Annotated in this window: 52 protein-coding genes and 1 tRNA gene (1 of these 53 running past the window's edge); 28 read left to right on the top strand and 25 right to left on the bottom strand. The window is 72.3% G+C overall.

Going from position 1 to position 56,708, the window contains the following annotated elements:
• The 3 genes from IO39_RS50380 to IO39_RS07630 all read left to right on the top strand — a co-directional run.
• On the top strand, positions 1-223 hold the 3' portion of the coding sequence (locus IO39_RS50380; protein ID WP_052422573.1) for an AMP-binding protein. 158 nt of this gene lie to the left of the window's left edge; only the last 223 of its 381 coding nucleotides appear in the window; the start codon falls outside the window, past its left edge; the stop codon is at positions 221-223.
• Positions 224-313: 90 nt separating this feature from the next.
• Positions 314-2,797, top strand: coding sequence for an ATP-binding protein (locus IO39_RS07635; RefSeq protein WP_043618265.1), 2,484 nt, complete (start codon positions 314-316; stop codon positions 2,795-2,797).
• 10 nt (positions 2,798-2,807) lie between these two features.
• Positions 2,808-3,572, top strand: a complete 765-nt coding sequence (locus IO39_RS07630) for an alpha/beta hydrolase (RefSeq protein WP_245641855.1) — start codon at positions 2,808-2,810, stop codon at positions 3,570-3,572.
• Positions 3,573-3,899: 327 nt separating this feature from the next.
• Here IO39_RS07630 and IO39_RS07625 read toward each other — a convergent pair whose 3' ends face one another.
• Both IO39_RS07625 and IO39_RS07620 read right to left on the bottom strand, forming a co-directional pair.
• Entirely contained in the window at positions 3,900-5,333 is a 1,434-nt protein-coding gene (locus IO39_RS07625) for an aldehyde dehydrogenase (RefSeq protein WP_043618262.1), read from the bottom strand.
• A gap of 155 nt (positions 5,334-5,488) precedes the next feature.
• Positions 5,489-8,512 carry a M14 family metallopeptidase gene (locus IO39_RS07620; RefSeq protein WP_043618571.1) on the bottom strand — a complete coding sequence of 1,008 codons (3,024 nt, stop codon included), beginning with the start codon at positions 8,510-8,512 and terminating at the stop codon, positions 5,489-5,491.
• 202 nt (positions 8,513-8,714) lie between these two features.
• On the opposite strand from IO39_RS07620, the gene IO39_RS07615 reads away from it, so the two are divergent.
• Positions 8,715-9,611, top strand: coding sequence for a VldE C-terminal domain-containing protein (locus IO39_RS07615; RefSeq protein ID WP_043618259.1), 897 nt, complete (start codon positions 8,715-8,717; stop codon positions 9,609-9,611).
• On the opposite strand, the gene IO39_RS07610 is transcribed toward IO39_RS07615, so the two are convergent.
• Entirely contained in the window at positions 9,593-10,933 is a 1,341-nt protein-coding gene (locus tag IO39_RS07610; RefSeq protein WP_043618256.1) for a GH1 family beta-glucosidase, read from the bottom strand. The genes IO39_RS07615 and IO39_RS07610 overlap by 19 nt on opposite strands.
• A gap of 90 nt (positions 10,934-11,023) precedes the next feature.
• On the opposite strand from IO39_RS07610, the gene IO39_RS07605 reads away from it, so the two are divergent.
• Positions 11,024-11,662, top strand: a complete 639-nt coding sequence (locus IO39_RS07605) for a TetR/AcrR family transcriptional regulator (RefSeq protein ID WP_043618253.1) — start codon at positions 11,024-11,026, stop codon at positions 11,660-11,662.
• A 115-nt stretch (positions 11,663-11,777) separates the two neighbouring features.
• On the opposite strand, the gene IO39_RS07600 is transcribed toward IO39_RS07605, so the two are convergent.
• The gene (locus IO39_RS07600) at positions 11,778-12,701 is read right to left on the bottom strand and encodes an aldo/keto reductase (protein ID WP_084772451.1); all 924 of its coding nucleotides are present in this window, start codon (positions 12,699-12,701) and stop codon (positions 11,778-11,780) included.
• An 80-nt stretch (positions 12,702-12,781) separates the two neighbouring features.
• On the opposite strand from IO39_RS07600, the gene IO39_RS07595 reads away from it, so the two are divergent.
• The 5 genes from IO39_RS07595 (at position 12,782) to IO39_RS07575 (ending at position 18,293) form a co-directional block, all read left to right on the top strand.
• Complete coding sequence (locus IO39_RS07595; RefSeq protein ID WP_043618250.1) at positions 12,782-13,141, top strand: MerR family transcriptional regulator; 360 nt, start codon at positions 12,782-12,784, stop codon at positions 13,139-13,141.
• A 36-nt stretch (positions 13,142-13,177) separates the two neighbouring features.
• Positions 13,178-14,611 (top strand): penicillin-binding transpeptidase domain-containing protein, encoded by a 1,434-nt coding sequence (locus IO39_RS07590; RefSeq protein ID WP_043618246.1) that lies wholly within the window; start codon positions 13,178-13,180, stop codon positions 14,609-14,611.
• A gap of 598 nt (positions 14,612-15,209) precedes the next feature.
• The gene (locus IO39_RS07585) at positions 15,210-16,505 is read left to right on the top strand and encodes an ABC transporter substrate-binding protein (protein WP_043618243.1); all 1,296 of its coding nucleotides are present in this window, start codon (positions 15,210-15,212) and stop codon (positions 16,503-16,505) included.
• 49 nt (positions 16,506-16,554) lie between these two features.
• Positions 16,555-17,436 (top strand): carbohydrate ABC transporter permease, encoded by an 882-nt coding sequence (locus tag IO39_RS07580; RefSeq protein ID WP_043618240.1) that lies wholly within the window; start codon positions 16,555-16,557, stop codon positions 17,434-17,436.
• The gene (locus IO39_RS07575; protein WP_043618238.1) at positions 17,433-18,293 is read left to right on the top strand and encodes a carbohydrate ABC transporter permease; all 861 of its coding nucleotides are present in this window, start codon (positions 17,433-17,435) and stop codon (positions 18,291-18,293) included. The genes IO39_RS07580 and IO39_RS07575 overlap by 4 nt, the downstream gene beginning before the upstream one ends.
• Here IO39_RS07575 and IO39_RS07570 read toward each other — a convergent pair.
• From IO39_RS07570 to IO39_RS07530, 9 genes are all read right to left on the bottom strand, one after another.
• Positions 18,283-19,287, bottom strand: a complete 1,005-nt coding sequence (locus IO39_RS07570) for a 2-hydroxyacid dehydrogenase (protein ID WP_211266932.1) — start codon at positions 19,285-19,287, stop codon at positions 18,283-18,285. The two genes, IO39_RS07575 and IO39_RS07570, sit on opposite strands and share 11 nt — an antisense overlap.
• Complete coding sequence (locus IO39_RS07565) at positions 19,284-19,955, bottom strand: histidine phosphatase family protein (protein WP_043618235.1); 672 nt, start codon at positions 19,953-19,955, stop codon at positions 19,284-19,286. Before IO39_RS07565 ends, IO39_RS07570 begins: the two co-directional genes overlap by 4 nt.
• Complete coding sequence (locus IO39_RS07560; RefSeq protein ID WP_043618232.1) at positions 19,952-21,484, bottom strand: FGGY-family carbohydrate kinase; 1,533 nt, start codon at positions 21,482-21,484, stop codon at positions 19,952-19,954. The genes IO39_RS07565 and IO39_RS07560 overlap by 4 nt, the downstream gene beginning before the upstream one ends.
• A complete protein-coding gene (locus tag IO39_RS07555) occupies positions 21,481-22,956 on the bottom strand; it encodes an FGGY-family carbohydrate kinase (RefSeq protein ID WP_043618229.1) in 1,476 nt (491 codons plus the stop codon). Before IO39_RS07555 ends, IO39_RS07560 begins: the two co-directional genes overlap by 4 nt.
• Entirely contained in the window at positions 22,956-24,188 is a 1,233-nt protein-coding gene (locus IO39_RS07550) for a sugar ABC transporter permease (protein ID WP_043618226.1), read from the bottom strand. Before IO39_RS07550 ends, IO39_RS07555 begins: the two co-directional genes overlap by 1 nt.
• Positions 24,185-24,943, bottom strand: coding sequence for an ATP-binding cassette domain-containing protein (locus IO39_RS07545; RefSeq protein WP_043618223.1), 759 nt, complete (start codon positions 24,941-24,943; stop codon positions 24,185-24,187). Before IO39_RS07545 ends, IO39_RS07550 begins: the two co-directional genes overlap by 4 nt.
• Complete coding sequence (locus tag IO39_RS07540) at positions 24,943-25,989, bottom strand: ABC transporter substrate-binding protein (protein ID WP_211266931.1); 1,047 nt, start codon at positions 25,987-25,989, stop codon at positions 24,943-24,945. The genes IO39_RS07545 and IO39_RS07540 overlap by 1 nt, the downstream gene beginning before the upstream one ends.
• 169 nt (positions 25,990-26,158) lie before the next feature.
• Positions 26,159-27,124, bottom strand: a complete 966-nt coding sequence (locus tag IO39_RS07535) for a sugar-binding transcriptional regulator (RefSeq protein ID WP_043618217.1) — start codon at positions 27,122-27,124, stop codon at positions 26,159-26,161.
• A 173-nt stretch (positions 27,125-27,297) separates the two neighbouring features.
• The gene (locus tag IO39_RS07530; protein WP_369332887.1) at positions 27,298-28,284 is read right to left on the bottom strand and encodes a LacI family DNA-binding transcriptional regulator; all 987 of its coding nucleotides are present in this window, start codon (positions 28,282-28,284) and stop codon (positions 27,298-27,300) included.
• 68 nt (positions 28,285-28,352) lie between these two features.
• Between IO39_RS07530 and IO39_RS07525 the strand changes: the two genes are divergently transcribed.
• Both IO39_RS07525 and IO39_RS07520 read left to right on the top strand, forming a co-directional pair.
• Entirely contained in the window at positions 28,353-29,525 is a 1,173-nt protein-coding gene (locus IO39_RS07525) for a CynX/NimT family MFS transporter (protein ID WP_043618212.1), read from the top strand.
• Positions 29,526-29,544: 19 nt separating this feature from the next.
• Positions 29,545-30,246, top strand: a complete 702-nt coding sequence (locus IO39_RS07520; RefSeq protein ID WP_043618208.1) for a (2Fe-2S)-binding protein — start codon at positions 29,545-29,547, stop codon at positions 30,244-30,246.
• Here IO39_RS07520 and IO39_RS07515 read toward each other — a convergent pair.
• Positions 30,198-30,734, bottom strand: coding sequence for a cysteine dioxygenase (locus IO39_RS07515; protein WP_052422571.1), 537 nt, complete (start codon positions 30,732-30,734; stop codon positions 30,198-30,200). The two genes, IO39_RS07520 and IO39_RS07515, sit on opposite strands and share 49 nt — an antisense overlap.
• The gene (locus IO39_RS07510) at positions 30,731-31,594 is read right to left on the bottom strand and encodes an amidohydrolase family protein (RefSeq protein ID WP_043618205.1); all 864 of its coding nucleotides are present in this window, start codon (positions 31,592-31,594) and stop codon (positions 30,731-30,733) included. The genes IO39_RS07515 and IO39_RS07510 overlap by 4 nt, the downstream gene beginning before the upstream one ends.
• Before the next feature lie 289 nt (positions 31,595-31,883).
• Here IO39_RS07510 and IO39_RS07505 point away from each other — a divergent pair, with 289 nt between their 5' ends.
• Positions 31,884-32,873, top strand: a complete 990-nt coding sequence (locus tag IO39_RS07505) for a LacI family DNA-binding transcriptional regulator (protein WP_043618203.1) — start codon at positions 31,884-31,886, stop codon at positions 32,871-32,873.
• A gap of 29 nt (positions 32,874-32,902) precedes the next feature.
• Here the strand turns inward: IO39_RS07505 and IO39_RS07500 are convergent, their stop codons facing one another.
• Positions 32,903-33,283 (bottom strand): phage holin family protein, encoded by a 381-nt coding sequence (locus tag IO39_RS07500; protein ID WP_043618199.1) that lies wholly within the window; start codon positions 33,281-33,283, stop codon positions 32,903-32,905.
• Between the two features lie 133 nt (positions 33,284-33,416).
• On the opposite strand from IO39_RS07500, the gene IO39_RS07495 reads away from it, so the two are divergent.
• Positions 33,417-33,692 (top strand): hypothetical protein, encoded by a 276-nt coding sequence (locus tag IO39_RS07495; RefSeq protein WP_043618196.1) that lies wholly within the window; start codon positions 33,417-33,419, stop codon positions 33,690-33,692.
• Positions 33,693-33,806: 114 nt separating this feature from the next.
• Here IO39_RS07495 and IO39_RS07490 read toward each other — a convergent pair whose 3' ends face one another.
• Both IO39_RS07490 and IO39_RS07485 read right to left on the bottom strand, forming a co-directional pair.
• Complete coding sequence (locus IO39_RS07490) at positions 33,807-34,637, bottom strand: FAD:protein FMN transferase (protein ID WP_157548005.1); 831 nt, start codon at positions 34,635-34,637, stop codon at positions 33,807-33,809.
• Positions 34,638-34,687: 50 nt separating this feature from the next.
• Positions 34,688-35,389, bottom strand: a complete 702-nt coding sequence (locus tag IO39_RS07485) for a ferredoxin reductase domain-containing protein (RefSeq protein ID WP_157548003.1) — start codon at positions 35,387-35,389, stop codon at positions 34,688-34,690.
• A 51-nt stretch (positions 35,390-35,440) separates the two neighbouring features.
• Here IO39_RS07485 and IO39_RS07480 point away from each other — a divergent pair, with 51 nt between their 5' ends.
• The 3 genes from IO39_RS07480 to IO39_RS07470 all read left to right on the top strand — a co-directional run bounded on the left by IO39_RS07480 (position 35,441) and on the right by IO39_RS07470 (position 37,414).
• Positions 35,441-35,833, top strand: a complete 393-nt coding sequence (locus IO39_RS07480) for an OsmC family protein (protein ID WP_043618191.1) — start codon at positions 35,441-35,443, stop codon at positions 35,831-35,833.
• Positions 35,834-36,275: 442 nt separating this feature from the next.
• Positions 36,276-37,202: a nucleoside hydrolase gene (locus tag IO39_RS07475; protein WP_043618189.1), complete on the top strand. Its 927-nt coding sequence runs from the start codon at positions 36,276-36,278 to the stop codon at positions 37,200-37,202.
• A 135-nt stretch (positions 37,203-37,337) separates the two neighbouring features.
• Positions 37,338-37,414, top strand: a tRNA-Lys gene (locus tag IO39_RS07470).
• Between the two features lie 102 nt (positions 37,415-37,516).
• Here the strand turns inward: IO39_RS07470 and IO39_RS07465 are convergent.
• Complete coding sequence (locus IO39_RS07465; protein WP_043618187.1) at positions 37,517-38,371, bottom strand: DUF4429 domain-containing protein; 855 nt, start codon at positions 38,369-38,371, stop codon at positions 37,517-37,519.
• A gap of 51 nt (positions 38,372-38,422) precedes the next feature.
• Here IO39_RS07465 and IO39_RS07460 point away from each other — a divergent pair, with 51 nt between their 5' ends.
• Complete coding sequence (locus IO39_RS07460) at positions 38,423-39,007, top strand: HD domain-containing protein (RefSeq protein WP_043618185.1); 585 nt, start codon at positions 38,423-38,425, stop codon at positions 39,005-39,007.
• Positions 39,008-39,025: 18 nt separating this feature from the next.
• Here IO39_RS07460 and IO39_RS07455 read toward each other — a convergent pair whose 3' ends face one another.
• The gene (locus IO39_RS07455; RefSeq protein ID WP_043618556.1) at positions 39,026-39,736 is read right to left on the bottom strand and encodes a FadR/GntR family transcriptional regulator; all 711 of its coding nucleotides are present in this window, start codon (positions 39,734-39,736) and stop codon (positions 39,026-39,028) included.
• 134 nt (positions 39,737-39,870) lie between these two features.
• Here IO39_RS07455 and IO39_RS07450 point away from each other — a divergent pair, with 134 nt between their 5' ends.
• Genes IO39_RS07450 through IO39_RS07430 form a run of 5 tightly spaced genes read left to right on the top strand, consistent with a single transcriptional unit; the run spans position 39,871 to position 46,282 of the window.
• Positions 39,871-41,478 carry an ABC transporter substrate-binding protein gene (locus IO39_RS07450; RefSeq protein WP_043618183.1) on the top strand — a complete coding sequence of 536 codons (1,608 nt, stop codon included), beginning with the start codon at positions 39,871-39,873 and terminating at the stop codon, positions 41,476-41,478.
• Entirely contained in the window at positions 41,475-42,434 is a 960-nt protein-coding gene (locus IO39_RS07445; protein WP_043618181.1) for an ABC transporter permease, read from the top strand. The genes IO39_RS07450 and IO39_RS07445 overlap by 4 nt, the downstream gene beginning before the upstream one ends.
• Positions 42,431-44,389: a dipeptide/oligopeptide/nickel ABC transporter permease/ATP-binding protein gene (locus tag IO39_RS07440; RefSeq protein WP_043618177.1), complete on the top strand. Its 1,959-nt coding sequence runs from the start codon at positions 42,431-42,433 to the stop codon at positions 44,387-44,389. Before IO39_RS07445 ends, IO39_RS07440 begins: the two co-directional genes overlap by 4 nt.
• Positions 44,382-45,371, top strand: coding sequence for an oligopeptide/dipeptide ABC transporter ATP-binding protein (locus IO39_RS07435; protein ID WP_245641853.1), 990 nt, complete (start codon positions 44,382-44,384; stop codon positions 45,369-45,371). The genes IO39_RS07440 and IO39_RS07435 overlap by 8 nt, the downstream gene beginning before the upstream one ends.
• Complete coding sequence (locus tag IO39_RS07430; RefSeq protein ID WP_043618171.1) at positions 45,368-46,282, top strand: dihydrodipicolinate synthase family protein; 915 nt, start codon at positions 45,368-45,370, stop codon at positions 46,280-46,282. The genes IO39_RS07435 and IO39_RS07430 overlap by 4 nt, the downstream gene beginning before the upstream one ends.
• Before the next feature lie 128 nt (positions 46,283-46,410).
• Here IO39_RS07430 and IO39_RS07425 read toward each other — a convergent pair whose 3' ends face one another.
• From IO39_RS07425 to IO39_RS07410, 4 genes are all read right to left on the bottom strand, one after another.
• Positions 46,411-48,069, bottom strand: coding sequence for a catalase (locus IO39_RS07425; RefSeq protein ID WP_043618167.1), 1,659 nt, complete (start codon positions 48,067-48,069; stop codon positions 46,411-46,413).
• A gap of 75 nt (positions 48,070-48,144) precedes the next feature.
• Complete coding sequence (locus tag IO39_RS07420; RefSeq protein ID WP_043618164.1) at positions 48,145-48,519, bottom strand: BlaI/MecI/CopY family transcriptional regulator; 375 nt, start codon at positions 48,517-48,519, stop codon at positions 48,145-48,147.
• Positions 48,520-48,633: 114 nt separating this feature from the next.
• Positions 48,634-49,590, bottom strand: coding sequence for a sugar kinase (locus IO39_RS07415; RefSeq protein WP_043618161.1), 957 nt, complete (start codon positions 49,588-49,590; stop codon positions 48,634-48,636).
• Positions 49,587-50,354, bottom strand: coding sequence for an IclR family transcriptional regulator (locus IO39_RS07410; RefSeq protein ID WP_043618159.1), 768 nt, complete (start codon positions 50,352-50,354; stop codon positions 49,587-49,589). Before IO39_RS07410 ends, IO39_RS07415 begins: the two co-directional genes overlap by 4 nt.
• A gap of 108 nt (positions 50,355-50,462) precedes the next feature.
• Between IO39_RS07410 and IO39_RS07405 the strand changes: the two genes are divergently transcribed.
• The 3 genes from IO39_RS07405 to IO39_RS07395 all read left to right on the top strand — a co-directional run bounded on the left by IO39_RS07405 (position 50,463) and on the right by IO39_RS07395 (position 53,523).
• Positions 50,463-51,713: an extracellular solute-binding protein gene (locus tag IO39_RS07405; protein WP_043618156.1), complete on the top strand. Its 1,251-nt coding sequence runs from the start codon at positions 50,463-50,465 to the stop codon at positions 51,711-51,713.
• Positions 51,710-52,645, top strand: a complete 936-nt coding sequence (locus IO39_RS07400; RefSeq protein ID WP_084772447.1) for a carbohydrate ABC transporter permease — start codon at positions 51,710-51,712, stop codon at positions 52,643-52,645. Before IO39_RS07405 ends, IO39_RS07400 begins: the two co-directional genes overlap by 4 nt.
• Before the next feature lie 62 nt (positions 52,646-52,707).
• Complete coding sequence (locus tag IO39_RS07395) at positions 52,708-53,523, top strand: carbohydrate ABC transporter permease (RefSeq protein ID WP_043618551.1); 816 nt, start codon at positions 52,708-52,710, stop codon at positions 53,521-53,523.
• On the opposite strand, the gene IO39_RS07390 is transcribed toward IO39_RS07395, so the two are convergent.
• Positions 53,494-54,594 (bottom strand): winged helix DNA-binding domain-containing protein, encoded by a 1,101-nt coding sequence (locus IO39_RS07390; protein ID WP_043618153.1) that lies wholly within the window; start codon positions 54,592-54,594, stop codon positions 53,494-53,496. The genes IO39_RS07395 and IO39_RS07390 overlap by 30 nt on opposite strands.
• Before the next feature lie 222 nt (positions 54,595-54,816).
• Here IO39_RS07390 and IO39_RS07385 point away from each other — a divergent pair, with 222 nt between their 5' ends.
• Together IO39_RS07385 and IO39_RS07380 are read left to right on the top strand one after the other, a co-directional pair.
• Entirely contained in the window at positions 54,817-55,818 is a 1,002-nt protein-coding gene (locus IO39_RS07385; RefSeq protein WP_043618150.1) for a hydroxyacid dehydrogenase, read from the top strand.
• Between the two features lie 36 nt (positions 55,819-55,854).
• On the top strand, positions 55,855-56,708 hold an 854-nt coding region (locus IO39_RS07380; RefSeq protein ID WP_211266930.1), incomplete at its 3' end, for a serine/threonine-protein kinase.

Genomic DNA, 56,708 nt, shown 5'->3' with positions numbered 1-56,708 from the left:
GCTCGTCTCGACCAACGCGGTGATCGCCGCGGGCGGCGTCGTCTGGCCCCTGCCCGTCGATCTCGACGCCGCCACGCTGCGGGACCGCATCCAGGAGAGCGACGCCCGCGTGATGATCTCCAACGTCCGGCGCGCCCTGGAGGCGGCCGAGGAGTCACGGGTGCGGATCATCATGAGCGTGGCAGACCTGAGCGCTGCACATTCGTATCCGACGAGTCGTTAACTCTGTACGGAAAGTGATCGCATCGGGCCGCGCATAGAGGGAGACTTGGCGCGAAGGTGAGCTTCCCGCGACCGCTGGGGCCTGGACGACATGACCGCGCACGCCTCGCACAACCTCCCCGTGGAGCCCAACCGCTTCATCGGGCGCGCCCGTGACGTGTCGGAGCTGAGCGAGCTGGTCCGCCAGGAGCGCGTGATCACGCTGAGCGGCGTGGGCGGCATCGGCAAGACGCGGCTGGCGCTGCGCGTGGCGGCGCGGGCGCTGCCCCGGTTCGCCGGCGGGGTGTGGCTGGTGGAGCTGGCCAGGGTCGGCAGCCCCGCCCTGGTGGTGCACGAGCTGGCGGAGGTGCTCGGCGTCCGCGAGGAGAGCCCCGGGCGGCTGCTCGACGGCCTGCGCGTGCGCCTGCGTGACGCCGACGCGCTGATCGTGCTGGACAACTGCGAGCACCTGGTCGAGCACTGCGCCGAGCTGGTGTCCGAGCTGATCGCCGAATGCCCGGGGGTGAGGTTCCTGCTCACCAGCAGGGAGCCGCTGCGCATCCGGGGCGAGCTGATCTGGCGGGTGCCGCCCCTGGAGCTGCCCGACGAGCAGCATCCCGACGCCGAGTCCGTGCTGCTGTTCGTGGAGCGCTCGCTCGCGGCGGGGGTGCGCGGGGTGACGGAGCGCATGGACGACGTCGTGCGCCTGTGCCGGGCGCTCGACGGCCTGCCGCTGGCGCTGGAGCTGGCGGCGGCCCGGACGAGCCTGCTCAGCCCCGGCAGCATCGCCGACCGCCTCGGAGACCGGTTCACGCTGCTCACCACCGGCGACCGCACGGCGCCCGGCAGGCAGCGCACGCTGCTGGCCACCATGGAGTGGAGCCACGACCTGCTCACCCCCAAGGAGCGGGTGCTGCTGCGCCGGCTGTCGGTGTTCGCGGGGCTGTTCGACCTGGCGCTGGCCGAGCGGGTCTGCGCCGACGGGGGCATCCTGCGCGGGGCCGAGGTGCTCGACCTGCTCGGCGGCCTGGTGGACAAGTCGCTGGTGCTGCACCAGGGCGGGTCGGGGCGCTACCGGCTGCTGGAGACCATCCGCCAGTACGCCGCCGACCGGCTGGCCGAGGCCGGGGAGGTCGCCCGGCTGCGCGACCGGCACCTGCTGGTGGTCTGCGAGGAGATGGAGCGGTGTCACGAGGGCGGCTCGCCGGCCCGGCGCATGCCCTGGCCCGCGCGGTTCGCGCACGTCACCAGGGGGCGCGGGCTGCTCGACGACTGCCGGGCCGCGATCGACTGGGCGGTGCGCTCGCGTGCTCCGGCGCTCGGGCTGCGCCTGGCCCGCGCGGCGCTGGCGATCCTGGCCGTGCGGGGCGACCTGGGCGAGAGCGTGGGCTGGCACGAGCGGCTGCTGGCGCTCGACGTGTCCGGGGTGCCCGCCGACCTGCTGGCGGTGGCCAAGGGGGCGCTGGCGTACGGGCTGGAGCTGGGCGACGAGCTGGAGCGCGCGCGGGAGCTCATCGTCCAGGGGGTGGAGGAGCAGCGGCGGCACCCCTACACGCCCTGGCTGGGCATCACCTACGGCGTGGCGCTGACCGTGTTCTTCCGCACGGGGCAGAGCGGGCGGGCGCTGCGTTACCTGGCGGAGCTGGAGGCGGCGGCCACCGCGCACGACGACCCGTTCAACCTGGCCACCGCCCGGATCGCGCGGCTCAACCTGGCCCTCTTCCAGGGGCAGCTGCGCCAGGCGCGGCGTCACGGGGAGGAGGCGCTGGCGCTGGCCGGGGAGGTCGACCACCACTGGGCCCGGGCCAGGGCGCTGACCCATCTGGGCGCGGTGGCCGAGGCCGCGGGCGAGCTCGACGCGGCCATGGCGCACCACCGAGAGGCGCTGCCGCTGCTGGAGGGCATGGACAACCGGGTCGAGCTGGCCCGCTGCCACGCGCAGGCCGGCCGGGTGGCCGCCGCGCTGGGCGACCACGCCGCCGCCAGCAGCCACGTGGCCACGGCGCTGGAGCTGAGCAGGCAGGCGGGGCAGCGCAGGGGGATCGTGCGCGCGCTCATGGCCCTCGCGGCGCTGGGGCGGGCCCGCGGCGACCTGGAGGGCGCGGTGCTGGCGTGCGCGGCGGCCGGCGCGCTGCGCGAGTCGATCGGGCAGTACGGCACGCCCGGGCGCGTGCGGGAGCTGCTGGCGCCGGCCCGCGACCGGCTCGGCGAGAGCCGGGTGGCGGTGCTGTGGGCCAAGGGCGCGGAGTGGTCGCCGGAGGAGGCGGCCAGGCGGGTGCTCGACGGCGACGGGTCCGACGTCTCCGTCCTGTCCGGACCCGGCGGAGGGCCAGGAGACGCGGCGGGGACGGCCGCCGGGGGCACGAAGGCGCCCGGAGCCGGGGCGGAGCTCGGGGCGCTGACCGCGCGGGAGCGGGAGGTCGCCGCGCTGCTCACCCGGGGCCTGAGCAACCGGGCCATCGCCGAGGAGCTGGTGATCAGCCCGGCCACCGTGGCCCGGCACATCGCCAACATCATGGTCAAGCTGGGCTTCGAGGCCCGCTCGCAGATCGCGGTCTGGGCGGCCGAGCACGGGACGGACGCGGCCCGACCATAACCTCTATCCCATGTCTTTCGCGCCGAACTTCCCCGTCATGCTCAGGACCGAGGACGGAGTCCGCATCGACGCCGCGCACACCCCGCCCGCCCGCAGGCACGCGGACCCGGAGCTGGGCATCGTGGTGGCGCACGGTTTCACCGGCTCGTGGCGGGAGCGCACCGCGCGCCGCATCGTGCACGTGCTGAGCGGGTACGGCGGGGTGATCGCGTTCGACTTCCGCGGCCACGGGCGCTCCGGCGGCGAGACCACGGTCGGCGACCTGGAGATCCTCGACGTGGAGGCCGCGGTCAGGCACGCCCGCGTGGTCGGCTACTCCAGGATCGCGCTCGTGGGCTTCTCCATGGGGGCGGCGGTGGCCGTACGGCACGCGGGGCTGCGCGGCGGGGTGGACGCGGTGGTGGCGGTCAGCGGCCCCGCGCGCTGGTACTACCGGGGCACCCGGCCGATGCGCCAGGTGCACTGGGCCATCGAGCAGCCGTTCGGCCGGTGGGCGGCCAGGGTGGCCAAGCGCACGCGGATCGCCCGCGGGCAGTGGGACCCGATCCCGATGCCGCCGCACGAGGCCGCCGGGCTCATCGCGCCCACGCCGCTGCTGATCGTGCACGGGGACGCCGACGCGTTCTTCCCGCTGGAGCACGCGCACCAGCTCTACGCCGGCGCGCGGGAGCCGAAGGAGTTGTGGATCGAGCCGGGGTACGGGCACGCGGAGGCCGCCGCGAGCCCCGAGCTCATCCACCGGATCGGCAAATGGCTCTCTTCGCCACCTTCCTAGGGGAAAGACGTCTACCTGGGGCGGATCGCAGGAAACCGCCGGGAGAAAGTCTCCGGGCGCGGCGACGGCCCGCCCGCCGCGCGGGGTCCATACTGCAGGAGTGACCGGGCGGTCGCCCAGGGTGTCGTGACGCCGTGGGCGGGGGTCGCCGGCCGGTGGCACGGCGGGGTGCGCCGCCCAGCGTCGCGGGGGCGCGCTGGGTGGCCGCCCCGCCCTCGGGAAAGACGCCGCGGCGCGCGGCGGAAGGGCCCCGCGTCCGCCGCACAGTGGCCCTGGGCGCGGGACAGGGCCCCGCGCTTCGCGGGGCGGGGCCCAGGGGGTGGCGGGTCAGCCGAGGCGGGCGATGGTCTTGTACTCCAGGTAGCCGTTGAGGCCCTCGGGGCCCAGCTCGCGGCCGATGCCGCTGGCCTTGTAGCCGCCGAAGGGGGCGTTGGACTCCAGCATGAAGCAGTTCACCCCGTACGTCCCCGTACGCACCTGGCGGGCCACCTCCATGCCGTGCTCGGTGTCGGCCGTCCAGACCGTGCCGGCCAGGCCGTAGTCGCTGTCGTTGGCGATGCGTACGGCGTCGGCCTCGTCCTCGTACGGGATCACGGCCAGGACCGGCCCGAAGATCTCCTCGCGGGCGATGCGCATGTCGTTGCTGACCCCAGCGAAGACCGTGGGCGCGACGTACCAGCCCTTGTCGAAGGGCCGGTCGAGGCCGCCTGTCACGACCTTGGCGCCCTCGTCCATGCCGATCTTGATGTATCCCTCCACCCGGTCCTGCTGCCGCTTGGCCACCAGCGGGCCGATGCCGGTCGCGGGGTCGGCGGGGTCGCCGACGGTCTGGGAGTTGACCATGCCCGCGATCGCGTCCACGACCTCGTCGTAGCGGTTGCGCGAGGCCAGGATGCGGGTCTGCGCCACGCACGCCTGGCCGTTGTTCATGAGGGCGGCCATGGACAGGAAGCCCATGCTCGCGGCCAGGTCGGCGTCGTCGAGGATGATCGCCGCGGACTTGCCGCCCAGCTCCAGGCTGACCCGCTTGAGCTGCTCGCCGCAGACGGCGGCGATGCGCCGGCCGGCCGCGGTGGAGCCGGTGAAGGCCACCTTGTCCACGCCGGGGTGGGAGATCAGGTGCTCGCCGACCTCGCGCCCGGCGGCGACGATGTTGAGCACGCCCTTCGGCAGGCCGGCCTCGGCCGCCCACTCGGCCAGCAGGTACGCGTCCAGCGGCGTCTCGGGCGCCGGCTTGAGCACGATCGCGCAGCCGGCCAGCAGCGCGGGCGCGACCTTCGTCATGGTGACGAACTGGGGCACGTTCCACGGCACCACGGCCGCCACCACGCCCACCGGCTCCCTGCGCACCGTGAGCGGGCCGAACAGCCCCGGCCGCTGCTCCTCCTGCTCGAACGTCCTGCCCAGCTCGGCGTAGTACTGCAGCATGCCGAGCGGCTGCGGCGCCTGCGCGAGGTTGGAGAACGTGATCGGCGAGCCCATCTCCTCGGTGATGAGCTGTGCCATCTCGGCCTGGCGCTCGTTGTAGATCGCGGCCAGCCTGCCGATCACCTCGGCCCGCTCGGCGAACGTCATCCGCGGCCACGGGCCGTGGTCGAACGCCTCCCTGGCGGCGGCGACCGCGCGGTTCATGTCCTCGGTCGTGCCGTCGGGCACCCGGCCGACGACCTCCTCGGTGTGCGGGGAGATGACGTCTATCGTGCCGGTGCCGGCCGGGGCCACCCATTCGCCCCCGATGAACAGCTTGTCGTGCTGGCGCATGTCGTGAGCTCCTCGCTTGACCGAATGCTTGCTTGTTCTCGGTACGCCTCAAGGTGACCGAATCATGTTCTGTCCGGCCACGCAAGAGGGACACGGCCCGGGGCGCGGCACGCGGAGGGGGTGCGGCGCGCCGCGCGCCGCACCCCCTCGCGGTGTCAGCGGGAGCCGCCGAGCAGGTGCCGCATCGACCTCTTGACCAGGTCGGTACGCGCGTCCTGATCGGTCACGGTCTCCACGCCGAAGCCGAGATAGACCGTGTCCTCGGTGACGATGCCGCCGCCCTCCTCGAACACCTGGTCCGTGCGGAACCAGTTGTTGACCGAGGCCGAGCTGCCCTCGGGCGGGCCGGCGACGGTCCAGCCGCCCAGGTCGGACTCGAACGACGTCGACTCGGCCACCGTGCCGTCCAGGGTGACGGCGAAGTCGTCGAGGAAGACGCCCGCGCCCTGGGTGGCCCAGTCGCTGATGTAGGAGATGGAGATCTCGACCTGCTTGCCCGCGTACGGGGTCAGGTCGATCTTCCACTGCTGCCAGCCGGCCGAGTTGCCCGAGGCCGCGTGCCAGGCGCCGGAGGTGCCGGTCGGCTCGCAGTTCACCCCCTGGTAGCGCTGGGTGAACGGGTGGATGACGCGCCAGCCGCCGCTGTTCTCGACCAGGCAGCTGTCACCGGTCTCCTGGGTGGTGTGCCCGTTGGCGTCCGGCAGAGTGGTCCAGTCGTCGCGGCCGGCCGTGCGCGCCTCGACCGTCAGGAAGTCCCAGTGGGCCTCGGTGTCGTACGAGGTCCAGAACGACAGGTCGCCGCTCGACCGCCCGGTCAGGTCGATGGTCTTCGTCAGCCGCTTCCACGAGACGTCGGCGATGCCGCTGTAGACGTCCCAGGAGCCGCTGTGCGGGTCGAACGGGCCGCCCGGGCGCTCCCACTTGACCTGCGCGGAGCCGGCGAAGCGGGGGAACCGGTCGGCCGGCAGGATCGCCGAGGTGGCCACGAACGACTGCGTGTGGCTCGGGGCGATCGTGGCGCCGAAGCCCTCGAACGCGCCGCCGCTGCCCCGCAGGGGGAACGGCTGACCGGTGGCCTGGTCGGTGCCGCCGTTGTCGAAGAAGACGTAGGCGCCCAGGTAGTACTGCTGGAAGTCGTTGAACACCGGGATGCACGGCGGGTCGTCGTCGACCGTGCACTCGGGGTTCTCCGGCTGGTCGGGCTCGTAGTAGTAGAGGCCGTTCGTGTTGGCCGCGTACGACGGGTACTTGCCGGCGTGCAGCAGCTTGCCGCCCTCGTTCAGGTAGTCGCGCACGGCCAGCTCGGTGTCCACGCCGCCCTTGGAGGTGGTGCCGGCGACCTGGCCGGGCGACCTGGGGATGATGTCGTCGCCGGTCTCCCAGACCACCGCCTTGTAGTGGCTGAGCACGCCCAGCGGATGCGGGGCCCGGCGGCCGGCCTTGTCCATGTCGTACACGTCCGTGGTGTGGCCGGCGGCCTCCAGGGCGGCGGCGTACTCGTCGGCGTACTTGGCCTCGGCGCCCTCCTGCGCCGGGCTGAGGCCGGTGACGTCCTCGGTGGCCAGCACGAGCACCTCGCCGCCGATGTCGGAGGCGACGGTGTAGGTGAAGTCGGCGCTCTTCCTGCCGATCGAGCTGAACCAGACCTTGACCTTGTCGCCGGGCTTGGTGCCGGTGATCGTGCCGCGCAGGCGGTGGTAGTAGCGGTCGTAGCCCTTGCCGTACCGCTCGCCGCCGCGCCACTCGGAGGTCGGCCTGACCTTCGTACGGCCGCCGTTGACCTGGTAGTTCAGGAAGACGGGGCCGAGCTTGCGCTTGGCGTTGACCTGGACGACCTGGTCCTTGCCGTGGCTGGTGCCGAACGGGTCGAGCTCGAAGTCGGGCGTCCTGTTGCCCAGGTGGCTGACCGGCTCGGCCGGGTCGACCGCGGACCTGGCCACGTCGAGCGCGAAGGGCAGGTTCTTCTCGAACTCGGCCTGCACCAGCGCCTCGTCGTCGGGGAAGACGAAGCCGCAGCCGTCGCAGCCCTCGTTGAGCTCCGGCGTCCACGACAGCGTCCCGTACCTGGCGTGGGCGTGGTCGTTGGTGTCGCCGTTGGTGGTGTAGAGCTCCGCGCCGAGGTCGGGGTCGAAGCCGGGCACCGCCGGCTCGGCGTCGTCGCCCGTGAGCGCCTCGTAGATCGGGTTGTCGGCGGTCGTCGTGGCGATCTGCCAGCCCACCGGGTAGAGCAGCAGCGGGCCGTAGGAGTGGTAGTTGAGCTGCATCTCGAAGCCGACGCGGCGCAGCAGGCCGTCCATGGCCCGGGTCTCCGGCTCGCTGGCCGGGCCGGTGCCGCGGTAGGTCTCGGAGCTGGGGATGCTCGACGAGCCTTCCTCGTCGTAGTGGAAGTTGGTGGGGAAGTTCCGGTTCGGGTCCACGCCGTCGCCGCCGGTGATCCGCCCGTCGCCGTTGTTGTCGCGCAGGTTCTTGCGCCACAGGCGGTTGCCCTCGGTGAAGGTGAAGTCGTAGCCGTCGGGGTTGGCCACCGGCACGAACCACAGCTCGGTCCTGTTGAGCAGGTCGCGCAGCGCGCGCTTGTTCGCGACCACGTGCTTCAGCAGCCGCATGTCCACCTCGGTGGCGATCCACTCGCGGGCGTGCTGGGTGGCGGAGTAGAGGGTCGCGGGCTTGACGCCGTCGGGCAGCAGCCGGGCGCCGGTGGTGACCTTGACGGCCAGGATGTCCTGGCCCTTCAGCGACTTGCCGATCGACTGGAGCTTGACGACGTCCCTGTGGGCGCGCGCGATCTCCCTGAGCTGGTCGGCGATGCCGCCGGGCTGGGAGTACGACTTCCAGACGGTGTAACCCGCCGCCGCCTGGGCCTTGGCGGCCTGGAGCTGGGACTGGCCCTGCGGGTTGCGGACGAGCTCGGGCTTGTGGCCGAGCTTGGCCAGGGCGGCCAGGTCCGCCTGGGCGGCGGTCAGCTCTATGTGCTCCTTGTCGCCCTCGGCCTGCTGCTGGACGACGTCGAAGCCCTTCTCCCTGAGCGCCTGCGCGGTGCCCGGCGGGCTTTCGAGCTGGTACAGCTCGATGCGGTCGGCGGGCGGAAGCGGATTGACGGACGCCTCGGCCGGCACGGCCACGAGGGCCGGGCCTAAGCCGAGGAGGACGGCCGCGGCGAGGATTGTTGATCGAGACACGGTCTGCCCCTTCGCGGAGACGGAATCGACCGCCATCTCAGACCTTTGGAGCGATCTATACAAGGCCCAACTTTTTACCTCCTCCTTAAACAGGTCAAAAGCCTAAAAACACCTCCAAAGGTGCAGCAGTTCCGTCATTCGGATGACAGAGGTCAAGATCATCTTCTATAGTTTCGGTCCGTCTATGAGGGAGGGGACGGGTGTGAGAATCTGGCGGCTCGCCGGTCTCGTCGCCGTACTCTCCGGGCTGCTCGCACTGCCCGCCCCGACGCCGGCCGCGGCCGATCCCTCCCCGGCCGAGCTGCGCAGACTCACCAAGCAGGCGGCGCGGCTCAACGAGCTCTACCGGGGCCAGATCCAGAGCCTGGAGGAGATCAGGATCCAGGCCAAGCGGGCCACCGACAACTCCGGCCACCTCCAGGCCCAGCTCCGGGCCGCCCAGGACGAAGTGAGCCGGATCGCCCAGACCTCCTACATGGTGGGCCCGCTGGACGGCATGCGGCTCATCGCGCCCCAGACCGAGCCGTACAAGATGCTGGGCCAGGCCGCCAACCTGACCTACATGGCCGCCGAGCGGGCCCAGCGGGTGGCCAACATCAAGAAGCTGATCGACAAGTCCAACGAGGCGAAGCTCAACGCCAACGAGAAGGTCGAGAAGCTGCGCAAAGAGATCAAGACCCTGCAGAGCAAGAAGGACGAGATCCAGAAGCTGCTCCAGAAGTACGGCTTCCAGCAGCCCGGCGGCGCCGAGGGCCTGACCCCCCGCATGATCAACGTGCGCGCCGAGATCATGGCCAACTTCCCCATGAAGTACGGCGTCGGCTGCCTGCGCCCCGGCGATCCCGGTGAGCACGGCAAGGGCCGGGCCTGCGACTTCATGATGTCCGGCGGCGGCACCGTGGCCTCGGGCTCCGACGCGGCCAACGGCGACGCGCTGGCCGCGTGGCTGATCAAGAACGGCCCGCGCCTGGGCGTGATGTACATCATCTGGAAGCAGCGCTATTACGACATCCGCTCCGGCGGCGGCTGGGACCCGATGTCAGACCGCGGCGGGGCGACGGCCAACCACTACGACCACGTTCACGTGTCGGTGTTCTGACCGGTGTTCCGACCGGTGTTCCGGCCCGCCAGGAACGCCTTGTACCAGTGGTAGGAGCGCTTCGGCGTGCGCCGCTGGGTGGCGAAGTCCACGTGGACGAGGCCGAAGCGCTGGTGGTAGCCCTCGGCCCACTCGAAGTTGTCCAGCAGCGACCAGACGAAGTAGCCGCGCACGTCCACGCCCTCGGCCATGGCCCGGCGCATGGCGGCGAGGTGGCCGTCGAGGAAGGCGACGCGGGCCTCGTCCTCGACGGTGCCGTCCGGGGCCGGGACGTCCTCCTGGGAGCAGCCGTTCTCGGTGATGAGGATCGGGGGCAGGGCGGCGCCGTACCTCGCCCGGAGGGCCGTGAGCAGCTCGCGCAGGCCGTCGGGGACGACCGGCCAGCCGAAGGCCGTGGTGGGGTGGCCGGTGATGCCCGCGTCCTCGAACGGGAGCACGCCGCCGTCCGCCGGCGCGGCTATGCGGGTGGGGTTGTAGTAGTTGACGCCCAGCGCGTCCAGCGGGGCGGCGATGGTCTCCAGGTCGCCGTCCCGGACGAAGTCCGGCTCGGGGACGTACGCCGACAGGTCCGGATAGCGGCCGAGGAGCACGGGGTCGTTGAACAGCCGGTTGTGCAGGATGTCGTACGCGTCGGCCGCCCGCAGGTCCGCCTCGTCCTGCGACGCGGGCCAGACCGGGGTGCAGTTGTTGGTGAGCGCCACCTGGCCCGCCCCGGCCGCCCTGAGCGCCCCGGCGGCCAGCCCGTGGGCGAGGAGCTGGTGGTGGGCGGCGGGCAGCGCGCCGGTCAGCAGGAGCCTGCCGGGGGCGTGCAGGCCCATGGCGTAGCCGTAGGCCATGTGCACGAACGGCTCGTTCAGCGTGATCCACATCGGCACCCGGTCGGCCAGCCGGGCGGCGACCGTGGCCGCGTAGTCGGCGAACAGGGCGGCGACGTCGCGGTTCAGCCAGCCGCCGCGCTCCTCCAGCGCCTGCGGCAGGTCCCAGTGGAACAGCGTCGGCACCGGGCTGATGCCCGCCTCCAGCAGCGCGTCCACCAGCCGGTCGTAGAAGTCCAGGCCGCGCTCGTTGACCTCGCCGGCGCCCTGCGGCAGCACCCGGGGCCAGGCGATCGAGAAGCGGTAGGCGTTCACGCCGAGCCCCGCCATCAGCGCGACGTCCTCGCGCCAGCGGTGGTAGTGGTCGCAGGCCACGTCCCCGGTGTGACCGTCCTTGACGCGGCCGGGCTCGCGGACGAAGGTGTCCCAGACGGACGGGCCCCTGCCGTCCTCGGCGGTGGCGCCCTCGATCTGGTACGCGGCCGTCGCCGTACCCCAGAAGAACATCCCGGCCTCCCAGCTATGTGAGTTGGGCTCATGTTAACCGAGGTCAAGATCTCTGACCCGGGCCAGGGGGAAATGCGTCAGGATGGGGACATGACCAGTACCTTGCGCCGCCGCCCCGCCCAGCGCCGGAGCGTCGTGCGGGTGGAGCGGATGCTCGACGAGTGCGCGCTCCTGCTCGACGAGGTGGGTTACGAGGCGCTGACCACCAAAGAGGTCGCGCGCCGGGCCGAGGTGCCGATCGGCACCTTCTACCAGTTCTTCCACGACAAGCAGGGGCTGGTGCGCGCGCTGGCGCGGCGCAACCTCGAAGCGTTCCTCCAGCGCATCATCGAGCTGATCCCCACCGTCGAGCTGGCGCACTGGACCGACCTGGTCGACCTGGCCATCGACGAGTTCGTCGACATGAAGCGCACCACGCCGGGCTTCGCGGTGGTCGACTTCGGCGAGGTGCTCGCCGCGCCCGGCGGGCCGGCCGTCGAGGGCAGCGGCCGGGCGCTCGACGAGACGCAGGAGAACAACGTCGTCGTCGCCGAGCGCCTGCGCGCCCTGACGCTGGAGCTGCTCGACGCCCCGGCGGGGCCGGGGCTCGACCGGGCGCTGGTGGTGGCGGTCGAGGCCACCGACGCGGTGCTCAAGCTGGCCTTCCGCGCCGACCCCGGCGGCGACCCCGAGCTGATCGCCGAGTGCAAGCAACTGGTCCGCCGCTACCTGGCCGACCACCTGCCCTGACCCCGGCCCTGCTTTCGGCCCCCGGCCCTGACCCCGGCCCCGGCCCCGGGCCCGACCTAGCCCCCGGCCCCAGACCCCAGGCCCCAGGCCCCTGACGACGCCGCCTCCGGGAGGTTCAGCAGGGGGCGTCCAGGCGGGCGCGCAGCTCGGCGTCCAGCTTGAGCCCGGTCGCGCCGATGGCCTCCTCCAGCTGCTCCATCGTGGAGACCCCCACGATGGGCACGATCCCGTCGGCCATGAGCCAGGCCAGGACGACCTGGTTCGGGGTCGCGCCCAGCTCGCCGGCCACCTCGCGCAGGACCGCCAGCCGCCGGGTCGTGCCCGGGTGGTCGTAGATCTCGGAGATGGGCCGGTCCGGCCGCGTGTACGCGCCGAACATCAGCGTGTTGTACGCCCACAGCGTCATGTCCGGCTCGGCGGCCAGATAGTCGAGCAGCTCGTCCGACACCAGCCGGTGCCCCGACTCGGCGAGCCGGGTGCCCGGCCGCGGCCGCAGGTAGGTGTGCCGGAGCTGCACATAGGTGTAGGGCGTCCAGCCGTGCGCCGCCGAGACGTTCCTGGCCCGCTCCAGCCGCCAGGTGGCCACGTTGCTGGCCCCGAGCGCCCGGGCCCTGCCCGCCCGGACCAGCTCGTCGAACGCCCCCAGGGTCTCCTCCAGCGGGACGGAGCGGTCCTCGATGTGCGCCCAATACACATCGATGTAGTCCGTCCCCAATCTCCGCAGGCTGCCCTCCATCGCGGTGGCGATGGCCGGCGCGGACAGGCCCTCCGCCGAGTCGAGGGTCCGGTCGCCGGGGACGGTGGGCCGGGCGCCGACCTTCGTGCTGATGACCATCTCGTCCCGGTTGCCACGGGCGGCCAGCCACGCGCCGATGGCCAGCTCGCTCTCGTCGCCGGAGCGGCCCTCCACCCAGAACGGGTAGTTGTCGGCCGTGTCGAGCATGGTGCCGCCGGCCTCCTGGAAGCGGTCCAGGATGGCGAAGGTCTCGTCCATGCCGACGGTGGTGCCGAACGGAATCGTGCCGAGTGCGAAATTCATGAGCCAGATGCTGAGACCTGGAGTGCACTCCATGTCAAGCGGTTGACCTGGAGTGCACTCCAGGTGCGATCCTGGGTCGCGTGAGCGTGTACACACCGGCGGAGGTCGTCGAGGAGACCGGCTTCAGCCTCGACACCCTTCGCTACTACGAGAAGATCGGCCTGCTGGAGCGCGTCGACCGGAACGCGGCCGGGCAGCGCAGGTTCAGCCAGGAGGACGTCGGCTGGCTCGGCACGGTCCGCTGCCTGCGCGACACGGGCATGCCCATCGCCACGATGCTGCGCTTCGCCGAGCTGGTCCGCGCCGGCGACCACACCATCCCCGACCGCATCAAGCTGCTGGAGGAGCACGACCGGCAGGTCCGGGCGCAGATCGACAATCTGGCCGAGCGCCAGCGCTACATCCGCAACAAGATCTCCTACTACCGCAGCGTCCTCTAGCCCGGCCTTTGCGGGCCGGTTGCTACACCTCGATCCATGGCCGGATCGAGGGGGAGGTGGCTCGACGTCCCGCTGCGGCGGGTCGCCAGGGTGTGCGCGGCGATGCTGTTCGTGCTGCTCGCGCACATCACGCTGATCCAGGCGTTCGGCTCCCACGCGCTGAACGCCGACCGCAGGAACGAGCGGCCGCTGCTCGACCGGCACGGCCGCCCGCGCGGCGACATCGTCACCTACTACGGCACCCCCGTCGCCACCAGCCGGCCGGTCGGCGCCGGCCCCTACCGCTACCGGCGCGTCTACCCGCACGGCGAGCTGTACGCCGCCGTCACCGGCTACGCCTCGCTGCACCGCGCCACCGGCATCGAGCACGCCCAGGACCCCATCCTGTCGGGCAACGACGCCAAGGTCAGGGTCAGGTCGCTGATCGAGACGGGAAGCACCCGGGGGGCCCACGTCAGGCTGACGGTCAGGGACCGGGTGCAGCGGGCGGCGTACGAGGGGCTGAGGTCGGCCGGGCTGCCCGGGGCGGCGGTGGCCATCGACCCGGCCACGGGCGCGGTGCTGGCGCTGGCGACGTGGCCGACCTTCGACCCGAACGCGCTGGCCACGCTCGACCCGGACCTGCTGGCGCAGACCGCGCGGCGGTTGCGGCAGGCGCCCGCGCAGCCGCTGCTCAACCGGGCGCTCAACCAGGTCTATCCGCCGGGCTCCACGTTCAAGCTGGTCACCGCGGCGGCGGCGCTGGCCTCCGGCGAGTACACGCCGTCGGCGCTGGTGGACGCGCCCGCCCGGCTGCGGCTGCCGGGAGCGCCCGCGTACGTGGAGGGGAACTGCGGGGGCGGGCGGCCGACGCTCGCGTACGCGTTCCAGACCTCCTGTGACACCGCCTTCGCCACCATCGGGCTGCAGCTCGGGCAGGACCTGCTGCGGGACCAGGCGGAGGCGTTCGGCTTCAACGCCGGCAACCTGCGCATCCCGCTGCCCACGACGCCCAGCCGCTACCCGCTGGCCGCGGACCGGCCCCAGACCGCCCTGGCGGCCATCGGGCACCACGACAACCGGGTGACGCCGCTGATGGTGGCCATGTTGTCGGCGGCGGTGGCCAACGACGGGGTGCTGATGCGGCCGCACCTGGTGGCGGAGGTCCGGCTGCCGGACGGATCGGTCATCAACCGGGCCGATCCCGCGCCGTACCGCAGGGCCGTGCCGCCCGAGCTGGCGCGGCACCTGGCGGCGATGATGACCTCGGTGTCGTCGGCGGGGGGCATGGGGGCGGCGATCCCCGGGGTGCGGCCGGTCCCGAAGGCGGCCGCGAGCGAGGAGGGCCCGGGGGCGCCCGCCGTGGTGACCGCCTTCGCGCCGACCCAGGCGCCGGAGGTGGCGGTGGGGGTGGTGCTGGAACGGCCGGGCGAGCGCCCGGACGCGGTCTCCACGATCGCCCGCTCGATCATCGAGGCGGCCCTGAGCTGATGAGAGCGTGGGGATTGGGCGGGCCCGAGCCCTGCGCGACTCGAGCCCGCTGTCACACGCCCGGCGCCCGGCCCCCACCCCTCCGAGAAGGCCCGGCTCCGTCTGGACGTGTGACGTCCCCGATCGATCGGCCGCGGCGACCCCGTCGCGAGGGGCGAGGAACGCGCGGTGCGGTCGATCACATGAAGCAACGGTAGGTGTGCACAGGGCAGCCGCGCATGCGCTGACATGGCCATTCGACGATGTAAGAGCCATGTGTAGAAAGACGGCTCCACCGCCCCCGGACGCGGCCGGCCCATGCGGCGAACTGTGTATGCGGCCTCGGGAGCCCACAGCGGCCCCGCCGCCCCGCCGCCCCGCCGCCGCGTCCGACGGCCCGTCCGCCGCCCCGCCGCCCCGCCGCCCCGTCCGCCGGCCCCCGGCCGGCCCGCGAGTCAGCCCTCGCCGGCCCTTGGGGGACGCCCGGGTTCACCGTCGAATATGCGGAGCTGTTACCGGCGATCCCCTTGACGGGGCGCGGCGGGAAGTGGGTTGATAGCCGTTGTTGACAACGTTGTCAAATCACCTACTTCGGGGGACTTCGAAGGGATGGTGTGGGATGCGACGATGGTTAGCGGCCGTATCGATCACGATGGCGAGCGTGCTGGGCCTGGCTGCCTGCGGAGGCGGTGGAGGAGGCCAGACGGCACAGGCCCCCGCGGCGAGTGGCGATGGGAAACAGCAGGTTGAGGTCTTCTCCTGGTGGACGGGGCCCGGTGAGGCCGACGGCCTGCAGGCGATGCGCAAGATCTTCGAGGACCAGAATCCGAACTACACCTTCTTCGACGCCGCGGTGGCCGGCGGCTCCGGTGACAAGGCCAAGGCGTTGCTGCAGTCGAAGCTCCAGGCGAACACCCCGCCCGACACCTTCCAGGGGCACGCGGGCGCCGAGCTGCAGGGCTACATCAAGGCGGGGCACCTGGAGGACCTGACCCCGCTCTACGACGAGCTGAAGCTCAAGGACGTCTTCCCCGCCCAGCTCGTCGAGCAGATCAGCGTGGACGGCAAGATCTACTCCGTGCCGGTGAACATCCACCGCTCGAACGTCCTGTGGTTCAACCCCTCGGTGCTCAAGGAGGCCGGGGTGGCCGGCGCGCCGAAGACGATCGAGGAGTTCCTCGCGGCCCTGGAGAAGGTCAAGGCCACGGGCAAGATCCCGCTGTCGATCGGGTCCGAGTGGACCGTCACCCACCTGCTGGAGAGCGTGCTGCTCGGCACGCTCGGGGCCGACGCCTACAACGCGCTGTTCAAGCCGGGCGCCGACTGGAACGGCCCGCAGGTGACCACGGCGCTGCAGAACTTCGCCAAGATCATGGAGTACGCGGGCGACCCGCAGGACGACTGGCAGCCCGCGGCCAAGCAGGTGGCCGACGGCCAGGCGGCCTTCACCATCATGGGCGACTGGGCGTACGGCTACTTCCACAACCCGCCGGAGGGCGGGCTGGGCAAGACCTCGAAGACGGACTTCGACTGGGCGCCGTCGCCCGGCACCGAGGGCACCTACCTGTGGCTGTCCGACAGCTTCACGCTGCCCAAGGGCGCCAGGAACCGGGACGGGGCGATGGCCTGGCTGAAGGTCGCGGCCGGCAAGGAGGGCCAGGACGCCTTCAACCCGAAGAAGGGCTCCATCCCCGCCCGCAAGGACGCCGACCAGAGCCTCTACACCGACTACCTGGCCGACGCGCTGAAGGACTGGTCGAGCGACAAGCTCGCCGGCTCCATCCAGCACGGCGTGGCGGTGAACCAGCCGTGGCTGGCGGCGATCAACGAGGCCGTCGGCCTCTACCTCGGCAGCAAGGACGTCAAGGCGCTGCAGCAGGGGCTGGCCGACGCGGCCACCGCCAACGCCCAGTGACTCGTCATACGGGAGGCGGCCGCCGGCCGCCTCCCGGGAGGGAAAGCTTGTGAGGCGGGCACGTACGTGGCTGCCCGGACTGCTCCTCGTCGCGCCGTCGATCGTGCTGATCGGCGTCTTCGTGTACGGCATGCTCGGCTGGAACTTCCGGGTCGCCATGACCGACCAGCACGACGCGGTGTCCGAGGGGAAGTTCGTGGGGCTGCAGAACTTCGTCGACATCTGGGGCCAGCCGCGCTGGCACCTCTCGGTGAACCACGCGATCGTGTTCACGATCGTGTTCGTGCTGGGGGCGCTGCTGCTCGGCTGGCTGCTGGCGTTCCTGATGGAGAAGGGCATCAGGGGCGAGGGCACGTTCCGGGCGATCTACCTGTTCCCGATGGCCATCTCGTTCGTGGCGACCGGCATCGTGTGGCGGTGGCTGATGAACTCGGGCACGCAGGAGCGGGCGGTCGGGCTGAACCGGCTCTTCGACTGGATCGGGCTGCCGCAGTGGCAGTGGTTCAGGGACCCGGACTGGGGGATGGCCGCGATGGCGCTGCCGGCCATCTGGCAGATGTCCGGATATGTCATGGCGCTCTTCCTGGCCGGGTTCCGCGGGGTGCCCGAGGAGCTGCGCGAGGCGGCGCGGGTGGACGGCTGCACCGAGTGGGGCGTCTACCGGCACGTGGTGCTGCCCCTGCTGCGGCCGGTCACGCTGTCGGCGCTGATCATCCTGGGGCACATCTCGCTCAAGGTGTTCGACCTGATCGTCGCCGTGTCGGGCAAGCAGATCATCACGGACGTGCCCGCCGTGTTCATGTGGGTGGCGGTCTTCGACTCGAACGATCCGGCCAAGGGGGCCACGATCGCGTCGTACATCGTGCTCAGTGTGGCGATCTTCGTGATCCCGTACCTCATCTGGTCGGTGCGTAAGGAGCGGCGCTCATGACGGCGGTGGCCGGGCGGCGGGCGGCGGGCTTCACCTGGGTGCGGTTCGGCCTGCTGCTCCTGTTCGTGTTCGTCTTCCTCATCCCGATCTACGTGCTGCTGGTGACCAGCTTCAAGCCGCTCACCGAGGCCGACCCGGGCCAGGCGTGGAACCTGCCGCAGACCTGGACGACCGAGGCGTGGCGGGTGGCCTGGGAGAAGCTCGCGCCCGGCCTGTGGAACAGCGTGCTGCTGGCCGTGCCGGGCTCGCTGCTGTCGTGCGCGCTGGGGTCGATGAACGGCTACGTGCTGTCCAAGTGGCGCTTCCCCGGCGCGGACGTGCTGTTCACGCTGTTCCTGTTCGGGATGTTCATCCCCTACCAGGGCGTGATGATCCCGCTGGTGCAGCTCCTGGTGTCGATCGACGAGCTGGCCGGGCTGCAGGGCGTCTTCTACGGCGGCATCCCCGGGCTGGTGCTGGCGCACGTCGTGTACGGCATCCCGATCTGCACGCTGATCTTCCGCAACTACTACGTGACGATCCCCGACGAGCTGATCGAGGCGTCGCGGGTGGACGGGGCGGGCCTGCTGCGGGCGTACTGGTCGGTGGTGCTGCCGGTCTCCGGGCCCGCCATCGCCGTGGTGATCATCTGGCAGTTCACCTCGCTCTGGAACGACTTCCTGTTCGCCGTCTTCCTGACCGGGCCGCAGAGCTGGCCCACGACCGTGATGCTCAACAACATCGCGGGAGCGCAGGCCACCCCGTACAGCCAGCAGATGGCGGCGGCGATCCTGGCCTCCGTCCCCACGATGCTGATCTACGTGCTGCTGGGCCGGTTCTTCATGCGCGGGCTCATGGCCGGGGCGCTCAAGGGGTAGCGAGGTGGGCGAGTGGCTCGCCGCGCACGTAGCGGGCCACGTCCGCCGCCACGATCTCGGCGGCCTTCATCGCCGTCTCCTTGCTCGCGCCGGCCAGGTGCGGGGTCATGACCAGGTTCGGCGTCGTGAGCAGGCGCGAGCCCGGCGGGATCGGCTCCTCCGGGAAGACGTCCATCGCGGCGCCGAACAGGTGGCCCGAGTCGAGCGCGTCGCACAGCGCGTCGTAGTCCAGCAGCGCGCCCCTGGCGCAGTTGACCAGGACCGAGCCGCGCGGCATGGCCGCGATCTGCGCGGCGCCGATCATGCCGGCGGTCTCCGGGGTGGCGCGGGCGTGCAGGGAGACGAACCGGGAGCGTTCGAGCAGCTCGGGCAGCTCGACCTGGTTCTCCGCCGCCACGTACGGGTCGTGCACGAGCACCTCCGCGCCGAAGCCCGCCAGCATGCGGGCCACCCGGCGGCCGATCGCGCCGTAGCCGACCAGGCCGACCGTGCCGCCCTCCAGCTCCGGCCCGACGTGGTCGTACATGTAGTAGTCGCCCCGCCACACGCCCCCCGCCAGGTCGGCGTGCGTCTGCGGGATGCGGCGGGTGGCGGCCAGCAGCATGGCGAGCGTGTGCTCGGCGGTGGCCACCGCGTTGCGGCCCGGCGCGTACGTCACCGCCACTCCCGCCCGCGCGGCCGCCTCCAGGTTGGCGTTGACCGGGCCGCCCCGGCTCACGCAGAACAGCCGCAGGTCGGGCGAGGCGTCCAGGACGCGCTTGGTCAGCGGCGCCATCTGGGTCACGCACACCTCGACGCCGCGCAGCGCCTCGATCAGCTCCTCTTCCACGTCGGAGGCCTCGTCCACCTCGCCCACCCGGCCGAACGGGGTGACCGGCCACGGCAGCGTCAGCTCACGGACGTCCACCTCTCCCGGGACCGCGCGCCTGAGCGCGTCGATGAGCAGGCGGTTCTGCACGAAGTGGTCGCCTGCGGCGAGGACTCGGATGGTCAACGAACGGCTCCAATCGGGGAGTTGTACTGCAGCAGCGCCACCTGCCCTGCTCTCATGCGCAGCTCGGTCAGCGCGCAGTTGTCCAGGCGCGGGAACAGCCGGCGGTACTCGCCCAGCGGCACGCCGATGAGCCGGCACAGGGCGAGCCTGATGGCGGTGGTGTGCGCGACCACCAGCACGCGGCCGCCGGGGTGCGCGGCCGAGATGTCCCGCAGCGCGGCCACGAAGCGGTCGGCCGCCTCGTGCGGGTCCTCGCCGCCCGGGAGCGGGTGCGCGGCCGGGTCGGCCTCGAACGCGGCGCGGGCCTCGGGGAAGCGGGCCTTCATCTCGGCCGAGGTCAGGCCGTCGCCCTGCCCGAAGTCCAGCTCCCGCAACCGCTCGTCCACCCGCACCACCATCCCGGCCGCCCCGCGCGCGCCGGTTTCGGCCGTGCCGCCCGAGTCCGTGCCGGTCTGGCCGGCCTGGGCGGCGGCGGTCTCGGCGGTGATGCGGGCGCGGCTGAGCGGGGAGGCCCACACGGCCGCCAGGCCCGCTCCGGCGGCCCAGCCGGCCAGCAGGGCGGCCTGTTCCAGGCCGCGCGGGGTCAGCTCGACGTCGGTGAGACCGGCGTAGCGGTTCTCGGCGTGCCAGACGGTCTCGCCGTGGCGGACGAGCACGAGGTCGGTCATCGGGTGGTCCTCTCGCGGGCGTGTGCGGCGGCGGTCGCGTCGAGCCAGCCGCGCCGTTCCAGCTCGGTCACGAACCGCACGTACGGCTCGCGCAGGTCGGCCCCCGACGGCTCGACGACCGCCCGGGTCCTGATCATGCGCGCCGGGTCGCCGCCCGCCAGCACGGCCATGCCCAGGGCGGGCTCGGCGTTCTCGCGCAACGTCACCGGCCGGCCCAGGACGTCGGCCCTGAGCCTGGTCCAGTACGCGCTCCTGGTCGCGCCGCCGGTCAGGATGACCTCGCCGTCCACGGGGGCGCCGAGCAGGTCGAGGTAGTCGAAGCAGAGGCGCTCGACGAAGGCCGCGCCCAGCAGGATCGCCGCGTACCGCTCGACGTCGTCGGCCGGCTCGCCGAGCGTGAAGGACTCGGCGCCGGGCGCGGCGAAGGGAAAGCGCTCCCCCCGCGACACCAGCGGATACGTCACGACCGGCGGCGTGCGACCCGGATCGCGGCGGGCGCCGGAACGGGCGCCGCCAGGATCGGGAAGTGCGATCGCGCCGGGGAGGGCGCCGCCGGAGGCCCCGCCCGGGCGCGGGTCGTAGCGGGAGGCGGCTTGCGCGCTCAGGGCGTCGAGGTCGCGGCCCGGCAGGTCACGGGAGAGCGCCCCCGCGCCCGTGCTGGACGCCCCGCCCGGCAGCCAGGAGCCGTCCGGCCCGCGGTGCGAGTACACCACGCCCAGCGGGTCGTGGATCAGCTCCTTCGTCACGCCCTTGAGCACGAGCGTGGTGCCCAGCACCGAGTTCCAGCTCCCGGGGCTCCGCGCGCCGGCGCCGAGCTGGGCCGCGCAGCCGTCGGTGGTGCCGGCGATCACAGGCGTGCCCGCGGGGATCCCGGTCTCCTCGGCCGCCTCCGGGCAGACCGTGCCGAGCCGGGTCCCGGGCCGTACGACCTCGGGCAGGATTCCGGCGGGCACCCCCAGCGCGTCGAGCACCTCGGCCGGCCAGCGCTCCTCGATCAGGTCCACGCCGGTCTTGAGCGCGTTGCTCAGGTCGGTGGCCACCGGCCGCCCCACCAGCCGCCGGTTGACGAAGTCGCTCTGGTGGGCCAGGCGCGCACCCTCGGAGAGGGGGGTCTCGCGCAGCAGCCACAGCAGCTTGGGCAGCGCCCAGGTGGGCTGCATGCGCCGGTAGCCGAGCCGCTCCCACAGGTGCGCGCCGGCCTCGTTCGCGGCGGAGGCGTCGGCGCGGCGGTCGTCGTACATGAGGGCGGGCGTCAGCGGCCGTCCGGCGGGGTCGGTGAGCAGGAGCGTTCCGGAGGTCGCGTCCACCGCCACGCCCTCGACCCGCTCGCCGGCGGGCAGGTCGCGCAGCGCCAGACGGGTGGCGGCGGCCAGCTCGCGCCACCACTGCCCGGGGTCCTGCTCGTGGCGGGGCCCGTCGCGGTGGCTGGTCAGCGGGCGGCTGCCGGAGCCGAGCACCCGGCCGTCGCCGGCCACGGCCAGCGCGCGCACGCTCTGCGTCCCGAGGTCGATGCCGATCCACACGCTCATGCCCGGCCCCTCATGTCGGCCAGCAGCGGCCAGGCGCCCGCGGTGGTGCCGCGCAGCGCCAGGAAGTCCTCGAAGAGCCGGTCGTAGCGCGCCCGGCGGCCGGGGTCGGGCTCGACGGCCGCGCGCAGCCGCACGTGCCCGGCGGCGGCCGCGGCGACCGACGGCGCGGCGCCGGTGGCGGCCAGCCCCACCAGGTACGCCCCCCGCGCCCCCACCTCGGAGTCGATCGGGCGGCGCACCGGCAGCCCGGTCACGTCGGCGATCAGCCCCAGCCAGGCGGCGCTGGCCGCCCCGCCCCCGCACACCCGCAGCTCCTCCGGCGCGGCCCCGGTGGCGGCCAGGCAGTCCCTGATGACCATCGTGAGCCCTTCGAGCACCGCTCTGGCCACGTGCTCGCGGCCGTGCTCGAACGACATCCCCAGCAGCGCCCCCCTGGCCCGCGGGTCGGAGAACGGCGCCCGCTCGCCGGCGGGCGACAGGTACGGCAGGAACGCCAGCCCGCCGGCCCCCGGCGCGCTCGCCATGGCCAGCTCGCCCAGCTCGTCGGGGGCGGACAGCCCCAGCAGCCGGCACGTCCACTGCACCACCTCGGTGCCCGCGAACGTCGGGAAGGCCCGCAGGTAGCCGCCGGGCAGCGCGATCGTGATGCCGACCGGCTCGCCTTCGAGGCCGGGGGAGCCGACGACGACCTCGGTGCACAGGGTGGTGCCGAGGATGCCGCACGCCTGCCCGGGCTCGACCGCCCCCGCGCCCAGCGCCGTGGCGGCGATGTCGTACGGGGCCATCACCACGGGCGTGCCCGCGGGCAGGCCGAGCGCGGCCCCGGCGAGCGCGGTCAGCCCGGCGACCGGGCAGGGCCGCACCGGCGGGAGCAGCCGTTCGGCCCACTCCAGGCCGAACAGGGCCGCCAGGCCGGGCGAGTACGCCCGCGCCCGCAGGTCCATGAACGGCGCCGAGGCGTCGGACTCGTCGGCCACCAGCTCCCCGGTCATCCGGGAGAAGATCCACCCACCGCAGGTCAGCAGGGCGCGCGAGCGGTCCAGCCGCCCGGGGTCGTGGGCGCGCAGCCAGGTCAGGATCGCGTGCGGCAGCCCGGAGGCGGCCGAGGAGCCGTTGACCTCGAACGCGGCCGCGGCCAGCCCGTCCCTGGTCCACCCGTCCACGGTGGCGGCGGCGCGGGCGTCGTTCCAGAGGATGGCGGGGCCGGTCGGCTCGCCGTCGGCGTCCACCAGCCAGCAGCCGTCGCCCTGGGCGGTGATCGCGACGAAGTCGGCCCCGCCGACCCGGGCGGCGACCTCACGCACGGTGGCGGCGACGGCGTCCCAGACGGCGTGCATGTCCTGCTCGGCGTGGCCGGGCGCGGGCCTGGAGACGACGGTCGCGCGCCGCGCCACGGCCGCCTCCGCGCCGGTGGAGTCGTAGCCGACCGCCTTGATGACCGTGGTGCCCGCGTCCACGCAGATGATCGCCATCAGGCCCTGCCGTGCGAGGTCCTGGACCGGCGCGAGACCGAGTCGACGATCACCGCGAGCAGCAGCACGGCGCCGGTCACCACGAACCGGATCGAGGAGTCCAGGTTGAGCAGCGTCAGGCCGCTGGAGATGGACTGGATCACGATGATGCCGAGCAGCGCGCCGAACGCGGTGCCGCGCCCGCCGAACAGGCTCGTCCCGCCGATCACGGCCGCCGCGATCGCGTTGAGGTTGACGTCGCCCGCGCCGCTGCTCTGGTTGGCCGCCGCCAGCCGGGCCGCGGCCAGGATGCCGCCCACGGCGGCGAACGTCGAGCAGAGCACGAACACGGAGGTGTAGACGGCCCGGACGTTGATGCCGGCCCGGCGCGCGGCCTCCACGTTGCCGCCCACGGCGTAGACCGCGCGGCCCCACTTCGTCCGCGACAGCAGGTAGTGCATGATCAGCACCAGCGCCACGAAGAAGACGAACATCCAGCCCACGCCGCGCGTCTGCCCGAGGTACCAGACCACGAACGCCAGCACGGCCAGCAGCGCCACGCTCCTGAGGGCCAGCACCGGGACGCCGCGCGCCGACAGCCCCGCCCTGCGCCGCTCCCGAGCGTGCAGGTAACCGGTGACGAACAACCCGGCGGCCGCGACCACGGCCAGCGTGTACGACAGCCACGCCGGCACGAAGTCGAGCTGCGCGAAGTTCACCAGCCCCGAGTCGAACGGCAGGTTGATCGAGCCCTTGGTGCCCAGCACGTACAGCTGCAGGCCGAGGAAGGCCAGCAGGCCGGCCAGCGTGATCACGAAGCTGGGCACGCCGAACCGGTTGAAGAGCTGCCCGTAGATCCAGCCGACGGCCGCGCCCATGAGCACCGCCGCCGCGATGGCCAGCCAGACCGGCAGGCCCTCGCCCACGAAGAGCACCGCCAGCACCGCCCCCGACAGGCCGCTGACCGAGCCGACGGACAGGTCGATCTGCCCCACCAGCAGCACGCACACGATGCCGAGCGCGATGACGCCGACGGCGGCCGATTCGAGGGTGAGGTTCACCAGGTTCGCGCTGGACAGGAAGATCGGGTTGAGGATCTGGAACACCGACCAGATGACGATGAGCCCCACGACGACCGGGATGACGCCCAGGTCGCCGCCGCGGGCCCGCTCGACCACGCCGGCCAGCGCGCCGCGCAGGCCCTCGCGGTGGCGCAGCCGCTCGTCCTGACGGTCGGTCGCCACTGTGGTCACGACTGCCCCCTCTGCGCGCGCCGGGCCACCACGTTGTCGGTGGCGCCGGTGATGGCGGCGATGATGTCCTCGGCGCTGACGCTGTCCACGTCGAACACGCCGTTGTTGCGGCCCAGCCGGAGCACCGCCACGGTGTCGGCGACGGCCTTCACGTCCGCCATGTTGTGGCTGATCATGATGACGCCCAGGCCGTTCTCGCGCAGCCGCTCGACCAGGTTGAGCACCTCGGCCGTCTGGGCCACGCCGAGCGCGGCGGTGGGCTCGTCGAGGATGATGACCTTGGGGTCGCCGAGCAGCGACCTGGCGATGGCCACCGTCTGCCGCTGGCCGCCCGACAGCGCCGCGACCGGCACCCGCACGCTGGGGATCTTCGCGGAGAGCTGGCGGAGCAGCTCCCACGAGCGGGTCTCCATGGCCACGTCGTTCAGCCGCAGCGGGCGGATCTCCTGGCCGAGGAAGAGGTTCTGGACGACGTCGAGGTTCTCGCAGAGCGCCAGGTCCTGGAAGACGGTGGCGATGCCGAGGCGGTGGGCGGCGGCCGGGCTGGGGATCTCGACCGCGCGGCCCTCGAACGTGATCGTGCCCGAGTCCGGCGGGTGCACCCCGGAGAGGATCTTGACCAGCGTCGACTTGCCCGCGCCGTTGTCGCCGACCACGGCCACGACCTGGCCGGCGGCCACGTCGAGCTCGATGTCGGTGAGCGCGGCCACCGCGCCGAAGGTCTTGCTGATCCCGCGGAGAGACAGGACGGTCATCACTTGATCCCGAGCTCTTCGCAGCCCTTGGCGTAGTCGCCGGCGCAGACGTCGGCGGCCTTCATGATGCCGCTGTCGAACAGCACTTCCTTGATGTTGTCCTTGGTGACCACCGTGGGGACGAACAGCTCGGACGGCGTCTCGTAGAGCGTGGTCTTGCCCGCGGGCTTCTTGCCCTGCATGAACTCCCACGCCACGTTGGCCGACGCCTCGGCGACGATCTTGATGGGCTTGGAGATGGTGTTGAACTGGTCGCCGGCGATGATGCGCTGCGCGGCGGCCACCTCGGCGTCGTTGCCGGTGACCGGCGGCACCTTCACCCCGGCGGCCTTGAACGCGGCGATCGCGCCGCCGCCGGTGCCGTCGTTGGCCGCGACCACGCCGGCGATCTGCTCCTTGAACTGGGTGATCTGGCCGCTGACCCAGGTCTGGGCCTTCTCAGGCTGCCAGTCGGGGGTGTCGTACTCGGCCAGCAGCTTGAACCCGCTCGGGTCCACCGCGCTGTGGATGCCCTTCTTGATCAGCCCGGCCGCGGCGTCCGTGGGGGAGCCGTTCACCTGGAGGATCCCGCCCTCGGCCTTCTCGGCCTTGAGGTGGTCGACCAGCGACTGGGCGATCAGGGAGCCGATCTTCTCGTTGTCGAACGAGATGTAGTAGTCGGCGGGCGTGGCCGGGATCGGCCGGTCGTAGGCGATGATCGGCACCTGCTGCGACTGCGCGGTCTTGACGATGGTGGCCGCCGCGGCGGAGTCGACCGGGTCGATCACGATGGCCTTGACACCCTGGGCGAGCGCCGAGTTGGCCTGTTGCTGCTGCTTGGCGGCGTCGGAGTCGGCGTTCTGGTAGATGACCTCGCAGGACGGGCAGAGCTGCTTCATCCTGGCCTCGAACAAGGGCTTGTCCTGCAGCTCGTACCTGGTCGAGGCGAGGTCGGGCATGAGGAAGGCGACCTTGGCGCTCTGCAGGTCGCCACCGCCCCCGCCGCCGGCGGCGGGGCTCTCGCCCGAGCCGCACGCGACCAGCATCGAGCCTGCGAGCACTGCCACTGCGGCGAACGCGGAGGTACGCACTTGAGCTCTGTTCACGGGATTGATTCCTCACTTACGCCGGGTTTGAACGCTGCCCCCGACACAGGGGTACGCGTTCACATGAGCGCACACCCTGTGGTGCGGCTCACGTTAGCGCGCGTTCAGAAACTTTGTCCAGCAAAAGTGTTCAGAGCTGGTGAGTGGCGGCGACCAGCCCCTCCGCCGTCGGGGTGTCGGTGACGAGCCGGTTGAAGTAGCCGCCCCGGGCCCCGGCCACGATCGAGAGCACCTTCTCCGCGCCGACCGCGACCGCGATCGTGTGCGGGATGCGGCGCAGCTCCTCGGGCGTCGGGGCGACCAGCCGCTCGCTGCCGGGATAGGTGATGGCGGCCCCGTCGCGGTCGTAGACGCGCATGCACACGTCGCCCACGGCCAGGCGCAGGCTCTCGGCCTCGCGGGGCATCAGGGCGGGCACCATCTGCCTGGTCAGCGGCGGTGAGCCGACGCCCACGACGGCGCACTTGGCGTGCGCCCACAGGTCCATGACCCGGCGCACCGAGGGCTCGTGCTGCAGCGAGTAGTACAGCTCGGGCCCCGGCAGCGCGGGCGCGTAGAGGTAGGCGGGCACCCCGCCGACGCGCTCGGCCAGGATGCGGGTGGTCTCGTTGGTCTGGAACCAGGGCTGCGGCTCCTCCTGGCCGCCCACCGCAGGGGCGATCGTGACCCCCGGATACTGGCCCAGGCCCTCGCGGGCGCACTCGTAGACCGTGGTGCCGGAGGAGACGAGTACGACGTCGCCCGACTCCAGGCCCACCTCGGCCAGCGCGCGCGCCACGCCGGGGGCCAGCCAGGGCCCCAGCGTCGGGCCGTTGACCCTGGGCACCAGGTAGACCCGCTCCAGGCCGAGCGCCCGCGCCACCTCGGCGGCCAGCGGGCCGTCGCCTAGCGTGGCGGGCCGGTGCACCTTGATCTCGACGATGCCCTGCCGGCGGGCCTCGGTGAGCAGCCGGCTCACGGTCGCCCTGCTGACGCCGAGCCGCTGGGCGACGTCACCCTGGGTGGCGTCCTCCATGTAGTACTGCTGGGCCGCCGCGTACATCAGCTCGTGGGGGAATCTGGCCTGCGCCTCTGGTGCGACGTCGGCGGCATTCATGCGCGCTCCTGTGAACAGATTTGCTGAACTGATGCGCAACCACTATAGCTTCGTGCCTTCCGGAGGACAGGCTAGCCGTTGATCAAGGCGTCGCCGAGAGGCGTGCGCCGCGCCCTCCGTCCCACCCGTCCCGTACTCCGGCCCGACCCGCGCTTCCCGGCCCGTCCCCGTCGTCAGGGTGGGGGTGGGAGCTCGGCGGAGCCGCGGGGGATGAGGCGGACCGGGAGCTCGATGTGCTGGGGCGGGCCCGAGTCGCCGCGCAGGCGGCGGAAGAGCAGCTCGGCCGCCACCCGTCCCATCCAGGACGGGTCCTGCGCCACCACGCTCACCCCCGGGTCCAGCAGGTCGGCCAGCTCGAAGTCGTCGAACCCCACCAGCGCGACCCGCCGCCGCGCCAGCGCCCGCAGTGTGGCCACGGTGTAGCGGCCGTTGCCGGTGAACAGCGCCGTCGGCGGATCGTCCAGGGCGAACAGGCGCGCCAGCTCCGCCCGCACCGTCTCGGGGGACGGCGGCCGCATCGACACCAGCCGCTCGTCGAAGAGCCCGCCCAGCTCCGCCCGGTAGCCGCGCAGCCGCTCGGCCGCCGTGAAGATCGCCGGGTCGTCCCCGAGGAAGGCGATCCTGCGGTGCCCGTGGGTCATGAGATGGCGCACCGCCTGCCCGGCCCCGCCGGCGTTGTCGGCGAGCACGGTGTCCACGTCGAGCCCCGCCCCCGGCGGCCGGTCGGCGAAGACCACGGGCGTGCCGGCCGCCAGCTCCCCCCGCAGGTACGTGTGGTCGTCGCCCGCGGGCACCACGATCAGCCCGTCCACCCGGCGCGCGCAGAACGTCTCGACCAGCTCACGCTCCCTGCCCGGCTCCTCCCCGGACGAGCCGCTGAGCAGCAGGCAGCCGTGCTGGATGACGACGTCCTCCACGGCCCTGCTCAGCCCCGCGTAGAACGGGTCCGCCACGTCCTCGATGACCAGCCCGATCGTGGCGGTCCTGCCCCTGCGCAGCACCCGCGCGCTCTCGTTGCGGCTGTAGCCCAGCCGGTCGATGGCCGTGCGCACCCGCTCGGCGGTGGCCGGATGCACCCCGGGCTCGCCGTTCACGACGCGCGAGACGGTCTTGAGCGCCACGCCCGCCGCCGAGGCGACGTCCTTCATCGTCGGTCTCACGTCAGGATCATGTCTCATGAGGGAGGGGTGGACAACGTTGTCAAGGGGCTGTGCGAGAGTGGACCTCTATGTCGCCCCGATCCGCCTTGCTCGTGGCCGGGTTCGCCCTGGCCGCGCTCAACCTGCGCCCCGCCATCGCGGGTGTCTCACCCCTCCTCGACGAGATCATGGGCGATGTGGGCCTCACGCCCGCGGGCGGCGGTGCGATCACCACGGTCATGGTGGTCTGCCTGGGCGTGTTCGGGCCGCTCACGCCGGTGCTCGCGCGGCGCGTCGGGCTCGACCGCACCCTCCTCGCGGGCCTGCTGGTCATCGCGGCCGGCGTCGCCCTGCGCGGCACGGGCGGCGCCTTCACGCTCTATCTCGGCTCGGCGCTGGCCGCCACCGCGATCGCGGTCATGAACGTCTCCATGCCCGGCGTCGTCAAGCAGCACTTCCCGGCCCGGGTCAACGTCATGACCGGCGTCTACGTCTCGTGCGTGGTGGCCGGCGCCGCGGCCTCCTCCGCGCTGGTGATCCCGATCGAGCACGCCACCGGATTCGGCTGGCGCGGCGTGACGGCCCTGCTCGCCGTCCCCGCGCTGCTGGCGGCGCTGCTCTGGCTGCCCCAGGCGCTGCGCGGCCGGGCCGACGGCCAGAGCGGGCCCAGGCCGTTCCGTGCGGTCCTGCGCAGCCGCGTCACCTGGTACGTCACCGCCCTCATGGGCCTGCAGTCGCTGACCTTCTACGTCATGCTGGCCTGGCTCCCGACGATCTACCTGGAGGCCGGCTACCCCGCCGACCAGGCGGGCTACCTGCTCAGCCTGACGAACCTGGTCCAGGTCGGCACCTCGCTGGCGGTGCCCGTGCTGGCCGGCCGGCGCGCCTCGCAGGTGCCGTACGTGGTCGCGGCCGGCGTGCTGACCGTGCTGGGCTACCTGGGCGTGCTGCTGGCCCCCACCACCCTGCCGTGGTTGTGGATGATCGTGCTGGGCGTCGGCCAGGGGGCGTCGTTCGCGCTGGCGCTGCTGATCATCGCGCTGCGCCCGGCCGACCCCGCCGCGGTGACCGCGCTGTCGGCCGTGGCGCAGTCCGTGGGCTACGTGATCGCGGCGCTGGGGCCGCTGCTGTTCGGGTTCCTCAGGCAGGTCTCGGGCGACTGGACGGTGCCGCTGGTGGCGGGCCTGGGGGTGTGCGGGCTGCAGATCCTGGCTGGGTGGCTCGCCGGACGCCCTGCTACTTTAGGTAAGCCTGACCTTTAGATATCCGGGGAGTTCCAGGGTGCTGACCGAGACGCTCCAGCGGGTCGCCGACGCGCGGGGCGGGGTGATCGGGGTGGAGCCCGGCCTCGTCATCGAGCCGGACGAGAGCTGGACGCCGGCCGCGGAGCTGGTGCGGGAGCCGTACACCCTGCTGGGCCGGCTGGTGGACGAGACGGCCGCGCGCTGGAACGCGCCCCGCCACGTCGGGGCCGCGCTGTTCTGGAAGACCTACGGCTACTGGCACACGCTGCCGATGGCGCTCGGCTGGGCGCTGGACGGGCGGGTGCCGGTGATGCGGCCGGCGGACACGTACTTCAAGGTCTCCGACGCCGGGGTGACGATCGCGGCCACCCGCGTGAGCTGGGGCTCCGGCGCCGGCGCGATCGCGGAGTCGCTGGAGGAGTCGCAGCGGCCGATCGTGGCGGCTCTCGGCTCGCTGGCCAAGGTGGGCGAGCGCACGCTGTGGGGCTCCACGGCGGAGGCGATCGCCCACCCGCTGACCTCGATCGTGCCCGGCGACTACATGGGGCTGCTCAAGCAGCTCGGCCGGCCGGTCGACGGGCTGGTCGAGCCCTCCGACGACGGCTACTTCCGCAGGACCTGCTGCCTGTGGATCACCCTGCCGGACGTGGAGCCCTGTGGAAGCTGCTGCGTGCTGAGACCCCAGCGGCCTCAGGCCACGGCGGCCGGGTCGTCCATGGGCCGCAGCTCGTCGGCGTAGCTCACCGAGACGCGGCGCATGACGCCGGTCCCGTCGATCGAGTACTGCCCCAGCCGCCACAGCGGCGGCGAGTAGGCGTGGATCGAGACGCTGCGGTCCACCGCGCCGGTGAGCCGGTGGATGTGGTCGGGCCCGAACGAGAACGACTGCCCCTCCGGCACCACGGTCTCCAGGTGCTCGCCGCCGATGCGCGGGTTGCACTCCTTCAGCGCCCCCCGCACCACGTGCACGGCGCCGGAGGAGATGTCGTGGTCGTGCCAGCCCGTGTCGTCCTCGGGGCGCCAGCACAGCAGCCAGACGTCCACGTACGCGTCGCGGTAGAGCGAGGCGTAGTGCCGCCCGCCGTCGGCGGGGAAGTCCACCTGGTCGCGCCACTCCTGCGGCCGGGCGGCCAGCTCGTTCACCAGGTCGCGCAGCTCGCGTCGGTCGAGAACGCGCTCGGGGAGGCCGGCACAGGTGCCCCCGTCCTGGATCTGGTCAGTGCTCACTCGCGAGTCTCCTTTCCTGTCATCAATCGACGGGGGTTGACGACCCTGATGGCGTGGCCGGCGGCCGCGCCGAGCCCGGGGTCGGGTGCGGTGGCGTAGGGGGCGTCGGAGCCGTTGACCACGACGTCGACGCCCAGCTCGCGGACGATCGCGTCGATCGCGCGCGGGCCGTAGGAGGAGGTCTCCACGAAGAAGTCCCTGTCGATCCGGCCGCGCCCGCCGCCCCTGGTGATCAGGCGCTCGGAGTGCAGCGGCGCCAGCCCCGCGAGCAGCGCGAAGCAGACCCGCAGGCGGGGGTGCCTGGGCCGGACGACGGCGTGGAAGTAGTGCCAGGCCGCGTGCATCTGCTGCACGTACGGCACCAGCGCGGGCCACCACGGCGGCGTGCCCGGCCTGCCCTCCGGCGGCGCCGGCCCGGGGTGCACGAACAGCGGCAGGTCCCGGCCGGTCAGCACCTCCAGCAGCCGGTCGTCGGGCGGGGCCGTGGCCGGGATCTGCAGGCCCACGAGACCCCGGTCGAGGTCGGCGGCCAGCCGGTCGGGGTCGGGCTCGCTGTGGCAGGTGGCCGCCCACGCGCCGAAGGGCGCGCCGAGCGCCAGCGCGCCATCGTGGTAGGCGTCGATCAGCGGCCGGGCCTCCTCCGGCGGCAGGAACTCGATCCCGAGCGGGCTCGACATCGACACCAGGGCCAGCTCCAGGCCGGTGGTGTCGCGGCGCTCGTGGTCGGCGGGATCGACCTCGTACGGCGGCTCGCCGTCGAGGAGCAGCGTCCAGCCGTCGAGGCGGGGCGGGGTGGCGCGGGCGCGCAGGGCGTCGACGAACGCGGGCGTCCACAGGTGCTGGTGCACGTCGACGGCCATCGGCCCGCCCTCCCTTCCGGTATTTCCTACTGATAATACATGTAAACCCGTCACGCTGTGGCGTCTTCGTCGTGAACCGTTTCAGTGATACGGTTCAGTGAATCGCTTCACCTACCCGCTGTCAACGGCGCCCCCGCCCGGTGCCGCCGCCGGCTCGGCGCGTGCCGGCCGAGGCGCGGCGGACGCCGCCGGAAAACGAAGCCGCGGAAGACGAAGCCGCCGGAAGACAAATCCGACAAGCCGTCGGTGGAAATCGGCTTCCGGGCGTCGTACGCAATAGGCTGGCGGAATGCCTCGCAAGAGAGCGACGATCCGTGAGGTGGCCCAGGCCACAGGGCTGTCCCCGGCGGCCGTCTCCTACGCGCTACGCGGCCTGCAGGTGTCGGAGGAGACCATGGAGCGCGTCAGAGCCGCCGCCGCGGAGCTCGGCTACGAGGCCGATCCCATCGCCAGAGCCCTCGCCAGCGGGCGCACCGGCATGATCGGCCTGCTGTGCGGCTCCCTGGAGGACCTCTGGCAGCAGTCCCTGGCGGTCGGCATCAGCCGGGGGCTGCGGGAGAAGGACCGCTACGCGCTGATCCTCGACGCCTTCGGCGACCCGGCCAGGGAGCGGGCGCTGGCCCAGCAGCTACGCGACCAGCGGGTGGACGGGCTGATCGTGCAGGCCATCGACCCGGCCGCGGCGTTCTGGCCCGAGCTGTGCGAGTCGTTGCCGGTGGTCGCCATCGGCGACTCGATCGCGGGCACCGCCGGCGAGGTCGTCTTCGACAACCGGCGCGGGGTGACGCTCGCCCTGGAGCACCTGCGCGACCTGGGCCACCGCCGCGTCGCCGTGCTCACCTCGACCCAGGCCAGCACCCCCGACCGGCCCGCCGACGTGCACGTCATGGCCGAGGCCGAGCGGCTGGGCCTCGACATCGAGGTCGCCACCGCCCCCCACGGCCTGGCGGGCGCCACCGCGGCCGCCCACGAGCTGCTGTCGGGCCGGCGGCCGAGCGCCGTGTTCTGCTTCGCCGACTCCATCGCGTACGGCGTCTACGCGGCCGCGCAGGAACTGGGCCTGTCGATCCCCGGCGACGTGTCGGTCATGGGCTATGACGACCATCCGATGTCGGGGCTGCTCACGCCGGGCCTCACGACCGTCGACTGGGACATCGACGGCATCGTGCGCGCCGCTGTGCGGCTCATCTCGGCGGCCGCCGACGGCGGGGCCCGGCGGCGGCGCGTCATGCAGAAGCCGACGATGAGGGAGCGGGGCTCGGTCGCCCGGTTGACCTGAGCCGCCCGCCGCCCGCATCGGCTTCCCGGTCAGTCCTTGTCGGGGATGAGCAGGCCGAGCACCCAGCTCACCACGGTCACGATGACCGCTCCCCAGAACGCGGCCGGATAGAAGTTGTCCACGTGGAAGGGGATGCCGAGCTGCCCCGCGATCCAGCTCGTCAGGAAGAGCATGGCCGCGTTGATCACGAGCAGGAACAGGCCCAGCGTGAGCACGATGATCGCGCAGCCGAGCGCCTTCACGATGGGCTTGACGATGGCGTTGACGATGCCGAAGATCAGCGCCACGAGCAGCAGGACGCCCCAGTAACGCGCCGAGTTGGTCGGGGCGTCGACGTCGATGCCGTCGATGAACTGGACGGCCACCCACAGGGCCACCGCCGCCGCGACGGTTCTGATGATGAATCTCACGCTGGTTGATCCTCCCACTTGGATGCGGCGCTCGATAGGGGGCGCAGTCACTACGGTTCCCGTCGCCGGCCGCGCGTAGTCGCCGGTTATCGTCCGGCCAACCGGGGGAAGAGGCGTCAGGGGAGGAAGCGAGATGGACGCGAAAGGGCTTGAGACACTACCGGCTGACGAGTTGCACGAGCGAGCGGTGCGTTACGCCGTACGCCACGGGGACCTGGGGTTCCTGTGGGACCTGCTGAAGGTGATCCCGGCCGCCGAGGCCGCCAGCGGCCACGCGAACGAGGCCGCCAACGACCTCAGCAAGCTGTCGGCGCTGCTCAGCGACGCCATGGTGGCGGGCGAGGGCAGGCTGGGCGAGGCGCTGCGCCCGATCTACATCGAATATCTGCGCCGGCATCCCGACGCCTGAGTCCGGGGCGCCGTGCTTCGGCCGGCGAAGAGCGCCGGGGCCGGCGCCCCGGCGCCATGTCCGAAAGGTCGTCCGCGCCGGGGCGGGCCAGAAGGTCGTCCGCGCCGGGGCGGGTCAGACGGCCAGGCGTGACTCCGCGCGGCTGTGGGCGGCGAAGCCCGGCGTGGTGATCTCCTGCCCGTCCGGAGTGACGATCATCGTCTCGTACGGCCCCGTCCTGGCCAGCTCGGCGGCGAAGCGCCGGCCCCGCGGCAGCCCCATCGCGTAGACGGCGGTGGCGTAGGCGTCGGCCGCCCCGAGATCCGGGCCGATCACCGTGACCGAGGCGAGGCCGTGCCGCACCTTCCCGGTGTTCGGATCGACGACGGGCGCGCCGCCCGAGGTGGCGATGCCCAGGTCGTGCGCGAAGACCATCTTGCGCACCCGCCCCGTACGCGGATCGCGCACGTCCACGCGCCAGCGCTCGCCGGGGGCGGCCGAGCCGCGCACCCTGATGTCGCCGCCGGCGGTGATGCGGTGGTCGCCGGCGCCGGCGTTGACCAGGCCGCGTGACAGCCGCTCCAGCGCCCAGCCCTTGATGTAGCCGGACGGGTCGATCACGCCGTTGATGCGTGACTCGAACCAGCCGCCGGTGGCCCGGCCGAGCTCCTCGCAGCGGTGCAGGACCTCGATGAGCTCGGGGACCTGCTCGATCGTCCGGCCGCGGTTGAGCCGGCCGATCTGGCTGCCCTCCTTGCGCGGGCTGAAGGTGTCGTCCACCCACCTCAGCCACGCGAACGCGTCGTCGAGCAGCGGGGTCAGCTCGCGGGCCGGGAGCGCCGTGCGGATGTCCACGCTGACCGGCATGCCCATGACCAGCTCGACCCGGGCGCTGCCGGGGAAGGCGGTCGCGGGCCTGATGTCGTCAGAGGTCATCACGGTCCCGGCACTGTCAGAAGTCGTCACCTTGCCTCCTTGTCCGGTGCTCACGCTGCCACGTGGGGCGTATGGTGAGGCTAAACCTTTTGCCCGGATTTGAAATGAATCTGTGACTTCGGGATGGCAAGGCGTGACAGGGCGCCCGAGACGTACCGCTTGAAGCGGCGCGGCCCGGCCACCACGACCTCGCGCTCGGCGATGTCGGGGATCTGCCGGCTCAGCCCGGAGGCGCTCAGGCGCTCCTTGGCCCGCGGGTCGTGCTCTTCGCCCTCCACGAGGATCAGGCGGTAACGGGACTCCAGCTCGCGCAGCTCGTCGGTGGCCCGGCGGGTGCGGTAGACGGCCACGGTGTCGCCGGCGCCCGCCAGGCGCTCGCGCAGCGAGGCGGCGTCGAGGCCCGTCGCGATCAGCAGCGCCGGCCTGGCCGGGTGGGAGACCCGGTGGCTCCGGAGGGCCATGACGGCGGCCAGCGCGTAGAGCAGCAGGGAGCCGACGCGGTCGGGGCCGCTGACGTGGGTCGTGGAGCTGTACTGATGCGCCACCAGCAGCGCGCCGGCCAGGTAGCCGCCGGCTCTCAGGCGCTGCCTGGCCTGCTCGGTGCGCAGGTGGTCGAGGGCCTTGACGCTGAGGAAGCCGAGCGCCACGAGCAGCGCCGCCACGGCAAGGGCGGCCGGATTCCACGGGTAGCCGTGTGCCGGGCGGATCGCGCCGAACTCGGCCACCGCGACCCCGCTCCAGAACAGGACGGGGCCGTGATGAGCATTCGCCTCGCTAGCCATGACCTCACCATCCTGAACGAACCTTAAAGCTTTCTGAGTAGGGTCTGAAACATGGCTAACGTGCGAGTCGAGCGTACTGAAGAGGGCGGTTTCCGGGCCACCAACGCCCGTGGCGCAGAGGTGCGGATGGGCGGTGGCGACGAGGAAGGGGTGTTCACCCCGGTCGAGCTGCTGCTGGCGGCGGTGGGCGGCTGCAACATCGTGACGGTCGAGCCGCTGACCGCCAAGCGCGGGCACCGGCTCGTGCGGCTGGCGATGACGGTGCAGGCGGACAAGGTCGAGTCGAACCGGCTCGGCCCGGTGACGGTCACCTACGACGTGGAGCTGCCCTCGGAGGCGGCCGACGAGGTGTTCAGGGCGGTGGCCGAGCGGGTGCACGAGAAGTACTGCACGGTGAGCAGGTCCCTGCAGGAGGGGACGGAGGTTCGGTTGGAGCTTCCGTAGGTGGATTAAACAGATATTCGACCCCGTTATGACGCGACCGTTGCATTCGTCTCGGTAGCGTTGTAGCAGGTCAGGAGCACTGCGACTGGCCGTACGACCTTCACCGATGCGGACGCGGAGGGGGACCGCGGTCCGCGAGTGCGGGACCGCCGGCGTTTTTGGGGGAAAGCGCCGGCCTGGACCGCCACCGATCGGGCCGGGCAGCTTTGGGGGAACTGCCCGGCCCGATCCATACGTACCCTCAGACCGGGCCGGGCGGCCTCGAACCGCCCGGCCCGCTCCATGTCCGGCCTCCGGACGGGGGTGGCTCGGGGACCGGACGGTCGATCCGTGTGGGGTGGCTCGGGGACCGGACGGCCCGATCCGTGTGGGGTGGCTCGGAAGCCGGACGGGTCCGATCCGGGCGTACGCTCCGGCCCGCGCATGCGTATCCTCCCGTGACGTGAAGAAAGTTCTCATTGACTGCGATCCCGGCATCGACGACGCGCTCGCCCTGGCCCTGGCCGCCGGCGCGGCCGGCTCACTCGACATCGTGGGCATCACGACCGTCGGCGGCAACGTGGACCTGGAGCTGACCACGGCCAACGCGCTGGCGCTGCGGGAGTTCCTGCGGCTGGACGACGTGGCCGTGACGCCCGGCAGCGGCGGGGCGCTGCTGACGGGCGCGGTCCGGGCCGCCGACGTGCACGGCAGCACCGGGCTCGGCGGCGTGGTGCTGCCCGCGCCGCGCCTGGGGCCGGCGCGGGGCCACGCGGTGGACTTCATCGTGGAGAAGCTGCAAGCCTTCCCCGGCGAGATCACCCTGGTGGCCGTCGGCCCGCTGACGAACGTCGCCCTCGCCGTACGCCACGAGCCGCGCATCGTGGAATGGGCCCGCGAGCTGGTCATCATGGGCGGCTCGTACACGCGGGGCAACACCAACCCGGCGGCCGAGTTCAACATGCTGGCCGACCCCGAGGCGGCCGCGATCGTCTTCGGGGCCGGATGGACGGTCCGGATGCTCGGGCTCGACGTCACGCTCAAGGCCATGGTGACGACCTCGGTGCTGGACCGGATGCGGCCGCTCGGGCGGCTGTCCGAGCTGCTCGTGCCGGCCACCCAGTTCTACGGGAAGGTGACGGACGAGGGCGGGCCGGCCATCCACGACGCGTGCGCGGTGGCGTACGTGCTGGACCCCGGCCTGTTCACCTGCGTGCCGGCCGAGGTGAACGTGGAGACCGCCGGGCAGTACACCCGGGGCATGACCGTCACGGACTTCAGGATCGGCGACCGGCGGCCGAACGCCCTGGTCGCCACGGCCGTGGACGTGCCGAGGTTCTGGGACCTGGTGGTGGGGGCGTACGAGAAGCTGGCGACCCGTCTGGGGTGAGCCGCCCGCCCGGGGTGAGCCGCCCGCCCGGGGTGAGCCGCCCGGCCGCGGAGAGGCGGCCCGCCTGAGGTGGGTCCGCCCGGGCGGGTGGGGCGGCGCGGGCACTGTCCGGCGGCTGATAGAGTTTCTCTTGTCGCGCCGCTAGCTCAGTTGGTCAGAGCAGCTGACTCTTAATCAGCGGGTCCGGGGTTCGAGTCCCTGGCGGCGCACCACCGACCGAAGGGCGCCATCCATCCGGATGGTGCCCTTCGGCGTTCCCGGGGAGAGCTCATCTCCGGGTGCGGGGTGGAGAGTGTTCGTCCGGGGGAGCGGGTTCACGACTCCTGGAGCCGGCGGATCATCGCCTGCTTGGCGGCCGAGAACTCCTCGTCCGTCAGCACGCCCGAGCGGTGCAGCTGGCCCAGCTCCGCCAGCCGGCGCAGCACCGCGTCGTGCACGTCGTCGGAGACCGGCGGGGGCGGCAGCTCGGGCGTCTCGCGCGGCAGGCGGGCGTGCACGGCCGCGGCGACCAGGGCCGTGGCGCCGCCGTACGGCTGGATGCCCCACGAGACGCAGCGCAGGTCCTTCTGCGGCGTCTGGGCCGGGGCCTCGCCCTTGATCCGGAAGCGCAGCGTGCCGTAGCTCATGCCGGACTGCGGCTTCCACTCGACGCCCGCCACGGCGGACAGCGGGAACTCCTGGGGGCCGGCCTTCTCCTTCTCCGTGCTGGCCCACCCGCTCCACTCCAGCCGCACCCGCTCGCCGTCGAAGAACGCCGTGCCGTCGCCCGCCGTGGCCGAGATGGGCACGTCGGGGACGGGCAGCAGGTAGTGCTCGCAGGGGCCGGCGGGCGTCTGGTAGACGAGCAGCGTGTCGCGGATCTCGTCGGCGAAGTATTCGGCCGCGCCCGTGCGGTCCTTCGGCACGGCCAGCCGGTAGGGGTCGGCGGGCGGGCCCAGCGTGCCGGCCACCACGTCGTGCAGGGCGTCGGCCCCCTTGCGCAGCCGCAGGCGCAGATGGCCGCCCTTGCGGGCAGGCTCGAACGTCACGCCGCCGATCGCCTCCAGCGGGACCGTCACCTCGCCGAGCGTGCGGCGCAGCTCGTGCACCTCTTTGCCGCCGCCGGGGACGATACGTAGCATTTCTCCATTGAAGGTCCACGACCCATCGGGGACAGCGATCTCGGCCATATTCTCAGCCTAGGACACACCGCGCGGCGCGATCACGGGCGAAGGAGCGGGATGGAGATCTTCACGAGCTGGCCGTCCTGGGCGCATGCGGAGGCCCCGCTGAGCAGGGCGCTCCCCGGCGCCACCGTGAACGACCTGCGCGAGGCCGTGGCCTTCGCCGGGCGCAGGCACGGGATGCAGCAGCGGCCCACCGGCAGGCCCTACCTGGAGCATCTGCTGGAGGCGCTGGAGGTGGCCGTGTCCGGGGCCGGGGTGAGCGACAGGGACGTGCTGGTCGCCACCGTGCTGCACGACGTGCTGGAGGACACGCCGTGCACCGAGGCCGACCTGGCGCAGCGGTTCGGGCCCGAGGTGGCGGCGCTGGTGCGGTGGGTGACCCGGCCCAGGGGCGGCGCGAAGGCCGACCACCTGGCCTCGCTGGCCAAGGCGCCGCCCCGGGCGGTGCTGGTGAAGCTGGCCGACCGGGTGAGCAACGTGCAGGAGCTGCAGCGCATGCCGTGGCGGTTCCAGCGGCGCTACTACCTGGAGACCGTCTCGTCGATCGTGCCGCTGGCGCAGGCGCACCCGTGGTTCGCGCGGTGGTTCGGCGAGTGGCGGGGGCGGTGGCGGCGCGTGGAGCGCTGGCCGGAGGACTGACCGCCGGCCGGGTGGGGGTCAGCCGCCGATCCTCGCGGTGCGGTTGCGTACGCCCTCGAAGTGGGCGTGGACGGCGGCCACGGCGGCGGCGCGGTCGCCCCTGAGCACGGCCGTGTAGATGTCGCGGTGGCGCCTGGCCACGTCGGCGGGCGGCTCGTCGGGCGTGCCGAGGGCGTCGCGGAGCTGGTAGTAGACGTCCCAGAACGCGCCCAGCAGGCGGCTGACCAGCGGGTTGCCGAGCGGGCGGTAGAGGAGGTCGTGGAAGAGGCGGTCGGTCTCGGGGGAGACCAGCCCGGCCTCGGCCTCGCTCTCCATCCTGGCCATGACGCCGGCCGCCTCGGACAGGTCGGCCGCCGGGCCCAGCTCGATCAGCCGCTGGACGAGGCCGGTCTCCAGGATCTCGCGGATCTCGACCAGGTGGGCCAGGTGGTTGGCGCCGTTCTGGAGCGTGATGCGGCTGTGGAAGGTCAGCTCGTCGACCAGGCCGGCCAGGGACATGCGGCCCACGAACATGCCGAAGCCGTGGCGGATGTCCACGATGCCGACGGCCTGCAGCGCCTTGAGCGCCTCTCTGATCGAGTTGCGGCTGACCTGGAGCTCCTCCATGAGCTCCGACTCGGTGGGCAGGGGATCGCCCGCCACCAGCCCGCGCCTGACGATGAGGTCCTTGACGCCCTCCTGGGCCTCGGTGGCGCGGCTCTGGCGCGCCGGACGCGGGACTGTGGTCATGAAGAATCCTTTCATCTCCGGTAACAATCCGGAAATCTTCCGTTGACCTCATGCCGGGATGGCGTTTAGCGTCCACTTTACGCACTTCGTAGGACATGGGATGTCCCACGTCCTATTTCTCCCAGGAGGTATCCGTGCGCTCTGAGTTCAGCCGCCGCGACTTCCTGCGTCACAGCGGGGCGACGGGGGCGGCGGCGTTCATCGCGGCCACGCTCTCGGCCTGCTCCGGCGGCCCGGCCTCGACAGGCTCGGTCGGCGCCGGGTCCGACAAGGACCTCATCACCGCCGTCATCGGGTACGGCAACGACCAGAGCTGGGATCCGACGCAGACGGCCTCGGCCTTCGCCATGGCCGGCATCAGCCACGTCTATGAGGGACTGCTCGACACCGACCCGATCACGCGCGAGCCGTACCCCGCGCTCGCCACCGCGCTGCCCGCCGACCTGAACGCCACCACCTGGCGGTTCACGCTCAGGAACGGTGCGAAGTGGCACGACGGGCAGCCGGTGACGGCCGACGACGTCGTCTTCACCTTCGAGCGGGTCCTCGACCCCGAGGCCAACGTGCTGATCGGCAACTTCTTCAAGTCCTGGCTGAAGGAGGTGAGGAAGGTGGACGGCGGCAGCGTGGAGCTGGAGCTGAAGTTCCCGTTCCCGGACGCGGCGCCGCGGCTGACCATCGCCAAGATCATGCCGAAGCACGTGTTCGGGCAGCCGGGCGCGTGGGACCAGGCCAAGGGCGGCAAGGCGGTGGGCTCGGGGCCGTACAAACTGGTGGCGCACAACCCGAAGTCCAACACCTCGTTCGAGGCGTTCGACGGCTACAACGGGCCCAGGCCGGCCACGGTCAGGAAGATGAACTGGCTGACCATCGTGGACGCCGCCGCCCGCGTGGCCAAGATCTCCGGCGGCTCCGCGGAGGCGCAGATCGCCGACAACATCCCCTACGCCAACGTCGAGCAGCTCAAGCAGCAGGGGCTGACGGTCGAGGGCGGCAAGGGCATGAACCACATGTTCCTGATGTTCAACACGGCCACGAAACCGTTCGACGACGTACGAGTGCGCCAGGCCCTGCACTACGCCATCGACAAGCGGAAGATGATCGACGTGGCGCTCAAGGGCCACGGCACCGCCTCCAGCTCCTTCCTCAACGAGGGCCACCCCGACCACCGCCGCGCCTCGGTCGTCTACGACCACGACCCCGACAGGGCCAGGGCGCTGCTGAAGGAGGCCGGCGTCGGCGACCTGACCGTCAACCTCATGGCGGTCAACGTGAGCTGGATCGCCGACTGCCTGCCCACCATCGCCTCCTCCTGGGAGGCCGTCGGCGTCAGGACCACGCTGGAGCCGCAGGACACGGCCGCGCTCTTCACCAAGATGGACCAGTTCCAGGAGTACCAGGTCGTCGCGGCGGCCTCGAACCCCAACCAGTTCGGCATGGACGCCGACCTGATCCTGCACTACAACTACGTGCCCGGCGGCCTGTGGATGAAGTACGCCCACTGGGACGGCACCGAGGACGCGGAGAAGCTGTTCGCGATGATGGACGAGGCCGCCAAGGAGACCGACCGGGCCAGGCGCACGGAGCTGATCCACGCCTACCTGGACTTCGTGGCCGAGCAGGCCGTCCTCTACCCGGTCGTGCACAACGAGCTGATGACGGCCTGGGACCCGAAGAAGCTGTCCGGCGTCCGCGCCCAGCCCTACCCGGGCCTCAATCTGCTGCAGGCCAAGAGGTCATGACGCTCGTCGCCCGGATGCTGCTGCGGCGGCTGCTCATCCTGATCCCGATGGTGCTCGGGGTGGTCGCGTTCGTCTTCGTCGTCATGCGCTTCTCCGGCAACAAGCCGGAGTACGCCTACTTCCAGGGCGCGAACCCGACCCCCGAGCAGATCCGCCAGTTCCAGATCGAGAACGGCCTGCTGGACCCGCTGCCCGTGCGTTACCTCCGCTTCGTCGCGGACCTGGCGCAGGGCGACATGGGCACCAGCGTGCTGACGAAGAAGCCGGTCATCGAGTCCGTGACGACCGCCCTGCCGCTCACCCTGCAGCTCACGTTCCTCGGCCTGGCCGTGGCGGTGGTGCTGTCGCTGGTGTTCGGTGTGACGGCGGCGCTGTTCCGCGACCGCTGGCCCGACCAGGTGATCCGCATGGTCTCGCTGGTCGGGGTGGCGGCCCCCGCGTTCTGGCTGGCGCTGCTGATGATCCAGTGGCTGGCCGTCGGGGAGGGGCTGTTCCCGACCGGCGGCTACATCAACCCGGCCGACTCGCTGCCCGGCTGGCTGCGCTCGATGACGCTGCCCGCCCTGTCGTTGTCGCTGCCGATCGCCGCCCAGCTCACCCGCATCATCCGCACGTCGATGGTGGAGGAGCTGGACCGCGACTACGTGCGCACCGCCATCGGCAGCGGCCTGCCGATGATCGTGGTCGTCGGCCGCAACGTGCTGCGCAACGCCCTGATCAACCCGCTGACCGTGCTGGGCCTGCGCATCGGCTACCTGATCGGCGGCACGGTCGTGATCGAGACCATCTACGGGCTGCCCGGCATGGGCCAGCTCATGATCAACGCGGTGCGCGACGGCGACCCGGCCGTGGTGCAGGGCGTGGTGCTGACGATCGCGATCGGCTTCATGGTCGTCAACCTGGTCGTCGACATCCTCTACCTGCTGGTCAACCCCCGCCTCAGGAGCGCGACATGAGACGTGGCCTCACCGAGCGGCTGTCCCGGCCCGGCGTCGGCCTGCGCAGGCTCACGCTGCTGTCGTGGGTGTCGGTCGGCATCATCGCGGTGGTCGTGCTGGCCGCGCTGCTGGCGCCGTGGATCGCGCCGCACTCGCCGTACTTCCAGGTCGTCCCGGATCCCGCGACGGGCGGCGGGCCGTCGGCCGCGCACTGGATGGGGCTCGACAGCGCCAACCGCGACATCCTGTCCCGGCTCCTGTACGGCGCCCGCTGGTCGCTCATCATCGGCCTCGGCGCGACCGGGCTCGCCCTGCTGGCCGGGGCGATCCTGGGCGCGATCGCGGCCACCTCGCGCCGGGCCGTGGACGAGACCCTCATGCGCGTGCTCGACGTCATCATGGCCTTCCCCGGCATCGCGCTGGCCGCGGTGCTCGTGGCGGTGTTCGGCGGCAGCATCCCCGTGCTGGTCATGGCCATGGCCTTCCTCTACATGCCGTCCGTGGCCCGGGTCGTGCGGGCCAACGTGCTGGCGCAGTACGGCGAGGACTACGTGGCCGCGGAGCGCGTCATCGGGGCGCGCACGCCGCACATCGTCATCAGGCACGTCGCGATCAACTGCGCCGCGCCGGTGCTGGTGTTCTGCACGGTCATGGTGGCCGACGCGATCGTGTTCGAGGCGTCGCTGTCGTTCATCGGGGCCGGCGTGCGCCCGCCGAACCCGTCGTGGGGCAGCGTCATCGCCGACGGCAAGAACCTCGTGCTGCTCGGCGGCTGGTGGGCCACGGTCTTCCCCGGCCTGCTGATCCTCGTCACCGTGCTCGCGCTGAACATCCTGTCCGAGGGCATCTCCGACGCCTGGGCCGCCCCGGCGGCGCGCAAGGCGCAGGTGCGCGGGGACGACGACGCGTTCGAGCGGGCCCGGCCGGGCTCCGGCGAGCCGGTCGAGCTGCCGGGGCTGGAGGAGGCCGCGCGCCGGCTGGCCGAGCGGGCCCGCCCGCTGCCGCAGGGCCCGCCGATCCTCGCCGTGGAACGGCTGCGCATCGGCTTCGCCGCGGGCCCGTCCGCCGGCGTCGACATCGTGGACGGCATCGGCTTCGAGGTACGCCCCGGCGAGGTGCTCGGCCTGGTCGGCGAGTCCGGCTGCGGCAAGTCGCTGACCGCGCTGACCATCATGGGCCTGCAGCCCCGCGAGGCCCGCGTCAGCGGCCACGTGCGCTTCGACGGGCGCGAGCTGCTCGCCGAGTCCCGCCGCGCCCGCCGCCGCCTGCTCGGCCACGAGATGGCGATGATCTACCAGGACGCCCTGTCCTCGCTGAACCCCGCCATGACCATCAGGGCCCAGCTCAAGCAGCTCACCCGGCGCGGCGGCCGGCGCAGCCCCGCCGAGCTGCTCGAACTCGTCGGCCTCGACGCCCGCCGCACCCTGTCGGCCTACCCGCACGAGCTGTCGGGCGGGCAGCGGCAGCGGGTGCTGATCGCGATGGCGCTCTCCCGCGACCCCCGGCTGATCGTCGCCGACGAGCCCACCACCGCGCTCGACGTGACCGTGCAGGCCCAGGTCATCGAGCTGCTGCTGCGGCTGCGGGAGGAGCTGGGCTTCGCGCTGATCCTCGTCTCGCACGACCTGGCCCTGGTGGCCGACGTGACCGACCGCGTGGTGGTCATGTACGGCGGCCAGATCGTCGAGACCGGCGTCACCGCCGCCCTGGTCGGCCGGCCCGCCCACCACTACGCCCGCGGCCTGCTCGGCTCGGTGCTGTCGCTGGAGTCGGGGGCCGAACGGCTCACCCAGATCCGCGGCGTGGTGCCCGCGCCGGCCGGCTTCCCGGCCGGCTGCCGGTTCGCCGACCGGTGCCCGATGGCCACGGACGTGTGCCGTACCGAACGGCCGGTGCTGGAGGGGGACGCCGTCCACGCGGTGGCCTGCCACCACCCGGCGCCGACCCCGGCGAGGAGTGAGCAGGGTGCTTGAGCTGAAGGACGTGCACGTGGTGCACAAGGCCCGCTCGGGCGGCCTGTTCTCCCGCGACCGCGTGTACGCGCTCACCGCCGCGGACCTCACCGTCGCCCCCGGCGAGACGGTCGGGATCGTGGGGGAGTCCGGGTGCGGCAAGTCCACGCTGGCCCGGGTGCTCGTCGGGCTGCAGCGGCCGACCTCGGGAAACGTCCTGTTCCGGGGGCGGGACCTGTGGGGGCTGAACGAGGCCGAGCGGCGGGAGCTGGTCGGGTCGAGCGTGGGCATGATCTTCCAGGACCCGTCCACGGCGCTCAACCGCCGCCTGTCCGTCGGCCAGGTGCTGCGCGACCCGCTCGACGTGCACCGGCGCGGCACCCCGGCGCAGCGCGACGCCCGCGTCCGCGAACTGCTCGACCTGGTCGGGCTGCCGGCCGGCGCGGCCGGCGCGCTGCCCGGCCAGCTCTCCGGCGGGCAGCGGCAGCGGGTCGCGGTGGCCAGGGCGCTGGCGCTCGAACCCGACCTGGTCGTCGCCGACGAGCCGACCAGCGCGCTCGACGTGTCGGTGCGGGCGCAGATACTCAACCTGCTGTTGGATCTGAAGGAGCGGCTCGGGCTGGCGCTGGTGTTCGTCTCGCACGACATCCAGACGGTCCGCAGGATGAGCGACCGCGTGGTCACCATGTATCTGGGCCGGATCGTCGAGCGCACGCCGGCGCGCTCGGTGCCGCTGGGCGCGCGGCATCCGTACACGCGGGCGCTGTTCTCCGCCACGCCGGGGCTGATCTCACCCATCAACCCGATCCCGCTGGTCGGCGCGGTGCCGTCGGCCACCAGGCCGCCGAGCGGCTGCCCGTTCCGCACGCGGTGCTGGCGCGCCGACGACCTCTGCGCCGCCGAGCTGCCCGAGGCGACCGTCGAGGGCGACCACCTCTTCCACTGCCACCATCCGGTCGCGGCCGGGGCCACAGACCTTGAACTGATCCAGGAGCGCGCATGACGACTTCCCGACTGTCCGGTGTGATCCCGCCGGTGTGCACCCCCATGACCCCCGAGTACGAGGTGGACACCGCCTCGCTCGTCCGGCTGGTGGAACACCTGATCGACGGGGGCGTGGACGCGCTGTTCGTGCTCGGGTCCTCCTCGGAGGTGGCGTACCTGACGGACGCGCAGCGGCGTACGGTGCTGGACACCGTGACCGGGCACGTGGCCGGGCAGGTGCCGGTGCTGGCAGGGGTGATCGACATGACCACGCCCCGGGTGCTCGAACACGCGCGGGTCGCCGCCGCGGCCGGGGCGGCGGGGCTGGTGGCGACCGCGCCGTTCTACACCCGCACGCATCCGGAGGAGATCCGCACCCACTTCAGGACGCTCGCCGCGCGCACCGGGCTGCCGGTCTACGCCTACGACCTGCCGGTGTCCGTGCACACCAAGCTGAGCGCGGACCTGCTGCTCGGCCTGGCCGCGGAGGGCGCGCTGGCGGGCGTGAAGGACTCCAGCGGCGACGACGGCGGGCTGCGCGCGGTCATCATGGGACGCGAGGCGCCGTTCAGCGTGCTCACCGGGTCGGAGGTGACCGTGGACTCGGCGTTGTGGATGGGCGCCGACGGCGTGGTGCCCGGCCTGGGGAACGTGGACCCGCGCGGCTACGCCGAGCTGTACCGCTGCGCCCGCCTGGGCGACTGGGAGGCGGCCAGGGCGGAGCAGGAGCGGCTGGTCAGGCTCTTCCGGATCGTGCACGTCGGCGGCGGGCGCATGGGCGGCAGCTCGTCGGGGCTCGGGGCGTTCAAGGCCGCCCTGCACCTGCGCGGGATCATCGACTGCCCGGTCACCGCCCTGCCGCAGATCCCGCTCAACGACGACGAGGTCGGCCGGATCGGCAAGCTGCTGGCGGGCGCCGGCCTCCTCTGACCGGCCGCACACCCTCCCGGGGCTCCCACCGGCCGGTGTGCTCCCCGGGCGGGGACGACTTGCGGCCGACTCTCCTGCGTCCGGCTCTCCGCGCTCCCGGCGGGAGAGGCGGACGCAGGGGAGGGCGGTCAGCGGTCGGCGTGGGCCGCCCGCTCGTTCGGCACGCAGTGGGTCATCTTCAGGCCCTGGACGTCGCGGGGGCCGTTCCTGCCCAGCTTGGCCAGCCGCTCGTGGTCCTCGTCGGTCAGGTCCTGGCTCTTCAGCGGCTCCAGCCCGGACACGTCGTCCGGGGTGATGCCCAGCCCCTCGCCGACCCGCAGGCCCAGGTCGTCCTCGACGAGCAGGAAGTGCCAGACCATGCGCTCCTGGATGGCCCGGTCGCACTGCTTGAGCGCGCTGACGAAGTTGTGCACCAGGTCGTCGCGCTCCCAGTCGTCCATCAGCAGGTAACGCTGGCCGGCCTGCTTGTAGTCGTTCGTCCGCGGGATGCGCTTGCGCGTGAGCCGTCCCGTGATGACCGGGCCGACCTCGTCCGGATGCGGGTACTCCGCCTCGCGCAGCCCGTCGCGCAGGGACGGCTCGTAGTTGATGTGCGGGCTCTCGCCGCCCGTGTCGACGAAGTACGTCATCTGCCCGTCGCGCTGGTTCGTCCGGCACGGCGCCTTGGTCTGGTTGACCGGCAGTTGCAGGTAGTTCGGGCCGACCCGGTAGCGCTGCGTGTCGCTGTAGGAGAAGGTCCGGCCGATCAGCATCTTGTCGTCGGAGAAGTCGAGCCCGTCCACCAGCACGCCGGTGCCGAAGGCGGACTGCTCGTTCTCGGCGAACTGGTTCTCCACGTTGCGGTTGAGCACCAGCCGGCCGATGGCCTGCGGCGGGAAGTCGTTCTCCGGCCACACCTTGGTGTCGTCGAGCGGGTCGAAGTCCAGCTCGGGATGCTCGTCGTCGGTCATGATCTGCACGAGCAGCTCCCACTCGGGGTAGTCGCCGCGCTCGATCGCCTCGTAGAGGTCCTTGGTGGCGTGGCCGAGGTCGTGGGCCTGGACGGCGGCCGCGTCCGCCTCGGTCATGCTGCGCACGCCCTGCTTGGGCATCCAGTGATATTTCACCAGATGCGTCTCGCCCTGCGCGTTGACCCACTTGTAGGTGTTCACGCCGAACCCCTGCATGTGCCGGTAGTCGGCGGGGATGCCGCGCGGGCTGAACAGGTTGACCAGCATGTGCATGCTCTCCGGCGTCTGCGACATGAAGTCGAAGATCCGGTTGGGGTCCTGCCGGAACGTGACCGGGTCCGGCTTGAGCGAGTGGATCACATCGGGGAACTTGACGGCGTCCCTGATGAAGAAGACGGCCAGGTTGTTGCCCACCAGGTCCCAGTTGCCGTCCTCGGTGTAGAACTTGATCGCGAAGCCGCGCGGGTCGCGGGCCGTCTCGGCGGAGTCACGGCCGCCGATCACCGTGGAGAAGCGCAGGGCCACGTCGGTGCGCTTGCCCGCCTCCTGGAAGAGCTTGGCCCGGGTGTAGCGGCTGATCGGCTCGTCGCCGAACGTGCCGTACGCCTCGAAGTAGCCGTAGCTGAGCGCGCCTCTGGCGTGCACGACGCGCTCGGGTATGCGTTCCCGGTCGAAGTGGCTGATCTTCTCCAGGAACTGGTAGTTCTCCAGCGTCGCCGGCCCGCGCGGGCCCACCGTGCGCTGGTTCTGGTTGTCGTAGACCGGGTGCCCCTGCCTGTTGGTCAGCACACCGCGCTGGTCGTCAGGCCGGGATCCCATGCCCGCCACGTCTGTCATCGCACCGTTCCTTCCCCCGGACGAGGTCTTCCCCGCCTGCCCTCAAGACCGGCGCGGAAACGGGCAAAGAACGCCCTATGGGCGGCGGCTCCCGAACGGGAAGACCTGCAGTGCGGCCTCCAGCGCCGTGGCCTCCTCCGGAGTGAGGCGTTCGAGGAAGTGGACCAGGGTGGCGGCCTGGTTGCCGCTGGCGGCCAGCGCGTGGCGCATCAGCTCGGCGGTGTAGGCCTCTTTGGTGGAGATCGGCTCGTAGACGTAGGCCCGGCCGACCGGCTCGCGGCGCAGCAGGCCCTTGGTGTGCAGCTTGTCCATCACGGTCATGACCGTGGTGTAGGCGATCTCACGCTCCTTGCGGAGGTCTTCGAGCACGTCACGGACGGACGCGGGCCTGCGGTAGGACCACATCCTGTCCATGATCGTGGATTCGAGATCTCCGAGGGGGCGTCTCATGCACCACATGCTAAGGGTTGCCGCCTCACACCACCCGGCGGCGGCTCACGCCCGCCCGGCGGCGGCCTTCGCCCACCCGGACGGGCCCCGCCGCCGCGGGCCGGTGCGGGCCGGTCAGCGGCTGACGCCGTCCTCGGGGGCGCGCAGGAGGTCGAGGTCGGCGCGGCGGGGGAGGCTCTCCCAGTCGCCCTGGCTGGTGACCGCGAACGCCCCGGCCGCGCACGCCGTGGCCAGCCGCCGCTCCGGCTCCGCGCCGGCCAGCCAGTCGGCCAGCCACCCGGCCGCGAAGGCGTCGCCCGCCCCCACGGAGTCGACCTCGGTCACCCGGTACGGCTCCGCCCGCCGCACGACCCCGCCGGACAGCTCCATCGCCCCCCGCGCCCCGAACTTGAGCAGCACGTGCCGCGGCCCCAGCCCCGCCAGCGCCTTGGCCAGCTCTTCCGCCCCGCCGGCGTCGGCGATCAGCCGCCCCTCGGCCTCGGTGGCGAACAGCACGTCGACCTCGCCGACCGCCTCCCGCAACCACGCCCCGGCCTCCTCGGCCGTCCACAGCGCGCGCCGGTAGTTGACGTCGAGCGAGACCGTCACCCCGGCGGCCCGCGCCACGGCCATCGCGTGCCGCACGGCCTCGCGCGCCTGCCCGGAGAGCGCGGGCGTGATGGCGGAGACGTGCAGCACGCGGGCCGACCTGATCAGCTCGGGGTCGAGGTCGGCGGCGCACAGCCGGGAGCCCGCGCTGTCCTTGCGGTAGTAACGCACGTCGATGAGGTCGGCCGTGCGCCTGCCCTTGATCATCAGCCCGGTCGGCGCGGCGGGGTCGGGGATCGCCCGCACGTGCACGCCCTCGCCCGCGAGCGTGGCCCTGATCAGGTCGCCGAACTCGTCGGCCCCCACCCGGCCCACCCAGGTGGCGGAGTGGCCCAGGCGGGCCACGCCGATGGCCACGTTGGACTCCGCGCCGCCCAGGCCCAGGTCGAAGTCGCGGGCGAAGCGCAGCGGGCCCGTGCGCCTGGCGGCGAACAGCGCCATCGTCTCGCCGAAGGTCACAAGATCGGTCGTCGGCCCGGTCATCGGCTCTGGCCCCCCAGCATTCTCGATATGCGCGCCGCCGCACCGGCCACCAGCGGCCCCAGCTCGCGCACCCGCGCGGCGGTGATCCGCGAGGTGAGGCCGGAGACGGAGATGGCCGCGGTGACGGCGTCGTCGTGGTTGAAGATCGGCGCGGCCACGCAGCGCACCTCGGGCTCGTTCTCGCGGTCGTCGACCGCGTAGCCGCGGCGCCTGATGTGGCCCAGCTCCGCGCGCAGCCGTTCGGGGTCGGTGATCGTGTGCTTGGTCCTGGGCTCCAGGGCCAGCCCGGCCAGGGCCTCCTCGGGCTGCCAGGCCAGGATGGCCTTGCCGACCGCGGTGCAGTGGACGGGGCCGCGGCTGCCGATGCGCGAGGCCATGCGGACGTTGGTCGCGTTCTCCACCTTGTCGATGTAGACGACGTGCGGCGGGTCGTAGACCACCAGGTGGACGGTCTCGCGCACCTCGCTCATCAGCCGGTGCGACTCCTCGGCCGCCACGGCGCGCAGGTCGAGCGTGGCGAGATAGGCCTGCCCGAGCCGGAGCGTGGCGTGGCCCAGCCGGTAGACGCCGGTGGCGCGGTCGCGGTCGAGCAGTTTGGCCTCGACGAGCGGCCCGGCCAGTCGCAGCACCGTGCTCTTGGACAGGCCCACGGCCTCGGCGAGCTGGGTGAGCGTCAGGCCCGGCCGCTCGCGCACGTGGTCGAGCACGGCCAGAGCGCGCCGGAGCGAGGCGGACCTGTTGCGTTCCTGCACGCGCCTCACCATACCGGCGGCGTCTCTCTGCAACATCTCGTTGTGCAGTGCACAACAAGTCGGGTCAAAGCTTCCGCTGCCGCCCCGGCGGTTCCTAGGGTCGCGCTCGGGAGGTAAATAGTGAGGTTTGTTAACTATGTCGCCGCCGGCGTGGCCGTGCTCGCGCTGGCCGCCTGCGCTCCCTCGACCGCCCCGGCCCCGGCCGGCGGGGACGAGAAGACCGGCACGCTGCGCGTGTGGCTCTTCGACGAGCCGAACCGCGCGCCCAAGGAGAAGGTCGTCGGCGAGGCGATCAAGGAGTTCACCGCCGCGCACGCCGGGGTCAAGGTCGAAGTCGCCTACATCCCGACGACCCCCGCCCGGCACGAGAAGTTCAAGGGCGCCTTCAACGACCCGGCCAGCTCCCCCGACGTGGCCGAGTACGGCAACACCGACCTGGCCGAGTACGCCGCCGCCGGCGGCTTCGCCGACCTCGGCCCGCAGCTCGGGAACCAGGACCTGACCCCCGACCTGCTGAAGTCGGCCACCGTGGACGGCAAGCAGTACGGCCTGCCCTGGTTCATCGGCATCCGCGCCCTCTACTACCGCACCGACGTCTTCGACGAGCTGAAGCTGAAGCCGCCCACCTCGCTTGCCGAGCTGACCGAGACCGCCCGCACGATCCGCGAGAAGAAGCCCGACCTGTACGGCATCGCCGTCGGCGGCGAGTACACCTTCGGCGCCCTGCCCTTCGTCTGGGACGCCGGCGGCGACATCACCACCCTCGACTCGCCCGAGGCCCGCAAGGGTGTCAAGGCGTACACGGACCTGCTGACCGACGACATCTGCCCGCCGCAGGCGTGCGTCTCGCTCACCGGCGGCAAGACCGTCGAGCTGTTCGCCGGCGGCAAGGCGGCCATGGCCATCCTGGGCAACTTCAACCGCTCGGCCGTGGACGCGGGCGCGGCGGCCGGCAAGTACGCGGTCGTCCCGCTGCCCGGCTCGGCCCCCGGCTCGATCGCGCCCGCCTTCGCCGGCGGCAACAACCTCGGCGTGCTGAAGAACGCCGCGCACCGCACGCTGGCCGTGGAGTTCGTCAAGCTGCTGGGCGGCAAGGCGTACCAGACCAAGATGTACGAGGCCATGGGCAACCTGCCCACGCTGACCGGCGCGCGGGACGAGCTGGCCGCCAAGGACCCGTTCGTCAAGCCGTTCCTCGACACCGTGGCGGCGGGGACCAGGTTCGTGCCGCTCGACCCCGCCTGGGTGAAGATCGACAACAGCAAGGTCATCCCCACGATGCTGCAGAAGATCGCCACCGGCCGGGCCGGCGTGGACGCGGCCACCGCCGAGGCGGCCGCCGCCGTCAAGACCGCCTTCGGACGCTCGTGACGGCTGGGGTGACGCTCGGCCGCCGGGCCGTGACCCCCGGCCGCCGGGCGGCGACGGCCGGGGGCCGGGCCAGGCCGTGGCTCTACCTGCTGCCGGCGGCGGCCGTGCTGGTGCCGCTGTTCGGCTACCCCGTCTACATGCTGGGGCTGCTGTCGGTCTTCGACTACCGGCAGGCGCAGGTCAGCGGCGGGCAGCCGAGCACGTTCGTGGGGTTCGCGAACTACGCGACGCTGCTGGGCGACGGCCGGTTCTGGGAGGTGCTGCTGCAGACGGTCGGGTTCGCGGCGGCGCTGGTGCTGGCCACGCTGGCGGCCGGGGCGGCGCTGGCGGTGCTGATGACCAGGACCGGGCCGGTGCCCAGGACGTTGTTGTCGCTGGCGGCGCTGGGCGCGTGGGCGGCGCCCGCGATGACCGGCTCGACCGTGTGGATGTTCCTGTTCGACGCCGACCTCGGCCTGGTCAACCAGGTGCTGGGGCTCGACGGGTTCAACTGGTTCTACGACCGGTGGGTGACGTTCGCCGTCGTCGGGGCGACGATCGTGTGGCACTCGTTCCCGCTGGTCATGCTGACGCTCTACGCCGGCATCCAGGCGATCCCGGCCTCGGTGCTGGAGGCGGCGGCGCTCGACGGGGCCTCGGCCTGGCACTCGTTCTGGAAGGTGATCGTGCCGATGCTGCGGCCGCTGGTGACGATCGTGGTCATCCAGTCGGTCATCTGGGACTTCAAGGTGTTCACGCAGATCTACGTGATGACCAACGGCGGCGGCGTGGCCGGGCAGAACACCGTGCTGAACGTCTACGCCTACCAGACCGCCTTCGGCTCCTCCGAGTACGGGCTCGGCTCGGCCATCGCCGTGGTCATGACGCTCGTGCTGCTGGCGTTCACCCTGGTCTACATCCGGGCGCTGCGGCGCGGCGGGGAGGGGCTATGACGGACATCGCGACCCCGCGGGGAGGGGTCATGACGGGCACCGCGACCCGGCGGCGCGGGGTCATGAGGCGGTTCGTGCCGAACACCGTGGCGTGCGTGGTCGCGTTCCTGACCGCGTTCCCGCTCTACTGGATGGTGCTGTCGGCGCTCAAGCCCGACGGCGAGATCCAGTCGCTGGACGTCAAGCCCTGGACGCTGCACCCCACCCTGGACAACTTCGTCAGGGTGCTCACCGGGGAGGGCTTCGGGCGCTACCTGCTCAACAGCGCGGGCGTGGCCCTGAGCGTGGTGGTGCTGTCGGCGGCGGTGGCCTTCCTCGCGGCCGTGGCGGTGACCAGGTTCAGGTTCCGGTTCAGGACGACCGTGCTGATCATGTTCCTGATCGCGCAGATGGTGCCGGTGGAGGCGCTGACGATCCCGCTGTTCTTCGTGGTCCGGGATCTCGGGCTGCTGAACACGCTGGCCTCGCTGGTGCTGGTGCACCTGGCGTTCACGCTGCCGTTCGCGATCTGGATGATGCGCGGGTTCGTCGCCGCCGTGCCCGAGGCGCTGGAGGAGGCGGCCATGATCGACGGGGCCGGGCGGGCGACCGTGCTGTGGCGCATCCTGTTCCCGCTGGTCGCGCCCGGCCTGGTGGCGACCAGCGTGTTCTCCTTCATCACGGCCTGGAACGACTTCATCTTCGCCAGGACCTTCATCATCTCCGCCAAGGACAACCAGACCCTGCCCGCCGCGCTGCTCGTCTTCTTCAAGCCGGACGAGAACGACTGGGGCGGGATCATGGCGGCCTCGACGCTGATGACGATCCCGGTGCTGATCTTCTTCGTGGCCGTGCAGCGGCGGCTGGTGTCAGGACTTGGAGGGGCCGTCAAGGACTGAGATCTCGTGCCGGTCACCCGGGGCCAGGAACTCCAGCAGCCGCCGGCCCTCCGCCTCGACCTCCTCCATGGCCTTGATCGGCTCCCACTGGTGGAGGTTGAGCGTGGAGACGCCCTTGGCCCGGGTGAGCGTCCAGTCGCCGCACGTGTCGCCGTCCACGAGGATCAGGCGGGGCATCACGTTCGTGCCCATGAAGCCGCCGATCGCCGCCGCCCCGGTCCCGGTGATCGTCCTGGAGCGGTCGGCGTAGCCGATGAAGAGGTTGTCGAAGTCGTACATGAGGCGGGGCGGGGCCGGCACGTCCTCGCCGGGGCGGGGCGCGTCCGGCAGGTCGTACAGGGTGCGGCCGGCGTCGTCCCGGAACCTGACCAGGTCCATCGTCTCGACCACCTCGCCCAGCCGGGTCAGCCCCGACCACGCCTGCGCGTCCTGCACCGACGCGGGCCCGAACGCGGCCAGGTAGCGCCGCACCAGCTCGGCCGGCGTCATCGGCGGCGCCTCGAACCCGAGCCAGGACTCCGCGTCGGCGTGGGCGATCGGGCCGCTCCTGCCCCACAGGCCGCGCGGCGGCACCTGCACCAGCGGCACCAGCCAGCGCACGCACTGGCTCAGCGCGTGCGGGTCGTTGCCCGGCCACCGCTCGGCCAGCGCCCGCCCCAGCTCGGCGAAGGTCATCGGCCGTTCCGCCAGCAGCGCCCGCCCCGCCGCGGCCAGCTCGTCGAGGTCCACGCCGGTCAGCCGCCGGACGAACGTCGAGCGCGTCAAGCGTTCGGTCACCACCTGCAGCAGCGGCCGCATGGCCAGGCAGTCGCGGGCGGAGACCAGGTGGATGGTGGAGCGCTGCAGCGCGATGCGCACGAGCTCGCGCGAGAGCAGCAGGTCGGCGGCGTCGGCGGGCCGGAACCCCGCGACGCGGTTCCACAGGCCGGTGTACCAGGTGTGCGGGGTCTGCGCCTGCAGCCCGCCCAGCCGCTCCACGACCTCGATCACGGAGCGGTCGGTGCGGCGCAGCAGATGCTGCCTGTCCAGGGTCGCGCGGTTGAGCGCCCTGCGGCTGATGAGGGGGTCCATGACAGCAAAGGTAGGGGCTGTTGCGGCCGGTCCCGGACCGCGACAGCCCCGGTGACACCGGCGGGACGCCGGCTCGTGGCCCTGCGACGCCCCTGACGCCTGATGGTACGCGCGCTGTTCGTGGGGGGCCATGTGGTGATGAAGGGCTGTCCGCGGCGCTCGGGCGGCGGGGAAGGGGCGTCGATATGATCAACTGACCCATTTCAGAGTCGGGGGAGTGAAATGCCGGAATCACGGCCGAAGACCCTGCTCGCCATGGCGCCCCACGTCGCCGCCCGGCTCCTCACGGGGCCGGTGCGCGAGCGCCTGGTCGCGGTCGCCGACGTCGACCCCGATCTGGTGGCCGCCGACTTCGCCGACCCGGCCGTGGCGGGCGCGCTGGCCGAGGCGGAGGTGCTCTGCACGAGCTGGTGGTGCCCGCCCGTCACCGCCGAGGTGCTGGCCGCCGCGCCCAGGCTGCGCGCGATCGTGCACGCGGCCGGCTCGGTCAAGCACCACGTCACCGAGGCGTGCTGGGAGCGCGGCCTGCTCGTGTCGTCCGCGGCGGCGGCCAACGCCGAGCCCGTCGCCGAGTACACGCTGGCCGCGATCCTCTTCGCCGGCAAGCGGGTGACGGACATCGCCGGGCTCTACCGGGAGCGGCGGGCGCTGCCCGACGTCGAGGGGATCTTCCCCCGGTACGGCAACTACCGGCGCACGGTCGGGATCGTCGGCGCCTCCCGGATCGGCCGGCGGGTGGTCGAGCTGCTGCGGCCGTTCGACCTGGACGTGCTGGTCGCGGACCCGTACCTGAAGGAGGACCTGGGCGTGCCGCACGTCGGGCTGGAGGAGCTGTTCGAGCGCTCCGACGTGGTCAGCGTGCACGCCCCCGCCCTGCCGGAGACCCGCCACCTCGTGAACGCCGCCCGCCTGGCGCGCATGCGCGACGGCGCGACGCTGATCAACACCGCGCGGGGCGCGCTCGTCGACCAGGACGCGCTGGCCGCGGAGCTGTCCTCCGGCCGCCTGTACGCCGTGATCGACGTCACCGAGCCCGACCCGCTGCCCCCGGACTCGCCCCTGTTCGAGCTGCCCAACCTCCTGCTCACCCCGCACATCGCCGGGTCGCTGGGCGGCGAGCTGGCCCGCCTCGCGGACCTGGCCGTGGACGAGCTCGCCAGGTACGCCCGGGGCCTGCCGTTCGCGCACGGCGTCACCGCGGAGGAACTGGCCATCAGCGCGTGATGACTGGGGGCATTCCCTCCCCCTACGCTGCTCAGCATGCACAAACGGGTGATCGACGGCCGTTTCGAGCTCGTGGAGCGGCTCGGCGGCGGGGGCATGGGCCTGGTGTGGCGGGCCTGGGACCTGGCCCTGCACCGCGAGGTCGCGCTCAAGGAGGTACGCCCGCCCGATCCTTCCATCGACGAGCACGACCCGGCCCACGCCCGGGAGCTGCGCGCCCGGGTGCTGCGCGAGGCCCGCGCCCTGGCCCGGCTGAACCATCCGCACGTCGCCACGATCCACCACATCGTGGACCCCGGCGAGCAGGGCTACCCGTGGATCGTCATGGAGCTGGTCACCGGCGGCTCGCTCCAGGACCGCGTCCAGCGCGGCCCCATGCCCCCGCCCGAGGCGGCCCGGCTGGGCAGGGAGGTCCTGTCCGCCCTGCGGGCCGCCCACGAGGTCGGCATCCAGCACCGCGACGTCAAGCCCGCCAACGTCCTGCTGCGCGCCGACGGCCGGTCGGTGCTGACCGACTTCGGCATCGCGGCGATGCGCGAGTCCACGAGCCTGACGGCCACCGGCTCGTTCATCGGCTCGCCGGAGTACATGGCGCCCGAGCGCATCAACGGCGTCGAGGGGGACCCGGCCTCCGACCTGTGGTCGCTGGGCATGATGCTGTACGTCGCGGTGGAGGGCCGCCACCCGCTGCGCAGGAGCACCGCGCTGGCGACGCTGGCGGCGGTGCTCAACCAGGACGTGCCGCCGGCGGAGCGGGCCGGGGTGCTCGGGCCCGTCCTGGGCGCGCTGCTGGTGCGCGACCCGGCGGCCAGGCCGGACGCCGCGACCCTGGACGGGATGCTGGCGGCGGCCGAATCCGGCCACCTGCCCGCCCCGCCCCTGCCCCACCC

It is taken from the genome of Nonomuraea candida (genome assembly GCF_000725485.1).
GTDB lineage: Bacteria > Actinomycetota > Actinomycetes > Streptosporangiales > Streptosporangiaceae > Nonomuraea > Nonomuraea candida.
This window is presented reverse-complemented; position numbering and strand designations above follow the sequence as displayed.

Coding starts and splice junctions, on each gene's coding strand:
- IO39_RS07635 (WP_043618265.1), top strand. CDS start 314: ATGACCGCGCACGCCTCGCACAACCTCCCCGTGGAGCCCAACCGCTTC.
- IO39_RS07630 (WP_245641855.1), top strand. CDS start 2,808: ATGTCTTTCGCGCCGAACTTCCCCGTCATGCTCAGGACCGAGGACGGA.
- IO39_RS07625 (WP_043618262.1), bottom strand. CDS start 5,333: ATGCGCCAGCACGACAAGCTGTTCATCGGGGGCGAATGGGTGGCCCCG.
- IO39_RS07610 (WP_043618256.1), bottom strand. CDS start 10,933: ATGTTCTTCTGGGGTACGGCGACGGCCGCGTACCAGATCGAGGGCGCC.
- IO39_RS07605 (WP_043618253.1), top strand. CDS start 11,024: ATGACCAGTACCTTGCGCCGCCGCCCCGCCCAGCGCCGGAGCGTCGTG.
- IO39_RS07600 (WP_084772451.1), bottom strand. CDS start 12,701: ATGAATTTCGCACTCGGCACGATTCCGTTCGGCACCACCGTCGGCATG.
- IO39_RS07590 (WP_043618246.1), top strand. CDS start 13,178: ATGGCCGGATCGAGGGGGAGGTGGCTCGACGTCCCGCTGCGGCGGGTC.
- IO39_RS07585 (WP_043618243.1), top strand. CDS start 15,210: ATGCGACGATGGTTAGCGGCCGTATCGATCACGATGGCGAGCGTGCTG.
- IO39_RS07575 (WP_043618238.1), top strand. CDS start 17,433: ATGACGGCGGTGGCCGGGCGGCGGGCGGCGGGCTTCACCTGGGTGCGG.
- IO39_RS07565 (WP_043618235.1), bottom strand. CDS start 19,955: ATGACCGACCTCGTGCTCGTCCGCCACGGCGAGACCGTCTGGCACGCC.
- IO39_RS07560 (WP_043618232.1), bottom strand. CDS start 21,484: ATGAGCGTGTGGATCGGCATCGACCTCGGGACGCAGAGCGTGCGCGCG.
- IO39_RS07555 (WP_043618229.1), bottom strand. CDS start 22,956: ATGGCGATCATCTGCGTGGACGCGGGCACCACGGTCATCAAGGCGGTC.
- IO39_RS07545 (WP_043618223.1), bottom strand. CDS start 24,943: ATGACCGTCCTGTCTCTCCGCGGGATCAGCAAGACCTTCGGCGCGGTG.
- IO39_RS07535 (WP_043618217.1), bottom strand. CDS start 27,124: ATGAATGCCGCCGACGTCGCACCAGAGGCGCAGGCCAGATTCCCCCAC.
- IO39_RS07525 (WP_043618212.1), top strand. CDS start 28,353: ATGTCGCCCCGATCCGCCTTGCTCGTGGCCGGGTTCGCCCTGGCCGCG.
- IO39_RS07510 (WP_043618205.1), bottom strand. CDS start 31,594: ATGGCCGTCGACGTGCACCAGCACCTGTGGACGCCCGCGTTCGTCGAC.
- IO39_RS07505 (WP_043618203.1), top strand. CDS start 31,884: ATGCCTCGCAAGAGAGCGACGATCCGTGAGGTGGCCCAGGCCACAGGG.
- IO39_RS07495 (WP_043618196.1), top strand. CDS start 33,417: ATGGACGCGAAAGGGCTTGAGACACTACCGGCTGACGAGTTGCACGAG.
- IO39_RS07485 (WP_157548003.1), bottom strand. CDS start 35,389: ATGGCTAGCGAGGCGAATGCTCATCACGGCCCCGTCCTGTTCTGGAGC.
- IO39_RS07480 (WP_043618191.1), top strand. CDS start 35,441: ATGGCTAACGTGCGAGTCGAGCGTACTGAAGAGGGCGGTTTCCGGGCC.
- IO39_RS07465 (WP_043618187.1), bottom strand. CDS start 38,371: ATGGCCGAGATCGCTGTCCCCGATGGGTCGTGGACCTTCAATGGAGAA.
- IO39_RS07460 (WP_043618185.1), top strand. CDS start 38,423: ATGGAGATCTTCACGAGCTGGCCGTCCTGGGCGCATGCGGAGGCCCCG.
- IO39_RS07455 (WP_043618556.1), bottom strand. CDS start 39,736: ATGACCACAGTCCCGCGTCCGGCGCGCCAGAGCCGCGCCACCGAGGCC.
- IO39_RS07445 (WP_043618181.1), top strand. CDS start 41,475: ATGACGCTCGTCGCCCGGATGCTGCTGCGGCGGCTGCTCATCCTGATC.
- IO39_RS07440 (WP_043618177.1), top strand. CDS start 42,431: ATGAGACGTGGCCTCACCGAGCGGCTGTCCCGGCCCGGCGTCGGCCTG.
- IO39_RS07430 (WP_043618171.1), top strand. CDS start 45,368: ATGACGACTTCCCGACTGTCCGGTGTGATCCCGCCGGTGTGCACCCCC.
- IO39_RS07425 (WP_043618167.1), bottom strand. CDS start 48,069: ATGACAGACGTGGCGGGCATGGGATCCCGGCCTGACGACCAGCGCGGT.
- IO39_RS07420 (WP_043618164.1), bottom strand. CDS start 48,519: ATGAGACGCCCCCTCGGAGATCTCGAATCCACGATCATGGACAGGATG.
- IO39_RS07415 (WP_043618161.1), bottom strand. CDS start 49,590: ATGACCGGGCCGACGACCGATCTTGTGACCTTCGGCGAGACGATGGCG.
- IO39_RS07410 (WP_043618159.1), bottom strand. CDS start 50,354: ATGGTGAGGCGCGTGCAGGAACGCAACAGGTCCGCCTCGCTCCGGCGC.
- IO39_RS07395 (WP_043618551.1), top strand. CDS start 52,708: ATGAGGCGGTTCGTGCCGAACACCGTGGCGTGCGTGGTCGCGTTCCTG.
- IO39_RS07390 (WP_043618153.1), bottom strand. CDS start 54,594: ATGGACCCCCTCATCAGCCGCAGGGCGCTCAACCGCGCGACCCTGGAC.
- IO39_RS07385 (WP_043618150.1), top strand. CDS start 54,817: ATGCCGGAATCACGGCCGAAGACCCTGCTCGCCATGGCGCCCCACGTC.